This is a genomic window from Onishia taeanensis, from assembly GCF_003268885.1.
GTDB classification, from domain to species: domain Bacteria; phylum Pseudomonadota; class Gammaproteobacteria; order Pseudomonadales; family Halomonadaceae; genus Onishia; species Onishia taeanensis_A.
Map to the genome: position 1 here is coordinate 54728 of NZ_QLSX01000003.1, position 57021 is coordinate 111748.

Sequence of the window (57021 nt, forward strand, 5' to 3'; positions counted from 1 at the left end):
GCCGTTCTTGTGCTTGTCGAGTTCCTCCAGCACGGTCATGGGAATGACCACATCGTGCTCTTCGAACTGATAAAGGGCGGCAGGATCATGAATCAGGACGTTGGTGTCTAACACGTAAAGCCTGGTGGCTTTCTTGTCGATTCGTACCATCGGCAGGAACACTCCTTGGTTAACGGCAGTTCCGACACTGGCAGTGGGCCCTTACGAGGGCATGACAGTTCAAACCTGATCTCGGCCGGTGTCGCTTCTCCTGTCCTTGCGGTCTCTTGATGCCTCCTGTCGCTGGGTGGACGTTACCCGATAGCTTTAGCATGAACGCAGTGCACGCGATTCGCCAATCCGATCCCTTTCACGCTGTGGCGACGTAAGCATTTGCCTGACGCTTCGCTCAGTTGTGCAGTGCATTATTCATTAACCTACCCCATCGCTGTCATGGCGACCAGCCTCTTGAGTGCCTTGTCGTTTCGCCTCGCCATCGGCGAAATAAGTCGCCAAGACTTGAGCCATATCATTCTCCGAGCGTGACGTTTTCAACTAGCTTTTAAGCATCGGCGTTCATTCGTGGCACGCCGCCACGCTTGCCCGGAGCCCGGCCAGTTGGAATTCAAGGATTACTACCAGACGCTCGGGGTGGCAAAGACCGCCACCGCCGAGGAGGTCAAGAAGGCCTACCGCAAGCTGGCCCGCAAGTATCATCCCGATGTCAGCAAGGAGCCGGATGCCGAAGCGCGCATGCAGGCGATCAATGAGGCCAAGGAAGTCCTCAGCGACCCTGAGAAGCGCGCTGCCTATGACCAGCTGGGCCAGGACTATCGGGCCGGTCAGGATTTCAGGCCGCCACCGGACTGGGATGCGGGCTTCGAGTTCACCGGCCGCGGTTTCGAGGGGGCCGAGGCGGACGAGTTCAGCGACTTCTTTGCCAACCTGTTTGGCCAGGCCGGGCGCCGCGAACAGCGCGGCCAGGGTTACCGGATGCGCGGCGAGGACCGCCACGCCAAGGTGATGATCGATCTCGCCGATGCCTACCAGGGCGCGACGCGCACCATCACCCTGCAGGTGCCCGAAATGGATGCTCAGGGCCGGGTGGTGACCCGTCAACACAGCCTCAGTGTGAAGATTCCCAAGGGCGTCAAGGAAGGCCAACACATTCGCCTGACCGGGCAGGGCAGCCCGGGCATCGGCGGCGGGCCGCCGGGCGATCTGTTTCTGGAAATCCACTTCCACCCCGATCCAGCCTTTCGCGTCGAGGGTCGCGATGTCTACGCCAGCGTGCCGGTGACGCCCTGGGAGGCGGCGCTGGGAGCCAGCATCGAAACACCCACGCCCGCGGGGCCGGTCAGGCTCAAGGTGCCTGCCGGCTCGCAAAGCGGGCGTCGGCTGCGCCTCAAGGGGCGCGGTATTCCCGGGCAGGAGCCGGGCGATCTCTATGTGGAGCTTACGGTGGTGCTGCCGCCAGCGGATACCGACAAGGCGCGCGAGCTCTACGCCACCATGGCACGGGAGCTCGATTTCAATCCGAGGAGGGCTGGTCATGGCAGACGATAAAGCCGTGCGTGGCGAGTTGATTGATGAGTCCACGCTGACCCTCGAGGAGCTGGCTCGTGCCTGTGCGGTGGAGGCCGACTGGGTCATCGAGCGGGTCGAGAGCGGCCTGTTGGCCGATGGCAGTCGCTATGTGACCAGTCAGCGCTTCACCAGCCAGCGTTTCACCAGCCGAGACCTGACTCGGGCCCGGCGCCTGCGCCAGGTCGAACGTGACTTCGAGGCCGAACCGGAGCTCGCCGCGCTGGTCGCCGACCTGCTCGAGGAGGTCGAGCGGCTGCGAACCCGGCTGCGCGCGAGGGGGAGAGCGTGAGCCAGGTGTCGCCGTCTGACGCGGCGGCGTCTCCCGGCGGTGAGGGTGATTCTGCCCCCTCTCCTGAGAGGAGCCGAGGGGTCGTGGTCGCCGTCCGCGGTAGCGTCGTCGAAGTGCGTTTCGCCGACCAGCTGCCGCCGATTCATACCATCGTGCGGGCCGGCAGCGAGCAGCAGATTGTCATCGAGGTGCTGGTGCAGCTCGATGCCCACCACCTGCGCGGCATCGCCCTGACGCCCACCCAGGGGCTGGCCCGCGGCATGCCGGTGATCGACAGCGGCGGCCCGCTCAAGGCGCCGGTCGGCCGCCAGACCCTGTCGCGAATGTTCGATGTATTCGGCCGTCCCATCGACCGCCTGCCTGCCCCGGAACCGGTCGAATGGCGCTCGGTACACCGGGCGCCGCCTGCGCTGGCGCGCCGCTCGACCCAGTCGGCGATCTTCACCACCGGCATCAAGCTGATCGATGTGCTGGTGCCGCTGGAGCGCGGCGGCAAGGCGGGCCTGTTCGGCGGCGCCGGGGTCGGCAAGACGGTGCTGCTCACCGAGATGATTCACAACATGGTGGGCACCCAGCAGGGCGTCAGCCTGTTCTGCGGTATCGGTGAGCGATGTCGCGAGGGCGAAGAGCTCTACCGGGAGATGAAGGAGGCCGGCGTGCTGCCCAACATGGTGATGGTGTTCGCGCAGATGAACGAACCGCCCGGGGCGCGTTTTCGGGTCGGCCATGCGGCTCTGACCATGGCCGAGTACTTCCGCGACGACGAGCATCGCGACGTGCTGCTCTTGATCGACAATATCTTTCGTTTCATCCAGGCCGGCGCCGAGGTGTCGGGGCTGATGGGCCAAATGCCCTCGCGGCTCGGCTACCAGCCGACCATGGGCACCGAGCTCTCGGGGCTCGAGGAGCGAATCGCCAATACCGACAGCGGCGCCATCACCTCGATCCAGGCGGTCTATGTACCGGCGGACGACTTCACCGACCCGGCGGCGGTACACACCTTTTCGCACCTCTCGGCTTCCATCGTGCTGTCGCGCAAGCGGGCCAGCGAAGGCCTGTATCCGGCCATCGACCCGCTGCAGTCGAGCTCCAAGATGGCGACCCCCGGCATCGTCGGCGAGCGCCACTACCGGCTGGCCCAGGAAATTCGACGGACTCTCGCCCAGTACGCAGAGCTCAAGGACATCATCGCCATGCTCGGCCTCGAACAGCTCTCCCCGGAGGATCGAAAGGTGGTGGCCCGGGCCCGCCGCCTGGAGCGCTTCCTCACCCAGCCGTTCTTCACCACCGAGCAGTTCACCGGCCTTGGCGGTCGCCTGGTCAGCCTCGACGATGCCTTGGAGGGCTGTGAACGGATTCTCGCCGACGAGTTCCAGAACGTGCCGGAAAGCGCCCTCTACATGATCGGGGCCATCGATGAAGTGAAGCTCAAGGCTGACGATGAAGCCAAGCGCAAGGCTGACGACGCGGGCCGAGGTAACGCTGGCAAAGCCAAGGCCAGCGAAAAAACTAAGGCCACCGAAGAAACCAGGTCCAGCGAAGAGGAAGCGCGTAACGCGCCCACGAGTAAGGAGAAAGCGAGCCAGCAGGAGGCCGGACATGTCGACTCAAGCGACGACGCCTGATGCGCTGATGACCCTCAAGGTGCTGCTGCCGTTTCAGGTGTTCGTCGAAACCGGAGGAGTGTCGCGGGTCGTGGCCGAGACCGTCGAAGGCTATGTCGGCCTGCTGCCCCGGCGGCTCGACTGTGTGGCCGCGCTCACGCCGGGCATTCTGATCTACGAGACCGCCGCCGACGGTGAGCGCTATGTCGCGGTGGACGAAGGGGTATTGGTCAAGGCCGGGTACCAGGTGCTGGTATCGGTTCGCAGGGCGCTGGTGGGCCACGATCTCGGTGAACTGCATGCGGCGGTCGAGCAGGCCTTCCTCAGTGTGGACGAGCAGGAAAAACGGGTGCGCTCGGTGATGGCCAAGCTGGAAAGCGGCTTTCTCAAGCGCTTCGCAGGCTTCGAACATGACTGACGCACCGAAGCGGGGGAGCGATAAGGACAAGCCGAGCCTCTCCGAGCAGGTCGGGGCCAAGGCGGCGCGTAAGCTCAAGGCGCGCCGTCACAGCGGCCAGGGCGTCTGGTTCGGGCTCGGCATGATGGGGCTGATCGGCTGGTCGGTGGTGGTGCCGACCCTGCTTGGCGCGATGATCGGAGTATGGCTCGACAAGCGTCATCCGGGGCCACCGTCCTGGACATTGACGCTTTTGCTGATCGGGTTGGTGATCGGCTGCTGGAATGCCTGGCACTGGGTGTCCAAGGAAGACCGGGCCATCCACGACGCGCAGCGCAACGGCGATGGGGACGAGCCCAAGACCAAGACAGAGGCCAAGACCCCATCGGGCAATAACGAGGAGCACCGGCGTGACTGAGCGATTCAACGGGGTTGGCCCGATAGTTTACGAGGCGTTGTTGACCTGGGCACCGGCGGGGCTGGCGGGCCTGGCGCTTGGCGCCTTCTTCTTCGGTGGGCTCTACTGGACCGTTCGCCGCGGGCTCGTCTCGACGCGGCCGGCACGGTGGTTTCTGGCGAGCCTCGCAGTGCGCCTGGCGGTGACGCTCTATGGTTTCTATCTGGTGGCCGGCGATCAGTGGCCGCGGCTGCTGGCCTGCCTGGTGGGTTTTCTGATCGCTCGTGTGGCGGTCACCTGGCTCACCCGCAGGCCTCGCTCAGCGGATGTCGTCCCAGTGGAGGCCGCCCCGGAGGAAGCCACCCCGGCACAGGAGGTGCGCCATGCGCCTGAGCCCTGATGAGATCATTTTCTGGCAGTTCGGCATGCTCAAGCTCAATGCCACCATCCTCTACACCTGGGGGCTGATGCTGGTGCTGGTGGTCGGCGCCTGGCTGATTACCCGCCGGCTGTCGAGTGGCCATCAGCGTTCGCGCTGGCAGAACCTGCTGGAAATCATCGTCACCGGCATCATCGCCCAGATCCGCGACGTGGGCCTCGATCAGCCGCGTCATTATATTGGCTTCATCGGCACCCTCTTCCTGTTCGTGGCCGCGGCGAGCCTCGCCACGATCCTCCCCGGCTATGAGCCGCCGACCGGCTCGCTGTCGACCACCGTGGCCCTGGCGCTGACGGTTTTCGTGGCGGTGCCATTCTTCGGTATTGCCGAGCAGGGCCTCGGCGGCTATCTGCGCTCCTACACGCAGCCGACGGTGGTGATGCTGCCCTTCAACATCATCAGCGAGCTGTCGCGGACCCTGGCACTGGCGGTGCGCCTGTTCGGCAACATGATGAGCGGCACCCTGATCATCGCCATTCTGCTCTCCATCACGCCCTTCCTGTTCCCGGTCATCATGAACCTGCTGGGCCTACTCACCGGCATGGTGCAGGCGTATATCTTCAGCATCCTGGCCACCGTCTACATCGCGGCGGCCACCCGCACGCGAAAGCCCGAGCTCAAGGCCGCCGCGCCGGCTGGCGGCGAGATCCCGCCGTGATAGTCGCGGCTATGCCTAAACGGGCCTCGCTGTTTTTCGCGTCTCATCGCTTTTCTGCAATGCGCCTCGCTACGGATCAATACGCCTCTTGGAGACTTCTATGGACAGCATGACGCTTATCGCGGTGATCTCGATCTTCACCGCCGGCATCACCACCGGCTTTGGCACCATGGGGCCGGCGTTCAGCGAGGGAAGGGCGGTCGCGACGGCCCTGACGTCACTGGCCCAGCAGCCGGATGCCTCCGCCACCATTACCCGCACCCTGTTCGTTGGCCTGGCCATGATCGAGTCCACCGCCATCTACTGCTTCGTGGTCTCGATGATCCTGATCTTCGCCAACCCCTTCTGGAATCACGTCATCACGCTGGGCTCGGGGTCCTGAGCCATGATCATCGACTGGTTCACCGTGCTGGCCCAGCTGCTCAATTTTGCCATTCTGGTGTGGCTGATGAAGCGATTCCTCTATCAGCCGATCCTGAATGCCATTGACGCCCGGGAGAGCCGGATCGCTGCGACCCTGGCCGATGCCGATGCCCGGCAGGCCAAGGCCGATGAGGAGCGCGAGCGCTTCAAGGCAAGCAATGCCGAGCTCGAGGCTCAGCGCACGGCGCTGATGGCTACGGCAAGCGAAGAGGCGGCGACCGAACGTACGCGGCTGCTCGAGGAGGCCCGGCAGGCGGCCGATGACATGCGCGATCAGCGTCAGAATGCGCTGCGCACCGAGGCCGAGCGGCTTAACCAGACGCTGCGACGCCAGACCCAGGACGAGGTGTTTGCGATGACGCGCCAGGCGCTGAGTGACATGGCCGATGAGGGCCTGGAAGCGCGCCTGGTCGCGGTGCTCCTCAAACGCCTCGACGAGATGGACGAGGACACCGAGCAGCGCTTCGCTGCGGCGCTCGAGAGTGCGCCGTCCAAGGACGCCTCGTCAGTCAGGGTGCGTAGCGCCTTTCCCCTGCCCGACGCCCAGCGGGCGGCGATTCGCGAGGCTCTCACTCGGCGCTTTCCCGCTGAGTTTACCCCTGAGGACCTGGCAACCAGCAGTCGTCTCGAGTTCAAGGTGGCGCCGGAGGTGATCAGCGGCATCGAGCTCACCGTCAACGGCCAGCAGCTTGCCTGGAGCCTCGAGGGCTATCTCGACGCCCAGGAGCAGGCCGTCGCCGCGCTCCTCAAGGACAGGATCACGCCGGACGCCGCGTCATGAAGGATGAGAGCCCCGGTATCGGCACCCAAAGCGAGTCTGACGCCGGGAAGGCGTCTGGTCCTGGTGACGTCGCGCCCGAGCAGCCGGCGAGTCTCGAGGCCGTCTTCATCGAGGCTTTCGCCGACCTGCGCCATACGCGAGAGAATACGCCTTTTTCGCTGTCGACCCGCGAGGTGGGCATCGTCACCAGCGTATCCACCGGCATCGCCCGGGTCGCGGGCCTGCCCAACGTCGGCTTCGAGGAACTATTGCGCTTTCCCGGCGAGATCTACGGCATTGCCTTCAACATCGACGAAGACGACATTGGGGTGGTGCTGCTGGGCAACTACTGGCAACTGGAGGCCGGTGATGACGTCGAGCGCACCGGCCGGGTGGTGGATGTGGCGGTGGGCGAGGGCTTGCTTGGGCGCATCATCGACCCGCTGGGGCGCGCGCTGGACGGTCAAGGTGCGCTTGCCACCGATGAGCGCCTGCCCATCGAGCGGCCGGCGACGGCGATCATGGATCGCGCCCGGGTCAGCGTGCCGCTGCAGACCGGCCTCAAGGTCATCGATGCGCTGATCCCGATCGGCCGCGGCCAGCGCGAGCTGATTCTGGGTGACCGGCAGACCGGCAAGACCGCCATCGCGCTGGACGCCATCCTCAACCAGCGAGGTCAGGACGTGGTCTGCGTCTACTGCGCGATCGGCCAGCGGGCTTCGGCGGTGGCCAAGGCGGTGGCCGTGCTGCGCGAAAAGGGAGCGCTTGCCTATACCGTGGTGGTGGTCACCGAGGGCAATCAGCCGCCAGGGCTTTCTTATATTGCGCCCTATGCGGCGACCAGCATCGCCGAGCATTTCATGGAGGCCGGCCGCGATGTGCTGATCGTCTATGACGATCTTACCCAGCATGCCCGCGCCTATCGCGAACTGTCGCTGTTGCTGCGCCGCCCGCCGGGTCGCGAGGCTTTCCCCGGCGATATCTTCTACATCCACTCGCGGCTTCTGGAGCGCGCCACCCATCTACGCGAGGAACTGGGCGGCGGCTCGCTCACCGCCCTGCCGATCATCGAAACCGAGGCCCAGAACATTGCCGCCTACATTCCCACCAACCTGATCTCGATCACAGATGGCCAGATCTACCTGTCACCGACGCTGTTCGAGCTCGGCGTGCTGCCGGCGGTGGACATCGGTCAGTCGGTGTCGCGGGTCGGTGGCAAGGCCCAGCGGGCCGCCTATCGGGTGGCGGCCGGTGATCTAAAACTGGCCTACGCCCAGTTCGAGGAGCTCGAGACCTTCGTGCGCTTCGGCGCCCGCCTCGACGAGGCTACGCGACAGGTGCTGGAACATGGCCGACGCATTCGCGCCTGTCTCAAGCAGCCGGCCTTTGCGCCGGTTGCGGTGCCAGCGCAGATCACCCTGCTGCTGGCGCTCGGCGAAGGGCTGTTCGACTCGCTGCCCCTCGAGAAGATGCCGGCCGCCGAGCAGGCCCTGCACGATGCGGCCGCGACGCTGCCCGAGGCGGTATGCGAGCGCTTCACAAGTGCCGACACCCTGAGCGATGAAGACCGTCAGGCGATACTCGACGTGGCCCGCCAGGCGCTGTCTCCGTTTCAGCCGGTCGCCGACGATGCGGCGGCCGTCGCCAAGGAGGGGGCGTCATGATCGAGACCATGGCCAGCCTGCGCCGCAAGATCGACAGTGCCGGCGATCTGCAGTCGGTGGTGCAGACCATGAAGGCGCTGGCGGCCTCGAGTATCGGCCAGTATGAGCATGCGGTGACGGCCCTTGCCGACTACACCCGCACCGTGGAGCTGGGACTTTCGGCCTGCTTTCGCGAGGCGGCCCTGGCAACCGCGGCGATAGAGAGAGACAGCCCCGAGACTGCGGCTGGTTCTAGCTCAGGCGTTGGCACGCCAACGGGGCCGGTCAGTGCCGTGGTGTTCGGCTCCGATCAGGGCCTGGTGGGCCAGTTCAACGACCTGGTGGCCGACGAGGCGTGTCGTGTGCTCGGCGCATTGCCGGGTACGCCGGAGGTGTGGGCGGTGGGCGAGCGGGTGTACGCCCGGCTGGCCGATGCGGGGCTCGAGCCGGCCGGACAGTTCGGCGTGCCGGGCTCGGTGGAGGGTATCGCGCCCCTGGTCGGGCAGATCCAGCTTGAAAGTGACGCCCACCGCGATGCCGGCGTCTTTTACGTCTTCCACAACAGACCCAAGCGGGGCTCGCTCTATGAGCCGACCCACCAACGCCTGCTGCCCCTCGATGCAGCCTGGCAGCAGCGCCTGTCCAGCATTCCCTGGCCGACCCACAACCTGCCCGAGGTGCTCTGCCAGGGCAGCGTCACCCTGCGTGGGCTGATCCATGAATACCTGTTCATTTCGCTGTACCAGGCCTGTGCCGAGTCGCTTGCCAGCGAGAACGCCAGCCGGCTGGCGGCGATGGAGCGCGCCGATCGCAATATCGATGAACTGCTGGAGACGCTTCACGGCACCCTGCATCGCCTGCGTCAGAGCTCGATTGATGCCGAGCTTTTTGATGTCATCTCAGGCTTTGAGTCTCAGCGCTAGAGGATTGTGGCGCCTTGAGCGCAGAGGCCGCCAGGAGCGTCAACAGGGCGTAGTGTGAGGCCACGGGACGATGCCGAGCACCTACCCGTGGCGTTGGCAGGGGGCTGTGTCAGCCGAGCTTCCCCAGTACGGTATCGGCGCTGCTCTCGTCAACGCCCTTGGCGTCGACGCCCAGGTATTCCACCACGCCGTCGTTGGCAATCAGCGCAAAGCGCTTGCTGCGAGTACCCATGCCGCCAGCGCTTACATCCATGTCGAGGCCCAGGGCACGGGCGAACTCGGCGTTGCCATCGGCGAGCATCGTGATTTGCTGGGCGTTCTGGTCTTTCTGCCAGGCATCCATCACGAAGGCGTCGTTGACCGCCATGCAGGCGATGGTGTCCACGCCCTTAGCGAAGATGTCGTCGGCCTTGATCACGAAGCCGGGCATGTGGGTGTTGGAGCAGCCCGGGGTGAAGGCACCGGGAACGGCGAACAGCACCACCTTCTTGCCGGCAAAGAGCTCGCCCAGGGCGATGTCTTCCGGGCCATTGGCGCCGTTGGTCTTGATAGTGACGTCGGGGATCCTGTCGCCTACGGAAATACTCATGCGGCGCTTCCTCTCTTGGGAAATGGCACGGCCAGCAGGGGGCAGGCCGTGAACCCTCACTCTAGCAAGGGCGTCGCAGAGGGGAAAACCACAAGACATGCCCAACGTTCAGGGCGAGCGGTTTACCGGCAGCTTATCTCAGCTTGGGTAGAGCGAAGTGAGATGCTGGCCGCTCGCCTACTCTCGCCAATTCTTGCCAATTTATGTGGCGCCCGCATGACCAAGTATCGCCAGCCTAGTGGCGTTTCGCGACGTGGTGCATTGGCCGGTCGACAAGGCTTGTACAATGCTAGGATACTCCTTCGTTTCAAGGAGTTTCATCGGACCGAGAGGGCGGCATGGACAAGCGCAAGGGCGGCATTCGACGCCGTAATGTCGAGAACATCCTGCTGGCGGCAGAGCGGGTCTTCGCCGAGAAGGGCTATGCGGGAGCGTCGGTGGTCGAGATTGCCGAGCTGGCCGAGATCCCTAAGTCCAACGTGCACTATTACTTCTCCACCAAGGAGGAGCTTTACCGCGAGGTATTGCTGGGGCTGCTTGAGGTCTGGAAGCAGGATGCGCTGTGCTTCGAACTCTATGATGACCCGAGAGTGGTGCTCTCGACCTACATTCGCGCCAAGATGGCTCATTCCCGTAATCGTGCCGCGGGCTCCAAGGTATGGGCCGCCGAGGTGATGCAGGGCGCGCCGGTGCTCGGGGACTGCCTGCGTGAGCACCTCTACGAGTGGGCCAAGCTCAAGGAGGCCAAGATCCGCACCTGGATCGAGGCAGAACAGATTCTGCCGGTCGATCCATCTTACCTGCTGTACATGATCTGGGCCTCTACCCAGCATTACGCCGATTTCGACTATCAGATCTGCCTGCTCAACGATGATGCGCCGCTGGATGACCTGCAGTTCGAGCGCGCCGTGCAGTCGGTAACCAGCATCATCTTGCGCGGGATCGGCCTGTCGTCCTGAGAGTCCATTGACCAGAAAAACGCCACCCCGGGCAAACCCGGGGTGGCGATATAATGATAAGAGAGTGTAACAAGAGAGGTTGAGATAGAGTGGCGCGAGAGTGATCTGGAATTGACTCAAACACCACCTTATTGAAGTGCCATCCTCAACCGGCGGCGCGGAAGGGATTACGCGGGTCCTCATTCCAACTCAGGTAGGGCTTATCGTTCTGCTGCGGCACCATGGTGATGCAGTCTTGCACCGGGCAGGTGATCTGACACAGGTTGCAGCCCACGCACTCGTCTTCGATGACCTCGTAGCGTCGTGCGCCGCTCTTCTCGATCAGTTGGGCGATCGACTGGTGGGAGGTATCCTCGCAGGCGATATAGCAGCGCCCGCATTGGATACACATGTCCTGGTCGATGTGGGCGATGGTCTGGAAGTTCATGTCGAGATACTTCCAGTCGGTGGTTTTGGCCACCGCCTTACCCGAAAACGCCTCCAGGTTCGCGTACCCCTTTTCCTCCATCCAGCGAGCCAGGCCGTCCTTCATCTCCTCGACGATGCGAAAGCCGTGCAGCATGGCGGCGGTGCACACCTGAACCGCACCGGCACCCAGGGCCATGAACTCGGCGGCGTCGCGCCAGTTGGAAATGCCACCAATGCCGCAGATCGGCAGATCCCGGGTGGCCGGGTCGCGGGCGATCTCGGCGACCATGTTCATGGCGATCGGCTTGACCGCCGAGCCGCAGTAGCCGCCGTGGGTGCTCTGGTGGCCCACGGTGGGTTTGGCCACCATCTGGTCGAGATCAATCGAGGTGATCGAGTTGATGGTGTTGATCAGCGACACCGCATCGGCGCCGCCGCGCAGCGCGGCCTTGGCGGGCTCGCGGATGTCGGTGATGTTGGGGGTCAGCTTGACGATCACCGGCAGGCTCGAGTAGGTCTTGCACCAGCGGGTGACCCGCTCGATCAGCTCGGGGTTCTGACCCACCGCCGCGCCCATGCCGCGCTCGGGCATGCCGTGTGGGCAGCCCAGGTTGAGCTCGATGCCGTCGGCGCCGGTGGCCTCGACTCGGGGCAGGATCGCCCTCCAGCTCTCTTCGACGCAGGGCACCATGATCGAGACGATCATCGCCCGATCCGGCCAGCGTTTCTTGACCTCGGTGATCTCGCGCAGGTTGATCTCGAGGCTGCGGTCGGTGATCAGTTCGATGTTGTTGAAGCCCAGCACCTCACGGTTGTGGCCGAAGTGCGCGGAATAGCGCGACGAGACATTGACCGGTGCCGGGTCCTCGCCGAGGGTCTTCCAAACGACGCCGCCCCAGCCGGCCTCGAAGGCGCGCTCGACGTTGTAGGCCTTGTCGGTGGGCGGCGCTGAGGCCAGCCAGAAGGGGTTGGGCGACTTGATGCCGGCGAATTCGATGCTCAGGTCGACCTGGGGTTTCTTCGCTGACGCCTTCATTACGCCACCTCCTGACGGGCCATGAGGTCCTGGTGAATGGCCTGGGCGGCCAGCTTGCCGTGCTGCACGGCCTGTACGGTGAGGTCCTGTCCCGGCGCCACGCAGTCACCGCCGGCATAAACGCCGGGCAGGCTGGTGCGCAACTGGCCATCGACGTGAATCCTGTCGACCTCGGGCTCCAGCCGCGCGGCGCGGGTATCGCTCAGGCTGTCCGCGGCGAAGGTCTGGCCGATGGCCGTGAAGACCGCATCGGCGGCAAGCTCCAGGGTCTCGCCGGTGTTGACCAGGCGGCCATCCTGCTCCTGGGTGCGCGCGAAGCGCATGCCGGCCACCCGGCCCTGATCATCCAGCAGTATCTCGTCGGGCGTCGCCCAGGTGACGATGCGAACCCCGTTGGCCCGGGCGATGTCCTGCTCGTGTCCGGTGGCCGACATGGCCTCGACGCCGCGGCGGTAGACCAGGGTGACGTCATCGGCACCCAGGCGCGCCATTTGCACTGCCATATCGATGGCGGTATTGCCGGCGCCGATCACTACGCATCGCTTGGCCAGCGGCAGTTCACCGAGATCGCTGACCTGGCGCAGCTCCCGGATGTACTCGGTGGCTGGCATCAATCCGGGCGTCGCTACGCCCGACGCCTCTTCACCGGTCAGGCCGAGTCGCCGGCTGGCGCCGAGGCCCAGGCCCAGGAAAACGGCGTCATGCTCGGCCTGAAGCGCTTCGAGGCTCAGGTTGTCGCCCAGGCGCTGGCCATGGCGAATTTCGATGCCGCCGATCTCGAGCAGGAAATCGATCTCCCGCTGGGCGTAATCGTCGGTGAGTTTGTAGCGGGCGATGCCGTATTCGTTGAGCCCGCCGGGCTTGGGCTCGGCCTCGAAGATGGTCACCCGATGGCCGTGCGTCGCCAGGCGATGGGCGCAGGAAAGGCCTGCCGGACCAGCGCCCACTACGGCGATATGCTTGCCGGTGTCGGCGGCGCGGGTAAAGGGATGGCCGTCGAAGTCCATGTGGTCGATGGCGTGGCGCTGCAGTAGGCCGATCAGTACCGGTTGGCACTCCTCGTGATGATTGCGCACGCAGCTCTGCTCACAGAGGATCTCGGTGGGACAGACCCGGGCGCAGCTGCCGCCGAGGATATTCTGCTCGAGAATGGTTTGGGCGGCGCCGTTGATATTGTCCTCGCTGATCTCGCGGATGAAGCGCGGGATGTCGATGTCCGAGGGGCAGGCCTGGATGCAGGGCGCGTCATAACAGTACAGGCAGCGCTGGCTCTCGATGATGGCCTGGCGCGAGGTCAGCGGCGGATGCAGGTCGCTGAAGCCCGCCTCCAGGGCCGCGCCGGCGTCACGGCTGTCTGCGGCGTGAGGCAGGTGGCTGAGAGGGTGTGAATGGGTCACGGTGATCACCTTGGTTGTTGTTATGGGCCCCTCGCGCCGGTCAGGTGGGCGCGAGGGGCATTGGTGTGCTTTTGCGGGTAAAGCCTCAATCGCGTTCGACGGCGGTGGGCGCGTTCACCTCGGCGCGACGCTGGAGCACGTCGTAGACGCCGGGGTAGGCCGGACGCTCGAGGTAGCGGCCGGCGCCGCGTTCGGCGTGCAGCTCGCCGTCGCGCCATACCCACTTGCCCTGGCTGACGGTGTGGCGCGGGATGCCGGTGACCGTCTTGCCCTCGAAGATGTTGAAGTCGATGTTCTGGTGGTGAGTCTTGGCCGAGATGGTGCGCGTGCCCTTGGGATCCCAGACCACCAGGTCGGCATCGGCACCGACCCGCACCGCACCCTTGCGTGGGTAGAGGTTGAAGATCTTGGCGGCGTTGGTGGAGGTCAGGGCCACGAATTCCTGAAGCGAGAGCCGGCCTGAGTTGACGCCCTCGTCCCACAGCACGGCCATGCGGTCTTCGATGCCGGCGGTGCCGTTGGGAATCTTGGTGAAGTCCTCCTTGCCCATGGCTTTCTGCTCGGCGCAGAAGCAACAGTGGTCGGTGGCGGTGGTCTGCAGGTTGCCAGACTGCAGTCCCTTCCATAGAGCATCCTGGTGCACCTTGCTGCGGAAGGGCGGGCTCATCACGTAGGCAGCCGCAGTGCCCCAGTCCTTGTTGCGATAGACGCTGTCATCGATCACCAGATGGCCGGCCAGGCACTCGCCGTAGACCGCCTGGCCCTGCTGGCGGGCGTAGGTGATCTCGTCCAGTGAGTCCTTGCAGGAGACGTGCACCACGTAGATCGGGGCACCTAGGGTGCCGGCGATGCGGATCGCGCGGCTGGCGGCTTCCCCCTCGACCTGCGGCGGCCTGGACAGCGGATGGGCCTCGGGGCCGGTGAGGCCCTGAGCGAGCAGCTTCTGCTGCAGGTGATAGACCAGTTCGCCGTTCTCGGCATGCACGGTGGGCACGGCGCCGAGTTCGAGGCAGCGGGTGAAGCTTTCCACCAGGATGTCGTCGGTGGCCATGATGGCGTTCTTGTAGGCCATGAAGTGCTTGAAGCTGTTCACGCCGTGCTCGTGGACCAGGGTGCCCATGTCCTCGCGCACGCTGTCGTCCCACCAGGTGATGGCGACGTGGAAGGCGTAGTCGGCGGCGGCCTTGTCGGCCCAGCCGCGCCAGGTCTCGAAGGCCTCCATCAGCGACTGGCCGGGGCTCGGGATCACGAAGTCGATGATGGTGGTGGTGCCGCCGGCGAGTCCCGCCGCAGTGCCGGTGTAGAAGTCCTCGCTGGCCACGGTGCCCATGAAGGGCAGTTGCATATGGGTGTGCGGGTCGATGCCGCCGGGCATCACGTACTGGCCTTCGGCGTCGATGATCTCGGCACCGGCCGGAACCTCGAGGTCGAGGCCGACGGCGGCGATATGGCCGTCGACGCACAGGACGTCGGCGCGGAAGGTTTCGTCATGGGTGACGACGGTGCCGCCACGGATCAAAAGCGTCATGGTCGCTGCTCCCTAGGTGTTGTCCGAAGAGTCTTGCCTGCTGTTGGGGGCTCGCAGGCAGTGGCCTGCCGCCGCTTGGGCGGCAGGTCGGGCTTACTCGCCGTCGGTCAGACGGGTGTAGGTCTCGGGGCGGCGGTCGCGGAAGAACTGCCAGTTGTTGCGGATCTCGCGGACCATGGCCAGGTCGACCTCGTGGACGAGCAGTTCGTCATCCTTGGCGCTGGCCTGGGCCTCGATCTCGCCGCGGGGGTTGGCGATGTAGGAGCTGCCGTAGAACTCGCCGATGTTCCAGGGCGCTTCGGTGCCGACCCGGTTGATGGCGGCGATGAAGCAGCCGTTGGCGGCAGCGGAGGCGGGTTGCTCGAGCTCCCACAGATACTGGGAGAGGCCGGCGACGGTGGCGCTGGGATTGAAGATGATTTCGGCGCCGTTGAGGGCCAGGGCGCGCCAGCCTTCGGGGAAGTGACGGTCGTAGCAGATATAGACGCCGATCTTGCCGTAGGCGGTGTCGAACACCGGCCAGTTCGAGTGGCCCGGCTTGAAGTAGAACTTCTCCCAGAAACCGGCCACTTGGGGGATATGGGTCTTGTGGTACTTGCCCAGGTAGCTGCCATCGGCATCGAAGACCGCAGCGGTGTTGTAGTAGATGCCGGTCACCGTCTCCTCGTAGATCGGCACGATGATGACCATGCGATGCTTGGCGGCGAGCTTCTGCATCATCTGGCAGGTCGGCCCCTCGGGGACACGCTCGGCGGCGTCGTACCACTTCTTGTCCTGGCTGGGGCAGAAGTAGGGCTGGTTGAACACCTCTTGGAAACACAGCACCTGAACGCCCTGTTCGGCGGCCTGCTCGATCAGCGGCAGGTGCGCCTCGTTCATGGCGTCGCGAATCGCCGCAGGGTCGAGGTCGGTACCGGTCTTCAGGCCCATCTGGATGACGCCGATCTTCACCTTTTCCATCGCATGATCCTCATCTGGTCTTGTTGTTGTGGTTTTTAAAAACTGACTATCGAGTCAGGTTAAGAAAAAACTAGACCCTGATGAGTCGACCTTGCAAGCACTTTTTGCAATGAGGTTATCGGCATCAAGGCATGCCTAACTATCTGAAATAAAATGCTTTCTCCATTTTGGTGTTACGGCCGCACATTTGTGGTTCTTCTTGACGATAAAGGTTTTTATTTTTTTAAAAACAGCATCTTACTCGCCTTTTTGTTGGCTCTATAAGTCCGCCGTGTGATGTTTTATGCACCATCTTGGAAATTGACTATGGTGTCAGGATGCTGGATTTTCTTGATCTAGAAGAGGTGTCGGGGATCATCAGTAAAAATTGACGGTTCAGACAGGTTTTTGATGATTATGTAAATCAATAAGTTGGCGGCGAAAGGTCTTGCTAGATGGCCTTCCACCGACGATGCAGGCCATGTCCGTTCGCGATTCGGGCATGTTTCTTGCGATGCAGCATGACGGCCCGGTACGCCTGGGCGTTTGGCGAGCCACTGAGGAGACAACAACAATGACGGCAACCACTTCACGCACCATCCGCCGCGGCGAGCTCATTGAGCTCGAGGTCGGCAGCGATGTAGGGGAAAGCTCCCGCTTCAATGAGGACATCGCCCCCACGCGACTTGAGGAACGAACCTGGAGCCGCTGGAACGTAGCAGCGCTGTGGGTGGGCATGGCGATCTGCGTACCGACCTATACCTTGGGGGGCGTGCTGACGGCTTACTTCGGCCTGTCGGTAGGCGAGGCACTGTTGACCATCCTGCTGGCCAACCTAGTGGTGCTGGTGCCGCTGACCCTGAATGCCTTTCCCGGCACCAAGTTCGGCATTCCCTTTCCGGTGGTGCTGCGCTCGTCATTCGGCATCCGTGGCTCCAACGTGCCCTGCCTGATCCGGGCACTGGTGGGCTGCGGCTGGTTCGGCATCCAGACCATGTTCGGTGGTCTGGCGATTCACCTGCTGCTGTCGGCGATCTTCCCGGCCTGGAAGGCACTGGACGGGGTCGGCGAGGTGATCGGCTTCTTCCTGTTCGGCGCCATGAACCTCTATGTGGTGATCCGCGGGGCGGAATCCATCAAGTGGCTCGAGACGCTGGCTGCGCCGCTGCTGCTGGCGGTGGGCGTAGGGCTGATGGTGTGGGCGATGCCCCATGTGTCGGTGAGTGAGCTGATGAGCCAGCCGCCGTCGCGGCCTGAGGGCGCCTCGGTATACGGCTACTTTTTCGCGGGCCTGACCGCCATGGTCGGCTTCTGGGCGACGCTGTCGTTGAACATTCCCGACTTCAGCCGCTTCGCCAAGAGCCAGAAGGACCAGATCGTCGGTCAGGTGATTGGCCTGCCGCTGACCATGTTCTTCTTCGCCGCTCTGGGCGTGGTGATGACTGCGGCCTCCGCGTCGCTGGTCGGCGAGACGGTCTCCGATCCGGTCAGCCTGATCGGGCGCATCGACAGCCCGGTGTGGGTGGGGATCGCCATGGTGCTGATCATCATCGCCACCCTCTCTACCAACACCGCCGCCAACATCGTCTCGCCCACCAACGACTTCCAGAACATCGCCCCCAAGCTGATCAACCAGACCCGCGGTGTGCTGATGACCGGCCTGGTCGGGGTGCTGCTGATGGGCTATGACCTCTTGCAGAAGGCCGGGCTGATCGTCTCCGACGTGACCCTGGAGAGCCTCTACTCCAACTGGCTGCTGGGGTATTCGAGCCTCTTGGGGCCGATCGCCGGGATCATGGCGGTGGACTACTTCCTGGTGAAGCGCCAGTCGCTGGATGTGGTGAGCCTGTATCGGGATGATGGTGCCTACCCGGCCTACAATCCGGCCGGCTTCATCGCCTTCCTGATACCGGTGGGGCTGACGGTCATCTCGCTGGTGACCGGCACCATGACCTGGTTCTACGACTTCGGCTGGTTCACCGGCTCGGCGCTGGGGGCGATCGTCTACTATGTCGCCAGCCAGCTGCTGACGAAGCCGATGATGGTGCCCACGCCGACGCCTATGCCGGGGAGCGAGGAGACTAGCTCCTAGCGTTTTAAGGCGTCTCTCACCCCAGGCGCTGGCTCTAGGCCATCGCACCTATTGAGGGCTATCCGGGCATTTGCTCCGTGATAGCCCTCGCTTGGTGATAGCCCTCGTCGAGTGAGAGTTCTCATCGAGTGATAGTCCCCGGTGCTTGGAGAAGGCCGCCAGTGTGCTAGCCCTGACTCTCTAGCCCTGACGGCCTAGCCTTTACTCCCTAGCCTTTTCTGATGAGCCCTTACTGATGAGTGCCACGGCGTTGCTCGGCTAGCGCCCGCACGTCGTCGGGCCCGGTGCGGCAGCAGCCACCGATTGCCGTGGCGCCGGCAGCAAGCCAGCGCGGGGCGCCTGCCGCCAGATCGACGGGCGCCTCGTCGCTAGCGCAGCCGGCATGCCAGCGCTTGGTCACGCCGTCGTAGTGCTCCCCGGAGTTGGGGTAGACGATGATCGGCAGCGTGCACTCGGCGCGGATCTCGCCGATCAGGGATTCGATGTGCTCAAGGGCCGTGCAGTTGATGCCGATGGCGCAGATGCCGGGGCGGTCACGCAGCGCTCGCGCGCACTCGGCGATCGGCGTGCCGTCGCTGATGTGCTGAGCGTCACGTGCAGAGAAGGTGATCCAGGCCTGTGTGCCGGGCCGCTCCGCGACCAGATCGGCAAGCGCCAGTGCCTCGTCGAGGCTCGGCAGGGTCTCGATGGCCAACAGATCCGGTCGGGCGGCGAGCAGGGTGGCGAGCCGCGGGCGATGGAAGTCGGCGAGTGCCGCCCGATCAATGCCATAGTAGCCGCGATATTCGCTGCCATCGGCCAGGTAGGCGCCATAGGGCCCCACCGAGGCAGCAACCAGCGGATAGGGGATGTCGTCGCTTGCGTGCGTGGCCCAGTGGGCGTCGCGAGCTTCCTGGGCCAGCGCCACCGAGCGCTGGATCAGCGCCTCGGCGCTCGCCGCATCGAGCCCCAGACGCTGAAAGCCTTCCACGGTGGCCTGGTAACTGGCGGTGATGGCGATATCGGCGCCTGCTGAAAAGTAGGCGGCATGCACGTCGCGGATGGCCGCCGGATCATCGCGCAGCAGGCGTGCCGACCACAGATCACCGCTAAGGTCATGGCCGCGGGTCTGCAGTTCGGTGGCAAGTGCGCCGTCGACGATCAGGTAGCGCGCGCGGGCGAGGCTGGCGGCGATAGGGTCTTGGGTCGGCATCGGGCAGCCTCCTCGTCTGGTGTTGGGCATCGACAGGAGGCGTATGATAAAGAAAGTGGCAGGACAACATCATGATTAAGTGATGTTTTTTATATAACCCTTGGTGCTGGTGTAGACCTTGGCCATTATTCGTTGCGCATCAGACGTCATGCGGCCGCTGCCAGGCCGCCCGGCTCGCCTGTTGCTGTGCGATCACCGATAGCCCTCGGCCTGTAGCCGGAACAGCTTGGCATAGCGGCCGTTCTCGGCCAGCAGATGCTCGTGGTCGCCGCGCTCGATGATCCGTCCCCGGTCGATGACCAGTATCTGGTCGGCGGCGCGTACGGTCGAAAAGCGGTGCGAAATCAGAATGGTCATCTTGTCCTGGCGGTGTTCGCGGAAGCGGGCATAGACCCGGGCCTCGGCGGCGGCGTCCATGGCCGCCGTGGGTTCGTCGAGCACCAGGATATCGGCGTCTTCTCGCATGTAGGCCCGCGACAGGGCCACCTTCTGCCACTGTCCGCCGGAGAGTTCCTGGCCGCCCTTGAACCAGCGCCCCAGCTGGGTTTCGTAGCCCGCCGGCATCTGGGCGATGAAGTCGTCGGCCAGCCCATGCTCGGCGGCATAGCGCCAGCGGGCTTCGTCGGAGAAGGCGTCGACGTTACCGACGCCGAGGTTTTCGCCTACCTGCAGCTGATAGCGCACGAAGTCCTGGAAGATCACGCCGATGCGTCGGCGCAGGGCCTGAACATCCCAGTCCTCTAGCGGGCTGCCGTCGAGCAGAATGCGGCCTTCGCTGGGCGGATAGAGACGCGTCAGCAGCTTGATCAGGGTGGTCTTGCCGGAACCGTTTTCACCGACCAGCGCCAGGCTCTGGCCCGGGAGCAGGTGCAGGCTGATACCGGCTAGCACCGGCGTCTCGGCGCCGGGGTAGGTGAAGCCCACCTGCTCGAAGCGGATACCGTCGCCGGGATGCTCGCCCTGGGTCAGGGTGCCGGCGTCTTTCTCCACCGGCTGCTCCAGGTATTCATAGAGATTCGAGAGGTAGAGGTTGTCCTCGTACATACCGCTGATGGCGGTGAGGCTCGCCGAGAGCGCCGACTGCCCCTGCTTGAAGACCATCAGATACATGGTCATCTGGCCAAGGGTCAGCCGTCCGATCACGGTATCGATCACCACCCAGGCATAGGCGCCGTAGAAGGTCAGGGTGCCCAGCAGGCCGAGCAAGAAGCCCCAGGTATCGCGGCGAATCGTCAGACGGCGATCCTCGGCGTAGAGACCCTTGAAGATGTCCCGATAGCGCTTGAGGAACAGGGGTTCGAGGCCAAATAGCTTGACCTCCTTGATGCTGTCTTCGCGAGCCAGCACGGTCTCCAGATACATCTGCATGCGCGTCTGCGGTGAGCGCCAGCGAAACAGCCGGAAGGCATCGCCGGAGAACTTCGCCTCGGAGATGAATACTGGCAGGGCGCCGACTACCAAAATGGCGATCGCCCAGGGGGAGAACTGCACCAGCAGCACCGCGAAACTGGCAAGCGAGATGCCGTTCTGCAAGAGCCCGAAGGTCTTGTTGACCAGCGCCAGTGGCCGGGTCGAGGCCTCGCGGCGGGCCCTGGTCAGCTTGTCGTAGAATTCAGAGTCCTCGAACTGGGCAAGCGACAGGGTGCCGGCCTTCTCGAGGATCATCACGTTGACCTTCTGGCCAAGCAGCGCCCGCAGCAGTGACTGCTGGGCCGAGAGTCCGCGCTGGGCCAGGTCGATCAGGGCGATAATCAGCCCCTCGAGCGCCACGTATTTGAGCACCGGCAGGGCGCTGTCGAGCAGTGCTGGCTCGGCCGCTGCCTTGTAGCCGTCCATGGCGGCCACCACCGCATCGACGATCAGCTGGCCGACATAGGCCGCTACCGCCGGCAGTACGCCGGCGACCAGGGTGCAGAGTGCAAGCCCCAGTGTCAGGCCCTTGGAGGTATCCCAGACCAGCGCCAGGGCACGGCGGCTGTAGCGAAATACGCCGATGAAGCTCGAGAAGCGGGCTGGCGTGGGGGAGGGCGGTGGTGACAAGATAAGCATCCTTGGTGGCAATGGGCCAGTGTATCAGGCGGCGCCGGTTGAGCACCTGCTGCTCACGCCATCGATGCCGCTTGCATCCTCTGGTGTAACGAGGCTGACCAGGACATCCTACCGACCTTAACGAGTTGCGGAGACACGTTTGGACCATCGCCAGCTCGCCTTTCTCGCCGCACTTGCCCGCGAGCGCCACTTCGGGCGCGCCGCCGCCGCCTGCCATGTGACGCAGCCGACCCTATCGGCGCGCCTGCGCCAGCTCGAGGAGGAACTCGATACCCGCTTGATCCGGCGCAGCCGTCGCTTCGAGGGCTTTACGCCGGAAGGCGAACGGGTGCTGGCGCATGCCCGGCGTATCCTCGATGAATATGCCGCCCTGCGCGGCGAGCTTTCCCTCGAGGCACCGCTGGCGGGGCGACTGACCCTGGGCGTTATCCCCACCGCGTTGGGTGAGGTGATCGGTCGCCTGGGGGCACTTCGCCGCGCGCACCCGGGGCTCTCCATCCGCCTGCGCGAGCAGGCGACGCCGGATCTGGCGCAGGGGCTCGCCAATGGCGCCCTGGATCTGGTGGTAGGTTACCTAGACACTCCGCCGATGGCGGGTTTTGCCTTCCGGCCGCTGATCGAGGAGGCGCCGGCCCTGGTGGCATCGCCTGCGCACTTCAGCCTGCCTGAGCACGCGGACTGGTCGCATTTGTTGGCGTATCCGCTATGTCTGCTGACGCCTGAGATGCACAACCGCCAGCTGCTCGAGTCCCGGCTGGCCGAGCAGGGGCTTACCATCGAGCCGGTCTTCGAGGCCAATTCCATCAACGCCCTGGGTGAGCTGCTGGCCGCGGGCCACGGCGTCGGGGTGATGCCAGAGGCCGCGGCGAGGCGATTGGCCCCCGGGCTCGTGACGCATCGCCTGCCGGGCCACGGGGATCGGGTCGGGCTCTTGTGGAGTCAGCAGCGGCCGACCAGCCGGCTACTGGATGCAGTGCTGGCGGCCTGGCCGGCAACCTGAGCCGGCATTGATCATGGATGGGCCGTTGCTGCGATCAAAGGCCTTCCCGCTGGCGGAGAGGCAGCCCCCGTGGCCGGCGGTCCTGTTTAGCTAAACGTTCCTGTCAATCAGGCGGCGACAGAGATAGACAGCCTCTATGATGGCATCAGGCGTCTCGATTGGCGCCGGCCCATGACCTTGGGTTAGCGTCGATGCCATAGACGCTATTCGGATCATGCCATATGACCTCCCCCGCGCTCTCACTTACGCCGCGTCATATTCCTTCCGCTTCCGCGGGCTATGACGATCGTCGTGAGGCGCCTCTGCGTGACTGGCAGGGCCCTCAGGAGCGCCCCATCACGCTACTGCTCAATGACATCGCCATGGTCGCCCTGCTCGCCACGCCCGAGTCGCTTGAGCCGCTGGCGCTTGGCCATGCCTTCACTGCCGGTTGGATCGATAGCCTCGATCAGGTGCAAGACGTGCAGCTAGCCCGATTGCGCCATGGCCTGTCGGTGACGCTCCGGGTGGCTCCCGGCGTTGCCGCGCGCGCCGAAGAGGCGCGGCGCCCGGCGGCCTCAGTATCGAGTTGTGGGGCCTGCGGCATGGCCGATGAGGCCCAGCTGATGGCCGGGCTCAAGCGGCTCGAGGCTCGGCCGCCGTTGCCAAGCGAGGCGCTTCGTCAGGGGCTCGGCGAGCTCGAGGCCCGCGCCCGGCGCGGCCAGCACGGGGCGCTTGGGCTGGGCGGCGGTGGCCGGGTGATCATGGATGGCTGGGATATCGGTCGCCACAACGCGCTGGACCGGGTGATCGGTGAAGGGCTGCGCCGCGGCCGTATGCCAGATGCCGTGCTGCTCTCCAGTCGCTGCAGCCTGGAACTGGTGCAGAAGACGGTACGTGCCGGCATTTCGACCCTGGCCACCCTGTCGCACCCCTCGGCCATGGCCGTCGAGGTGGCGAGGGCATGCGGTCTCAACCTTATCTGCTGTCACCGCGGCCGGCGCCTGGAGCTGGTCAGCGGTCATGAGCCCGCCGAGTCGCCCCGGTCATGACGCCACCTGGAAACAGGCCCATGCACACGTCAGGTTCGACCCCGATACTATCGCTTCAGCCCCGACTGCCGAGACTCCCATGACCGCCGAGACACAAGACACCCTGGATATTCCCCAAGCCGATCCAGCGCTGACACGCGACCCGCAGGTGAAAGCCTACAACGGCCCCGCCGGGGGCTGGGGCGCCCTGAAGAGTGTGGGTGAGCATTTGCAGCACAGCCGCGCGCCGCTGACCGGCGTGCGTGCGCTGCTGTCGACCAATCAGCCGGCGGGCTTCGATTGCCCGGGCTGTGCCTGGGGTGACCCGCTGGAGGGCTCGTCCTTCGAATTCTGCGAGAACGGCGTCAAGGCGGTGGCCTGGGAGACCACGGCCAAGCGAGTTAGTCGCGACTTCTTCGCCCGCCATACCCTGAGCGAGCTCGAAAGCTGGGATGACTTTCGCCTCGAGGACCAGGGCCGTCTCACCGAGCCGATGCGCTATGACGCGGACAGCGACCGCTATGTGCCGACCAGCTGGGACGAGGCCTTCGCGCTGATCGCCGATCACCTGGCGGCCCTCGACGATCCCAACCAGGCGCTGTTTTATACCTCGGGCCGGGCCAGCAACGAGGCCGCCTATCTTTATCAGCTGTTCGTGCGTCTCTATGGCACCAACAACTTCCCCGATTGCTCGAACATGTGCCACGAGGCCAGCGGCGTGGGCATGATGGCCAGTCTCGGTACCGGCAAGGGCACGGTGCTGCTCGAGGATTTCGAAGAGACCGATACCCTCTTCGTGCTCGGTCAGAACCCCGGCACCAACCATCCGCGGATGCTCGGCGATCTGCGCCGGGCGGTGAAGCGCGGCGCGCGGGTGGTCACCTTCAATCCCTTGCGCGAGCGGGGGCTCGAGCGCTTCGCCGACCCGCAGGACAAGCTCGAGATGCTGCGCGGTGGCAGCCAGACGATCAGCTCGGACTATCTACAGCCGCGCATGGGCGGCGACATGGCGGCACTGCGGGGTATCGCCAAGGCGCTGTTTGCCCTGGAAGCAGAGGGGCGCTTCACCCCGGCGAGCGCGTTTATTGATCAGTACACCCACGGGCTTGCCGAGTGGCGCGCCCTGGTCGAGGCCACTGCCTGGCAGGATCTCGAAGATCAGTCCGGGCTGGCGCGCGCCGAGCTTGAGCATGTCGCCGAGATTTATGCCAGCGCCAAGCGGCTGATCATCACCTGGGCAATGGGCATCACCCAGCACGAGCACTCGGTGGACATGGTGCGCGAGATCATCAATCTGCTGCTGCTGGGCGGGCATGTTGGCCGGCCGGGCGCCGGGGCCTGCCCGGTGCGCGGCCACTCCAACGTGCAGGGCGATCGCACCATGGGTATCGACGAGTCGGCGCCCGGCTTTCTGATCGATGCCCTGGAAGCGCGCTACGGTGTCGCCATGCCGCGCGAGCCCGGGTTCAATACCGTGGGTGCCATCCATGCCCTGGAGGCGGGCCAGGCGGAGGTGTTCCTGGGCCTGGGTGGCAACTTCGCTCGCGCCACGCCGGATACGCCGCGGACCGAGGCGGCGCTCCGTCGCACCCGCCTCAGCGTACAGATCAGCACCAAACTCAACCGCAGCCATCTGGTGGTGGGCGGCGATGCGCTGATTCTGCCCTGCCTTGGCCGCAGCGAGCGTGACCGACAGGGGCCGGCCGGGGACATCCAGAAGATCAGCGTCGAGGACTCGATGTCGATGGTGCACGCAAGCGCCGGGCGCACCGAGCCGGCCTCGCCCTGGCTGCGCTCCGAGCCCGCTATCATCGCCGGCATCGCCGAGACGACCCTCAAGCGGGTGCTGCCGCGCCGGGGCATCGATCCCGCCGTGGTCGACTGGGCGGCCCTGGCCAGTGACTACGACCGTATTCGTGATGATATCGCGGCGGTAATTCCGGGCTTTGATGACTTCAATGCGCGCCTCGATCAGCCGCGAGGCTTCCATCTGGCCAACCCCGTCCGCGAGTGTCGGTTTCCGACCGCCAGCGGGCGCGCCGAATTCAGCGCCGCACCGCTGCCCGAGATGCTCTTGCATCAGCGCATGCACGCTAAGCGCGATGCCGGCTGGCTGACCCTGCAGACCCTGCGCAGCCACGATCAATACAACACCACCGTTTATGGCTACAACGACCGCTATCGTGGCATTAAAGGCCAGCGCCGGGTGCTGTTCGCCAACCCGGCGGATATGGAGCGGCTAGGGTTTTCCGCCGGGGATTGGGTCGATCTGATCGGTCTCGATCACGACGGTAAACCGCGTCGCGCTGCGGCCTTCAAGCTGGTGGAATACGACATTCCCGAAGGCTGCTGCGCGGCCTACTACCCGGAAACCAATCCCCTGGTGCCGCTGGAAAGCGTCGGCAAGGGGACCGATACCCCGACCTCCAAGGCGGTGGCGATCCGGCTCGAGCGCAGCGCGCGCATCGTCTGAGGTCGATACGGCCCGGGGTGAGGCCTGACCCGCTCGGGCCGAATCAGACCAGCGGCGAGTCTCGTCGGGGTTCCTCGTCGAGCAGTGCAGCCAGCCGCGTCAGGCCCTCGTCGAGCCGGGCGCGCTCGGCGGGCGGTGTCACGCAGATGCGCACCGCCTGAGGCGCCGGCTGGCTGCCCACGCAGAAGGGGTCGGCGCCGATCACGGTCACCCCGCGCTCGGCGGCCCGGGCCACGAAGTCCACCGCCCGCCAGGGCTCCGGTAGCGTCAGCCAGGCATGAAAGCCGCAAGGGTGGGCGCTGATCTCATGGCCGCTGAGGCGCTCGGCAAGCAGTCGCTGGCGCGCGGCCACTTCCTGCCATTGCCAGTCGATCAGCGTCTTCGCCTCGGGACTGGTCAGCCATGCGGCCGCGGCGCTGGCCATCAGCTCGGGCACGGCCCAGTACTGGGCGCGCAGCGCTGCGGTGAGGCGGGCCATCAGGTTGGCGGGTGAGCGCAAGGCGCCCAGCCGCAGGCCGCCGGCGAGCAGCTTGGAGACGCTGAAGATATACAGCGAGCGCTCCGGCGCCAGCCGGTAGAAAGGCGTACCGCGGGTTTCGGCGCTCACGAACTGGACCCCGTCTTCCAGCAGCAGCAGGTCGTGTCGACGGGCGACCTCGACGATCGCCTCCCGTCGCGCCTGCCCCATTTGGGCGCCGGTAGGGTTGTTGTGCTCGGGCATCAGGTACAGCAGGCGAATCTTCTGTTGCAGGCACAGCCGCTCCAGCGCCTGGGGCAGGATGCCTTCGGCATCCATTGGCACCGCCACGTGCTTGAGGCCGAGCTGGCGGGTGGCGGCGATCATGCCCGGGTAGGTCAGGGCCGCCGAGGCCACGGCCTCGCCGGGCTGCACCAGCGCTTGCAGGGCCAGGTAGTCCGCATGTTGGCCGCCGCTGGTCAGGATCAGCTCGTCGGCGGTCATGGGCACCCCCTGTTCTGTCAGCCATCCGGCCAGTCCCTCACGGCTGGCCTGGCTGCCCTGTTCGGGGTGGTAAGCGAGTGCGGCGTCGATGGCCCCAGGGCGGTGGGCGAGGCGTTCCAGCACGCCGGAGAGCTGCTGCACCCGCATGGGGTGGGGAATCGGCACGCTCAGCGACAGGTCGACGCTGCCATCGGCGGCGTGAGACAGGTGGTGAAAACGCGGCGCATCCGCCGCCAGGGTGCGCACTCGTGTGCCGCTGCCGACCTTGGCTTCGACCAGACCACGGCGCTCGGCCTCTCGGTAGGCGCGGGTGATGGTGCCGACGGTCACTCTGAGGGCGTCGGCCAGCAGGCGCTGCGGTGGCAAGCGCTCGCCGGGGGCAAGGGTGCCGGCGGCGATGTCGGCGGCCAGCCGGTCGACCAGCGCCTGATAGCGCGGGGTAGCGGCGGCGTCGAGATCGGGTAGCCAGTGGCAGCGGGCACGGGCCTTGGTCTGAATATCCATGCGGCGATGTTCCAGCAGAAAGACGAAATGGCGAACCGGGTGGGCCGCCGCGACCGATGGCCGTGGACAGGGCCACGTCCGGGATAGGGAATTGCCTTGGACCGGGCAATGTCGGGGTGACAAAGCATTCCTTGATCGGTGCGGACGGCGGCGCATACTGAGATTGTGCGCACAATCGCCGTCTTTATCAGGCGTTATTGAGAAATTGTACCCCCACAATTTATCCAGTGCGCCGCCCTCAGACTCCAACCCCTCGACACCGAACCCTCGACTGAAAGGTGCCTGTCATGTCTGCCCCGCTGCCCGAATTGCTTGCCTTGATCGGTCCCATGATGCTGTTTTCCATCAGCATGTCGGCCACGCCGGGCCCCAACAACATGATGCTGACCGCGTCCGGCGCCAATTACGGATTCCTGCGCACCCTGCCGCACATGCTAGGCATCTCGATCGGAGTGATGGTGCTGATGGGGGCTGTGGCGCTGGGGTTGGGAGCGCTGTTCGAGCGGTGGCCGCCGCTGCAGCAGGGCCTCAAGGTCGCCGGCAGTGTCTATCTACTGTGGCTGGCCTACAAGATCGCCACTGCGCCGCCGCCGGATCAGCGCGGGCCCGGCGAGGATGCGCGGCCGCTGACCTTCTGGCAGGCCGCCGCCTTCCAGTTTGCCAACCCCAAGGCCTGGGTGATGGCGATCTCGGGAATAGCGTCTTTCACGCTGTCCGGCGATGCCTTTCTGGCCTCGGCGGTGGCGGTGATTCTGGTGATGGGCATGACCAACTTGCCGTCGATCGCGCTGTGGGCGGGTTTTGGCGTGGCGGTCGGCAGGCTGATGAAGACCCGCCGCCACTGGCGGGTCTTCAATGCGGTGATGGGGCTGCTGACCGCCGCCTGCGTGCTGATGATCCTGAGCTAAGGCTGGGCTTGCCCAGGGGACTGGAGTAGTGGCTAAAGTAGGCGGCTGAAGTTGGCAGCTGCTCAGGTGGCGGGTCCAGCTAAGAAGAGCGGGGCCGGCCCGCTAGCTCTCGAGTGGCGGGGTGGGGCGCACCAAGATCTCGTTGACGTCGACGTGGGGCGGCTGATTGATGGCGTAGAGCACCGCGTTGGCGATGTCTTTGTCTTCCAGGGCGTGAGTGGGCGGCTCATCGAAGAAGGGCGTGTCGACCATTCCCGGCTCGATCAGGGTCACGCGAATGCCGCTGCCGCGCAGCTCCTCGCGGAGGTTATAGCCGATGCCGGTAACAGCCCACTTGGTGGCGCCGTACATCGAACCTGGGATGGTGGCTCGTCCAGCCGCCGAGCCGGTCAGCAGCACATGGCCCCGGGTCTTCTGAAGCGCTGGCAGGCAGGCCTGCAGAGTGAGACCCACCCCGTAGATGTTGGTCAGGATCATGTCCTTCCAGGCTTCATGGTCGGCGCCCTTGAAACCGCCCGGCGAGCCGCCGCGTCCGGCATTGGCGAACACCGCATCGAGGCGCCCGAAACGCTCCAGGGCCTCCTCGACCATACTTTGCTGATCGTCCATCGACGTTACGTCGCAGCTGACGGTCAGCACATTCTCGGGACCCAGCTCCTGGGCCAGTGCTTTGAGCTTGTCGCGGGAGCGGGCTGCGAGCACCAGTCGAAAGCCTTCTCGGGCTGCGGCACGGGCAGTGGCTGCACCGATACCACTGGAAGCGCCGGTAATCAGCAGGACACGATCGTTCATGTGAACTCCCTCTACTCAAAACCTATATGCCTTCATCATGGCGAAGGCAGCTAATGTGTGCAATGGTTTTGCTGCTAACGAAAGTGTTGGCATCCTGATGCAAAGGTATTTAAGCGATAACGCTAGTGTCTAACGTCTGGGAATAAGCGTCGACGGCTGTGTCAGTGGGCCCGCTCCTACAAAGCAATAACCCCGCGATAGCGTCGCTATGGCGGGGTTATTGGCTGGGTGCTGACTCGTTGATGCGCTTCAGCAGCGCTCAGGGTCAGCTGTCGTCGCCGCTCTGGCTGGCGTTTGTCTGTGCGATGGCGGCGTTGTTGTTGTCGTTTTCCAGGCGGGCCAGCATGGGCTCGGCCTCACGCTTGAAAGCGACCAGGGCGGGGCCTGACAGGCTCTGGTTTTCCGGCAGGTCGACGCGCATGGCATCGACTCGGTTACCGTTGACGATCACCTCGTAGTGCAGGTGGGCGCCGGTGCTGCGACCGGTGTTACCGGAAAGTGCAATGCGCTCGCCCATCTTGACTTGATCACCTTCGCTGACCAGGCGCTTGGACAGATGCAAGTAGCGGGTCTTGTAGCCGTTATTGTGACGAACTACCAGGTAGTTGCCTGCCAGGCGGTGATAGGCGGACTTGACCACTCGACCATCTGCCGGCGCGCGCACCGTAGAGCCACTGGGCATGGCGAAGTCGGTGCCGTAGTGAGGGCTGATGCGCCCGGTGATCGGGTGTTTGCGGCGCAGGTTGAACGATGAACTCAACCGGTAATGTCCCTCGAAGGGGTAGCGGTCGAAAGCTGGATCGAGGCTATGGCCGTCCGGGGTATAGAAGCGGTTATTGTCGCTATTGCGCAGTACTGTCAGATCCATTCGCGCGCCCTGGTAACGCACGGCGAGAATGCGCGAGTCGAGACTCTTGCCGTCGATGATGTCGGACTCGACCAGCACCTGAAAGGTATCGCCACGCCGGGTATCGCGACGGAAGTCGAGTTTCTTGGATAGCAGGTTGGTCAGCTCGGCCACCTCGGCCGAGTTCAGGCCGGTCGCCTGGGCCGACTGGCCAAAGCTTCCACTGACGGTGCCGGAGAACAGCCGCTGAGTCGCTTCGCCGGCTTTCTCGATATCGGCGATCTCGAAAGCTTGCTGATCGCTTTCCGCCCGTTCGATCAGGTAGCCACTGCGAGCATTCTTCATGATACGCAGCGCCATCAGCTCGCCGTTTTTATCCACCTTGTAGTCGAAGTTCTGGCCCACGCGCCAGCGGGTCAACACGTTCTTGTCCGGCAGGGCATCGAGCAGCTGCATGACTTCGCTGTAGCCAAGACCCAGCGTGCGCTCTGCGAGCACCGCGAAGGTGTCGCCGGGCTGCACGGTATAGGTTTCCCACTGGGGCACGAAGGTCTGGTGAGCGACGATCTCGGCTTCAAGCGACGGATTATCATCGACCAGCCATAGCGGATCGGCGGAGAAGTCATCGTAGGAGGTGCCATCTTCGGCACCATCATCGACGTTGATCTCGGCCAGGTGGCTGGCGAGTTGCAGCACGCCGGCATCCAGTGCAGGAGGCTCGCCGGCGACCAGCCCAGCGGTATCCCCAACCGTGTCGCTGTCGCTTGGTTCGCTGGTCTGGAGAGGGTCTTCGAATGACGCCGCGTCCCGTGCGTCAGGATCATCCAGCGTGTCGGCATGAGCCTTGGCCAGGAAATTGATGTCGACAATTTCCTGCGCCTTCAGGCTGTTAAGGGGGATATAACCTTCATCGTCGCTGTGCAGCGATGGGCGCTCATGCTCGGGCGATTTCTGTGTCGCTGTCGCTTCGACAATCTGTGGCGCGTCAGAGCTGCCGATGGGCATCTCGACGACGGTAAATTCGGTGTTGTCGGTCTCGTCTTCCGAGGCCGACACGGTGGTGTAGAGTTGCTGCGCGCCCAGCACGGCCACCATCGTGGCGACGGGTAACAAAAGAAACTTGTGCGTGCGCGGTAGCGAATGAAGGATTCGCAACATAGTCAGTAAAGGCCAGTAAGGATCAAATGGATATAAAAAGGCATCAGAACCTTACCCCATGGCGTATTAGCTGCCTAGTCTGTACGCGTATACAGTAAGCAGTAATTCACACTCACTTGCCCAGGGTTTGGGAAGTGTCGTCACAAACTAGATGGAATGCCAGAAAATTAACGCTGTTTCGCCTAGAAATCCTGATTAATTTCCTGACACTTCTTTTAAGCGGGGTCATGCCCGGGGGTCAGCCAGTCAGAGTTCCGTCACGGTAATCGCGCAGTGCCTGCTGCAATTCCGCCTCCGAGTTCATCACGAATGGCCCGTAATGAGCGATCGGCTCGCGATGCGGAACGCCCGCTAACAGCAGGGCCTGAGCGCCGTTGGGGCTTGTTAGTGACAGGCGGTCGCCCTCGCTCAAGCGCACCAGTTCTCCGGCGGTGACGTTCTCGCCGGCAATTGCCAGTGCGCCATCGAAGACGTAAGCCAGCAGAGTGGGCGCATCGGCGGTAAGCGCCAGCGATGCTCCTTCATTAAGGCTCAGGTGCGCAACGGCGCCCTGGCCGGCGAGTGCCTCCAATGGGCCGTCAATGGCTTCGCCGTTGCTGGCCTGCCAGTGCCCGCCCAGAGCGGTGAGACTCGCGCCGTCCTGCGTCAGGTGTGGCATCTCTGCGGCCTTCACATCGCGGTAGGTGGCAGGGCTCAGCTTGTCGCGAGTCGCGAGGTTCAGCCACAGCTGGAACGCATGCAAGCCCTGATGGTCGGTAAGCGGCATTTCCGAGTGGATGATGCCGCGACCGGTGTGCATCCACTGGGCGTCGCCGGCCTCGATGGTGCTTGAGTGGCCCAGGTGGTCTTCATGGGTCAGGCCGCCGTGAATCACGTAGGTGAGGGTCTGGATGCCGCGATGCGGGTGCGGCGGAAAGCCGCCGATGTAATCGTCAGGGCGATCCGACCCCAGTTCGTCGAGCATCAGGAAAGGATCGAGGCCGCCGCCGAAGTCGTGCAGGCGCTTGATCTTGACGCCGTCGCCGTCCTGGCTTGGCTGAGCGGCGAGTCGGCGTTCGATGCGACGGTCGATGCTGCCGGTGTTTGTGTCGATGTCGTGTGTGTCAGGGGTAGCACTCATGATAAATCCTCCGCCATGGGGTCTGGTGTCGATGACATAGATTGTTGATCATGAACCCGGCGCAACGATAGCGCATAGTTTTGCTCAAATGGTTCGAGGAAATCGAAATGTCTCGAGTGACGCTTTCGCAGTGGCAGATGCTGGCGGCGGTCGTCGACCACGGTGGCTTTGCCCGTGCTTCTCTGGTCGTGCACAAGAGCCCCTCGACGCTCAACCACGCCGTGCACAAGCTCGAGGAGCAACTGGGCGTCAAGGTGCTGGAGCCGGTCGGGCGCAATGTGCGGCTCACCGAAGCCGGCGAGATGCTGCTGCGCCGGGCCCGCCAGCTGATTGAAAGTGCCGAGGCCCTTGAGGACGTGGCCGACAGTCTCGCCGAGGGGCTGGAGGCGGAGGTGGTGCTGGCCATCGATCAGATATTCCCGCCGGACGTGCTGGCCCAGGCGTTGGAGCGCTTCTCGGCGGCCTTTCCTCATGTGCGGATACAGCTGCATGAGACGGTGCTCAACGGCGGGGTCGAGATGCTCTACGACGGCCGGGCCGACCTGGTCGCCTCGGGGCTGGCGGCGCAGGGGTTTCTCGGCGAGCCCCTGGCAACCGTTACCTTTCTGGCCGTGGCCCATCCCGACCACGCCCTGCATCGGCTTGGGCGGCCGCTGGATCTGCGCGATCTGGAGCAGCACCGCCAACTGGTGGTGCGTGACTCAGCGCAGCGCGAGGCCATGGATGCCGGCTGGCTGAAGGCCGAGCAGCGCTGGACGGTCAGCCACTTGGCCACCTCGGTGGACATGCTTAAGCGTGGCCTGGGATTCGCCTGGGTGCCGAAGACTTTGATCGAACCTGCCCTGGAGAGCGGTGAGCTCCTGCCGCTTCCGCTGCTCGTCGGCGGTGTGCGTCAGGTGCCGTTTCAGTTGATCCATCGCGATCGTGACCGGGCTGGCCCGGCGACCCGCGCCATGGCCGCGGCGCTGATGCAGTCGGTGAGCGAATGGGAGCAGGCGCAGGCGGAATGATTCGAAGTCATCGAATGGAATGCCGGAAAAGACTCGCTTGAGCGTCGAAAGAATTGGCGTACGCTTCACAACCATACGTTACACCCTATCTTGAGGAGGGCTTATGGGCCTGTTGATCGACGGCAAGTGGCACGACCAGTGGTATGACACCAAGAAGCACGGCGGCGAGTTCGTCCGCGAATCCGCCCAACTGCGCGACTGGGTGACCGCCGATGGCGGCGAAGGCCCCCAAGGCCAGCCGGGTCGGCCCGCGGAGTCCGGCCGCTACCACCTCTATGTGTCGCTGGCCTGCCCCTGGGCGCATCGTGCCCTGATCATGCGCCACCTCAAGGGGCTCGATGACCTGATTGGCACCTCTAATGTCAGCCCGCTGATGCTCGATCAGGGCTGGAGCTATCACGAGGATGAGGGCTCAAGCGGCGATCCGATCAACGGCGTGAGATACCACCGGGAGCTGTACACCCTGACCGACCCGCACTATACGGGGCGCGTCACGGTGCCTGCACTGTGGGACAAGCGCGGCGAAACCATCGTCAGCAACGAGTCTGCCGACCTGCTGCGGATGTTCAATGATGCCTTCGACGACATCACCGGCAACCGTCTGGACTTCTACCCCGCTGACCTGCGCGAGACCATCGATGCGGTCAACGCCGATGTCTATGACAACATCAACAACGGCGTCTACAAGTCAGGCTTCGCCACCGATCAGGCGGTCTATGAGAAGCACGTCACCGCGCTCTTTGACGCCCTCGACCGGATGGAGGCGCGTCTCAACGAGCAGCGCTACCTGGCCGGCGAGTGGCTGACCGAGGCAGACATCCGTCTGTTCACCACTTTGATCCGCTTTGACGCCGTCTATCACGGCCACTTCAAGTGCAATATTCGGCGCATCGAGGATTACCCGAACCTCTCGAACTATGTCCGCGAGCTATATCAGTGGCCGGGCATCAAGGAGACGGTGAACATGGATCACATCAAGCGCCACTACTATTACAGCCACGACACCATCAACCCGACCCGCATCGTGCCCAAGGGCCCCGCGCTTGACCTCGAGCGGCCCCACGACCGTGAGCGCCTGCCCGGGCAGGCAATCCGTCGTAAGTCTACGTGAGCGCCGCAAGCCGGCATAAGAAAGAAGAAGCTTAGATCGTGCGTTGATAAAGAAGCCCCCTCTAGCAGGGGGCTTCTTTGATAGCGACATGCCTTAGATAGCGGCTCACCTTAGATAGTGGCATGCGTCAGCCGAAAGCGGCTCAGGCGTTCTTGGCCAGCCAGCGGTCCAGGGCGTTGGCGAATTCCCGGCGGTCGACATCCGAGTAGCCTTTGGGGCCGCCGGTGTGTTCGCCGCTGGAGCGCATCGTTTCCATAAAGTCCCGCATCTGCACGCGAGCGCGGATGTTGCTGTGATCCAGCGTCTCGCCGCGATTAGTCATCACCGCCGCGCCCTTGTCGATGGCCTCCTGAGCCAGCGGCAGGTCGGCGGTCACCAGCAGATCCCCCGGGACCAGGCGACGAACGATCTCGTCATCGGCAGCGTCGAAGCCGCTTGCCACCGCCAGCGGCTTGACCCAGGGCGAGGGCGGCAGCGGCACCTGATGGTTAGCGACGAACCAGGTCGGTGTCTGGGTGCGCTCGGCGGCGCGCACGATGATCTCACGTGCGACACGCGGGCAGGCGTCGGCATCGACCCACAGGCTAGGCATTCATGGCTCCCGAAAAAGACTGGCATGGCAAAGGGCTCGATGATAGCATGCGCTCTCCTCGCATGTGTTGACCCCCACCATCATGACGAATTGCACCCGCCTCATTAGGTTGGGATGGCAAGCTTTCGCAAGACGCCAGGCGCGATGATCCGCGACCAAGCGCTGTGACCGGGCTCGCCAAGTGTTCGCCCGGGGCAGGCCCAAGGCCTCGCCCAGTGCGTCTGGATTTGTAGATGGAGCACCCACTGCCTCTCGGTACGGTGCGTAAGGTCGCCACAGCGGTTCGCCGAGAGTTTCCGGCAAGCCCCCGCGCTTGTTCGAAGCTCGTTTGATCCGGGCCATGCCCGTGTTACGACGTGAACCGAATGCCAGGTGCGACCGGCGTCCCAGACTCCGCCCCGAGCCAGCCCAACCATGGGCCGGCTCGCATTCGACCCTACAGGCCCTTTGTGGATCCTGTGCTATTGCGTTTTCCGGGTCGGGGACGCCACCAAACTCTGTTGCCGGTACTGACCGGCCTACCAAGGTGTGATTGATGACCTCGACTTCTGTCGCCTCGCCGAGCTTCGGCGAACTGGCACTGCTGCCTGCCGTGCTGACTGCCCTCGAAACTCTGGGCTATGAAACTCCCTCTCCGATCCAGGCGCAGACCATTCCTGCCCTGCTCGAAGGCCGTGACATGATCGGCCAGGCTCAGACCGGTACCGGCAAGACCGCGGCTTTCGCGCTGCCGATCCTGTCTCGCATCGACCTCGCCCGCCGTGAGCCCCAGGTGCTGGTGATGGCTCCGACCCGCGAACTGGCTCAGCAGGTCGCCGTGTCCTTCACTAAGTACGGCCAGAATCTGCAGGGCCTGCAGGTCGCTACCCTGTGCGGTGGCCAGGAATACCGCGAACAGCTCGGCGCGCTGAAGCGTGGCGCACAAGTCGTGGTCGGCACCCCGGGCCGCATCATCGATCACCTGAATCGTGGCAGCCTGAAGCTTGACGGCCTGTCCGCGCTGGTGCTCGACGAAGCCGACGAAATGCTGCGCATGGGCTTCATCGATGACGTCAAGCGCGTCGTCGCCGATACCCCTAAAGACGCCCAGCGGGTGTTCTTCTCCGCGACCCTGCCGACCGAGATCGAGCGCATCGTCAATCGCTATCTGGTCGACCCGGTCAAGGTCGCTATCGAATCGGCCCAGGGCACTGCCGACAGCATCGACCAGCGTTTGGTGCGCGCCGAAGGTGGCGCCAAGCTCGAGGCGCTGTCGCGCATCCTCGAGGTCGAGCCGGTCGATGGCGCCATCGTCTTCGTGCGTACCCGTGCCGCTTGTACCACTCTGGTCGAGCAGCTGACCGCTCGTGGCGTCAACGCCGCTGGCCTGTCCGGTGATCTGGACCAGAGCCTGCGCGAGCGCACCATCACGCGCCTCAAGCGTGGCAAGGTCGACGTGCTGATCGCGACAGACGTGGCCGCCCGTGGCCTCGACGTGCCGCGCATCACCCACGTCATCAACTATGACCTGCCGCAGGACTCCGAAGCCTATACCCACCGCATCGGTCGTACCGGTCGTGCCGGGCGTAGTGGCGTGGCGATCACCTTCGCCGGCTTCCGCGAGACCCGCAAAGTACGCTGGATCGAGCAGGCCACCGGCCAGCACATGAGCGACATGGCGCTGCCCGACGAGGCGGCAATCCGCGCTCATCGCGACGAGATCTTCCATCAGCGTGTGGTTGGCACCCTGACCGCCGGCAGCGACGAGCAGCGTGCGCTGGTCGAGCGCATGGTCGCCGAAGGGCATGATCCGGTTGAGCTGGCCTGTGCCTTCGCCGCCATGGCTCGCGCCGACGAAGCGCCGATCGGTCGCCTGCAGGCACCGAAGGATCGCAACAACGATCGCGCCGCTCGTGATAGCAAGCCGAAGCGTCGTGACAGCGCCCCGCGCGAAGGCATGACGCGCTACCGCGTTGCCGTTGGCCACAAGGACGGCGTCAAGCCGGGCCAACTGGTCGGCGCGCTGGCCAACGAAGGTGGTATCGAAGGCGCCCGCATCGGCCGCATCGATATCCGCAATGCCTTCTCCGTGGTCGAGCTGCCGAGCAGCCTGCCCGCCAGCATCCTCAGCAAGATGGCTCGCGCCAAGGTTGGCGGCCGTGCGCTGGAGATTAGCGAAGACAGCGGCGCGCCGGAGCGCGCACCGCGCCGTCGCAACAACGACGACGCACCTGTTCGTCGCCGCTCGCAGGCCTAAGCTCAAAGTTGTGAGCTAGGCACGCCTTAAACGGGAGTCTGAATCTTCAGGCTCCCGAGCCTCAGGGCATAGGCGCGAATGCCGCATAAACGCAGGCCGGGGATTCCCCGGCCTGCGTTTTTTTATGGGTACGACATGTCTCCGCCAGTCGAAGGCCTCAGACCTCGCGCTTACCGTCGACCAGACGGCTGACGCCAGCCGGGTTGTCGTCACGCAGCGCTTCGGGCAGTAGCTCCTGGGGCAGGTTCTGATAGCACACCGGGCGCAGGAAGCGATGGATCGCGGCACTGCCCACCGAGGTGGTGCGTGAGTCAGACGTCGCCGGATAGGGACCGCCGTGCACCATGGCATGGCAGACTTCGACGCCGGTCGGCCAGCCGTTGGCCATCACGCGACCGGCACGACGCTCGAGCACCGGCAGCAGGCCGCGGGCAGCGTCCAGATCACCATCATCCATCTGCAAGGTGGCGGTCAGCTGGCCTTCCAGATGCTCGGCCACGCGCTTCACTTCGGCCTGATCGGCGCACTCGACCACCAGTGAGGTGGCACCGAAAACCTCGGCCTGCAGGGCTTCGTCCTTCAGGAAGTCGGCCGCCTTGGCGACGAACAGCCCGACCTGGCAGGCGTTGGGGCCGTCGCCGGCCGGGCCACGCGCCACTTCGCGGGCATGGCTGCTGGCCACCAGGCCATCCACGCCCTGGGTGTAGGCATCGAAGATGCCCGGCGTCAGCATGGTCTGGGCGGCAGCGCCCTTCACCGCCTCGCCGGCGGACGCCACAAAGGCATCCAGCGACTCGCCCTTCACGGCGATCACCAGGCCGGGGTTGGTGCAGAACTGGCCGGCACCCATGTTCAGCGAGCCGATAAAGGCCTCGCCCAGTTCCTTGCCACGATTGTTCAGCGCCTCCGGCAGCAGGAACACCGGGTTGATCGAGCTCATCTCGGCATAGACCGGGATCGGCTCCGGGCGCTCTTGCGCCGCCTTGGCCAGCGCCGTACCGCCGTTGCGCGAACCAGTAAAGCCGACCGCCTTGATGCGGGCATCGCGGACCAGGGCCTGACCGATGTCATTGCCAGAGCCGTAGATCAGCGAGAAGACCCCCTCGGGCAGCTCGCACTTGGCCACCGCCCGCTGCACGGCACGGCCGACCAGCTCAGAGGTGCCGGGGTGGGCCGAGTGAGCCTTGACCACCACCGGGCAGCCGGCAGCCAGTGCCGAGGCGGTGTCGCCGCCGGCTACCGAGAACGCCAGCGGGAAGTTCGAGGCGCCGAAGACGGCCACCGGGCCCAGAGCGATATGGCGCTGGCGCAGGTCGATCCGCGGCATCGGTTCGCGTTCGGGCAATGCCGGGTCGATGCGCACGTCGAGCCACTCGCCGGCCCGCACCACCGAGGCGAACAGACGCAGCTGGCCACAGGTACGGCCGCGCTCGCCCTGAAGACGGGCCTGGGGCAGGCCGGATTCGGCCACACCGCGCTCGATCAGCTCATCGCCGATGGCCTCGATCTCGTCGGCGATGGTCTCGAGGAAGCGCGCCCGCGCCTCCAGGCCGGTCTCGCGGTAGGTCTCGAAGGCTTCCCAAGCAAGCTCACAGGCCTGCACGACTTCGGCCTTGCTGCCGGCGGGATAGCCCGGCGACAGGGTCTCGCCGGTGGCGGGATTGATGGCGTGAATGGCCTTGCCATTGGCGGTCACGGCGCGCTGGCCGATCAGTTGCTTGCCTTCCGGTGTCATGGCTTTCTCCTGACGCATTAATGAAATGAACGATATCGGTTGCTACCCGCCCATTGGTGCAAACGCTAGTGATGGCGACGGATGGCAAGATGCGCGAACAGCGCGCGCAGGCCGAAGGTCCAGGGCGGCAAAAGATCACTGCGGCCGACGTGATTGACTAGCGCGCCAAGGCTTGGGGTGGCGATGGTCACGCGGTCATTCAGATGGTGGGTGAAGCCCTGGCCCGGGCCATCGCGGTCCTGAACGGGGGAGAACATGGTGCCGAGGAACAGCATGAAGCCGTCAGGATACTGATGGTGAGCACCCTGGGTCTGTGACACCAGATCCATGGGGTCGCGGCTGATTTCGCGCATATCGCTTGAGTCTTCCAGCACGAAGTTGTCGTCGCTGCCTTCGATGCGCAGCGAGACCTGAGCCTGGCGAACCGTATCCATCGTGAAGCGCTCGTCGAACAGACGAATGAAGGGACCGATGGAACAAGACGCGTTGTTGTCCTTGGCTTTACCCAGCAGCAGGGCGCTGCGTCCCTCGATGTCACGCAGGTTGACGTCATTGCCCAGGCTGGCGCCTTTCGGAGCACCGAAGGCATCGACGGCGAGCACGATTTCAGGTTCAGGGTTGTTCCAGCGCGACGCGGGATGAAGGCCGACGGTGTCGCCGAAGCCCATCGAGGAGAGTGGCTGGGCCTTCGAGAATACTTCGGCGTCTTCGCCGATACCCACTTCCATATATTGAGACCAGGCACCTCGCGCCTGGAGATCTGCCTTCAGGGCGAGGGCCTGAGGCGAACCCGGTTGGATTCGCGACAGGTCGCCACCGATCAATGACTGGATCTCGCGGCGCAGCTCACTTGCCCGTTGCGGGTCTCCACCAGCCTGCTCTTCGATGACTCGCTCGAGCAGGCTCACGGCGAAGGTCACGCCGCATGCCTTGACCGTCTGTAGATCACAAGGTGCAAGCAGGCGAGGGACGCTTTCAGCACCGTTGAGTGATGCGGCGAGCAGCGCATCGACCTGGCCCAGCGATTCGCCCTCTACGTCTTGGACGAAGGCGGCGGGATCTGCCAGGTCGAGCAGGTCGGCGATGGTTGCAATCTGCGCTGAGATATCCAGCACTTCGCCACGGCGTACGATCACAATGGCAGGGCCTGGATGCGGCGTATCGCTCCAGACTCGGCCGATCAGCAGGGCCTGGTCGAGGTCTTGGGGAAGACAGTGATGAGGATCGATTGGATTCATGGTCATTCCTGTAGCTGAAAGAGCCTGGCGACTTATGCCCGGCGGGGCAGAATTCGTCCGGCGGCCATCAGGTCGTCGGGATCGAAAAGGGTCTTGAGGCCGCTGATTAACTCGAGTTCGAGATCGCTGAGACCGGCCAGAAACGGTGTCTGTTTGACGCGGCCAATGCCGTGTTCAGCGCTAATGCTGCCCTGGTAGCGCTCGACAATAGCGAACAACTCACCTTCGAGCTCGTGAAGCAGGGCCTGCTTGGCGGCGAGGTCCAAGTCGGGAGGAGGGAGCAAATTGAAGTGCAGGTTGCCGTCACCGATATGGCCATAGGCGATGATTTCGGTGTTCGGCGAGCGAGCGATCATGGCTCGGCTGGCCTCGTCGTAGAATTCGCTGAGCGATGAGATCGGCAGTGAGATATCGGTACGAAGGTGTTCGCCGCGGTGCTGCTGGCCCTCGACCATGTATTCACGAATCTGCCAGAGGCGGTTGGCCTGGGTGTCGTTAGCGGCCAGAACGCCATCGAGCACCTGACCGTCCTGCATGCCATTCTCGAAGAGGTGTTCGATCATGGCATCGAGATCGACCGGGCCGCTGGCGGCGACTTCGAGCAGCACATAGACCGGGTAAGCGCTCTCCAGCGGATCGGATAAAGAAGGAGCCGCCTCAAAGGCGAGCTCCAGACAGGCACGAGGGATAAGCTCGAACGCGCAGAGCAGGTCGCAGCAACTGCGACGTGCTTGAGCATAGAGCGCCAGCGCAGCGGGAACGTCGGGGACGGCGACCAGCGCAGTGCGAGTGGTCTCGGGTTTGGGGAATAGCTTCAGCATCGCGCCGGTCACGATACCCAGTGTGCCCTCGGCGCCGATGAACAGCTGTTTGAGGTCGTAACCGCGGTTGTCCTTGTGCAGGGCATGCATGCCGTTCCAGATTCGCCCGTCAGGTAACACCACCTCAAGACCCAGCACTAGCTGACGCATCATGCCGAAACGCAGCACGTTGAGTCCGCCTGCATTGGTGGCGATATTGCCGCCGATCTGACAGCTTCCCTGCGCACCTAGGCTCAGCGGGAAGTCGCAGTTGCTCTCTGCGGCAGCGTCCTTGATGGTCTGGAGCACGCAGCCGCTGTCTACGCTCAGCGTGAAGTTGAGGGGATCGATGTCTCTGATCCGGTTTAATCGCTCGAGGCTAATCACCAGTTCCGGGCGTTCGGCATCGGGTAGTGCGCCACCGACCAGCCCGGTATGGCCGCCCTGGGCGACCATCGGTACTTGGTGGCGATGACAAAAACTGACGATTGCTGCAACTTCCTCCGGGCTACGCGGACGGGAGACGAGCAGTGGCTCGCCGAGACGCTCGCCGCTCCAATCGGTGGTGTAGCGAGAGGTGTCTGCTGTTTCGCTGATGACGCCGCTCTCGCCCAGTAACTCGGTCAAGAAGGCTCTTAGCGCTTTCTGGCCAATGTTCATGCAAGGTCTCCTGTCGCAATGCGATGTCATTGATGCCAGAGGATCAGGCCGGGAAAGAGCAGGAATGCCGCCAACAGCAGCAGAAGGGTCAGATAGAAGGGCAGCAGGCTCTTGACCAATTCCTCCATGCCGACCCGACCGACACCACAGCCGACGTAGAGCACGGTGCCAACGGGTGGGGTGATAAGCCCTAGACCGAGAATGAACGACATCAGCACGCCGAAATAAACGGGGTCGATGCCGAGCTTGACCACGACCGGCGTCATCAGTGGCGCCAGGATCACCATGGCCGGCGTGAGGTCCATGAAAAAGCCCACCACAAGGAGGAAAAACGACAGGAGCAGGAGCAGCAGCAGCCGGTTATCTGTGATCGCCGAGAGGCTAACGACCAGTTGCTGCGGGATCATGTTGGCGGTCAGCAACCAGGCCAGCACACTGGCGAAGGCCAGAAGTAGCATGACGACGCCCGTCAGTCGGCCGGTAGCGATGCACAGTGTGAAAAAAAGTCGCAGGGTGAGGCTGCGATAGACGAACATCGACACGGCTATGGCATAGATCAGCGCGATGGCGGCACTTTCGGTGGGCGTGAATACGCCGGAGAGAATTCCCCCCACGATGATCACCGGCAGCAGAAGTGCCAGCAGGGCGTCCTTGAGCGCCAGCCAAAGCTCGCGGATATCGAAGGGCTGTGCCTTGCCGGTCTTCTTGGCCTGGAAGAAGGTGGTGATCGCCAGCCCCAGGGTGATCAGGATGCCGGGCAGAATGCCGGCCATGAACAGGGCCGATATCGACGTATTGGTCACCACGCCGAATAGAATCATCGGAATCGATGGCGGAATGATGATGCCTACCACCGAGGCCGCAACCACGATGGCTGTGGCCATTGAGGCGCTGTAGCGATGCTGCTTCATTGGCTCGATCATCATGCTGCCTACGGCGGAGGCATCGGCAACCGCCGAGCCGCTGATGCCGCCGAAGAACATCGAGGTCAGAACCGCCACCTGGCCTAAACCGCCAGAGATGAAGCCGACCAAGGCGCTGGCCAGTCTCACCAGGCGCTTAGCGATGCCCCCTTGGCTCATCACTTCGCCTACCAGGATGAACAGCGGAATCGCTAGCAGCGGGAAGGAATTCAGGCCGTTGACCGCCTGAGCGACGATCGGTGACAGCGAGTAGTCGGCGTATACAAAGATGAACAGGCTGATCGCTGCCAGCCCGAACGAAATGGGTAGGCCTATGACGATGCAGATCGCCAAGCCGATGAGGATACTCCACAGAATCATTGCGGCTGCCCCCTGAGCAGATGATAGAGCGCCAGGCTATTGGCGATCAGCGTGAGCACTGCCATCACGGGCATGGCGCTGTAGAGCACGGTCCCGGGGATTTTTAGCATCGGCGTGGCGCTAGTGAAGCCGGAAACCTGATCCCAGAAACCCATCAGGATGCACACGCAGACGACATAGATGATGGCGATCGACAGCAGCGAGAACAGCTTCTTGAGCGGGGCCGGAGCCTTGTCCTTGAAGAAGCTGACGGCGACGTGCTCCCGGTCGATGCTGCCGAGGCCGGCGCCCAGCAGGACTAGCCAAATGAACAGCACGCGGGAGAGCTCTTCGGCCCATGCGTAGGAGTAATTGAGCACGAAGCGGCCGAAGACGTTGGCCACTACACAGAACACCACACCTACCACCAGCAGGCCGACGGCGACCTCCAGGCTGGTCTTGAGCAAGGTGAGCATGCGGCGGGACGTCGAGGGGGTAGATACGTTCATGAAGCCCTCCAGAAATGACACGTCGGGCGAGAGCAGGCTCCCGCCCGACGGCTGCGATGGTTACTGCGAGGCAGCGCGGACTTGGTCAATCAGCTCGCCGCCGATCTGGTCACGCCAGTTGTCGTAGACCGGTGCGACCTTCTCTTGGAAGGCTTTTACCTGTTCCGGAGACAGCTCGGTGATCTCCATGCCGGAGTCGGCGAGATCCTGCTTGATCTGGTCGTTCATGCTGCGACCAACGTGGCGCTCGTATTCGCCCATCTGCTTGGCCGCATCGCGCAGCAGCTGCTGGTAGTCAGCCGGCAGGCGAGACCAGAAGCGCTCCGAGACCAGCGTAATGAACGGGGTGTAGACGTGGTTGGTTTCAGTGGCGTAATCCTGAACCTCGTTGAAGCGCGAGGACTGGATGGTGATCCACGGATTTTCCTGGCCATCGACCACGCCCTGTTCCAAGGCGGTGAAGAGCTCCGCGAAGGACATCGGCGTCGGGTTGGCCCCAAGGGTGCGCCAGATATCCAGGTGGATGGGGTTCTGCATGGTGCGGATCTTGAGACCCTCGAGATCCTCCGGTGCTGTCACCTCATGGCGGCTGTTGGTCAGCTGACGGTAGCCGTTCTCGGCCCAGCCGATCGCCACAAGCCCATTGGTCGAGGCTTCATCCAGCATCTGTTGGCCGATTTCGCCATCCAATACCTGGTCGGCCACGTCCGGAGTGGGGAACAGGAAGGGGAGGTCGAAGAGAGCGAACTTCGGGAACATGCTGACCAGCGGCGAGGTCGATGGCGCGGTCATCTCCAGGGTGCCGGACTGCAATGCGCTCACCGCCTGCAGGTCATCACCCAGCTGAGCGCCGGGAAACAGTTCGACCTGGATGTGGCCATCGCTACGCTGTTCGACGATCTTTTCGAAGTACTCCAGGCCGCGGTACTGGGCACCGGACTGGGTGGTGCCAATACTGAACTTGAGCTTGAAATCACCATCGGCCTGGACGACGTCGCCTTGGACGGCGGGGATCGGCGGCATTTCAGGTGCGGCACTGGCCTGCAGGGTGGTCAAGCCCAGCAGTGTGGCACCGATCAGAGAGGTCACACGCGTCATTGTGGTTGTTGTCATGCTTGGCTCCTTGGTGTGGCTGGCGTGTCTGCAACACGCGGCGTGTAGGCCGAACGCGATGTGTTGCGTATCGGCCCGGGATGAACACGTCATCTCTGATTATGTTCATCACATGATTTTATATGTTGAACTTACATGAGAGAGGCGCTCGATGAGACTTGGCCATTGGTCGTAGTGTTGTGGCAGACGGCGAAGATCCGGTCATTCCTGCCAGGCCTCGCCATCGGGGAATTGGAAACGTGCCAGCGACTCGGCGTGCATGGTGATGCTGTAGCCAGGCGCCTCGGGCACCAGGTAGCGGCCCTTCTCGATGCGAACCGGGTCGACGAAGTGCTCGTGCAGGTGGTCCACGTACTCGAGTAGGCGACCCTCCAGCGAACCGGATACGGCGATGTAGTCGAACAGTGAGATGTGCTGGGTGTATTCGCACAGCCCGACACCGCCCCCGTGCGGACAGACCGGCACGTCGTACTTGGCGGCGAGCAGCAGCACCACGATCACTTCATTGAGGCCGCCCAGGCGTGCTGCGTCGAGTTGGCAGAAGTCGATCGCCTCGGCCTGGAGAAGCTGCTTGAACATCACCCGGTTGTGACAGTGCTCGCCGGTGGCGACGCCGATCGACGGGGCCAGGCGGGCGCGAATCTCGGCATGGCCGAGGATGTCGTCTGGGCTGGTAGGCTCTTCGATCCATAGCGGCGCGTACTCGGCCAGGCTGCGCATGTTGGCGATCGCCTCGTCGACATCCCACATCTGGTTGGCATCCATCATCAGGGTGCGCTGCCAGCCGATTTCTTCGCGCAGGATTTGTGCGCGCCGCCGGTCCTCGGTCAGGTCGCCACCGACCTTCTGCTTGAAATGCTCCCAGCCTTCTGCCAGCGCCTCGCGCGCCAAGTGACGCATCTTGTCTTCGGAATAGCCGAGCCAGCCCGCCGAGGTGGTGTAACCCGGGTAGCCGGCCTCCCGCATGTGCGCCTCGCGCTGAGCCTTGCCGGACTCGTTGCGCTTAAGGATCGCCAGCGCCTCGCCAGGAGTCAGGGCGTCGCTGACGAAACGGAAGTCCAGGCAGCGCACCAATTCCTCGGGTGTCATGTCGGCCAGCAGCTTCCAGATGGGCTTGCCCTCGCGCTTCGCCCAGAGATCCCAGACGGCGTTGACGATGGAGGCACAGGCGAGGTGGATGACGCCTTTCTCTGGCCCCAGCCAGCGCAGCTGACTATCTCCGCTGGTCAGGTCGCGCCAGAAGCGGCCCATGTCGGCGGTTATCGTCTCCAGTTCGCGATCCACAATACGTGAGGCCAGGGAGTTCACCGCGGCTACGCACACCTCGTTGCCACGACCGATGGTGAACGTCAGGCCGTGGCCTTCGTGCCCGTCGCCGGCATCCGTCGAGAGAATCACGTAAGTGGCCGAGTAGTCCGGCGCCGCATTCATGGCGTCCGAACCATCCAGATCACGTGAGGTCGGGAAGCGGGTGTCGCGCACTTCGAGGTGGGTAATGGTGGTCATCTTTGTGGCTCCTGTGAGGTCGTTCTCCCGGTCGTGGCCGGGCCAAGCGTCCTAGCAGCGTACGTCGACTTTTTGATTTCCATCCAATCGAAAATAAGTTCCATCGATTCGTTTTGGTTATCAGTGAGTCGATGCCGTGCTGCCCCGCGGGGCGCGTCCAGGGCTGGCATCACAAGCTCGGCGTAGCATGACAGGGGGGAGTGATCCATTATTTTTTGATTATTGTGTGCAATAGTCATTGTATGGAAGTATGAGCGATACAAGACCCCAACAATCGCTTTCTCGAGGTGCAGGTATGGAGCTGATCAATGATTCGCTGGCGGTGGTGAGGCTGAATGCCGTCGACAATGTCGGCGTCGCCACCCGGGCTATTCCTCAAGGGTTTCCTGTCGATGCCAGCCAGCACCTTGCCGCCCAGAACATCGACGCCGGTCACAAGGTGGCATTGGCGGCGATCGCAGACGGCGAGGAGGTCATCAAATACGGCCAGGTCATCGGTGTTGCCAGCCGCGATATCGGCATCGGCGAACACGTACACACGCACAATTTGGCGATGCGCGAGCGCGACTCTTCGTTGACGAATTTCGTTCCGGCCGAGCAGACGCCGGTGATGGCAAACGAGCGGACCTTCGACGGCTACCATCGCGACAATGGGCAGGTGGGGACACGCAACTACATCGGCATCCTGTCGACGGTGAATTGCTCGGCGACGGTGGCCAAGATGGCGGCGGAATCACTCAATGCCGGCGGAGAGATCGAGGCGCTGGGGTTCGATGGCGTTGTTCCGGTCACTCATGGATCGGGGTGTGCCATGAACACCGAATCCGACGGCTTCGCCTTCCTCGAGCGGGTGATTGCAGGGTATGCACGCCACCCAAACTTTGCCTTCGTGCTGATCATCGGCCTGGGCTGCGAGACGAACCAGGTCAAGCAGCTGGTCGAGAAGTCAGGTCTGGCAGACAGCTCGCGACTCTATTATTTCAATATCCAGGAGGCGGGGGGGACGCGGGCGAGCATCCGGCTGGCCAGCGAAAAGGTGCTGGAGATGGCTCGCGAGCAGCAGCGCCCGGTGCGGCGTCCGGCGGCGCTGGAGCATCTGACCGTGGCGCTGCAGTGCGGTGGCTCTGACGGCTATTCGGGGATTTCCGCCAACCCGGCCCTAGGCCATGCCGCGGATCTTATCGTGAGACATGGCGGTAACGTGATTCTCAGCGAGACGCCGGAGATCTACGGCGCGGAGCACCTGTTGCTTGATCGCGCCATCGATAAAGAGGTAGCGATCAAGTTGCTTGAGCGTCTTGCCTGGTGGAAGCATTACACCCGCATCAATGGGGCAGAGCTCAACAACAATCCATCGCCGGGCAACAAGGCGGGGGGACTGTCGACGATCCTCGAGAAGTCGCTGGGAGCGGTGGCCAAGGGTGGTTCGTCGAGCCTTAATGACGTACTCGAATATGCCCAGCCGCGCCGGCGGGCCGGATTCAACTTCATGGACAGCCCCGGTTACGACCCGGCATCGGTTACCGGCCAGATCGCCTCGGGGGCCAACATGGTCTGCTTCACCACCGGCCGGGGCTCGGTATCAGGCTTCAAGCCAGCGCCTTGCCTCAAGCTCGCGACCAACACTCGCATGTTCGAGGCCATGCACGAAGATATGGACATCAACTGCGGTACCATCGTCGATGGGGCGGCCAGCGTCGATAGCGTCGGTCGCGAGATTTTCGAACGCATCATAGCGGTGGCCTCCGGGCAGCTTAGTGCCAGCGAGACGCTTGGCTATGGCAACAACGAATTCGTCCCGTGGATGGTCGGTGCTGTCACCTAAGCGTTGAGGCTGGTACGAGAGATGTTTTAGCGAGAGGATATGGCGCGTTTTCCTGGTCGAGTGTGTGCATGAGCAATACATTGAAAGAGCAGTTGTATCAGGCCCTTGTGCAAGGGATTGACCGGGGACATCTCGAGCCTGGGCTGGTGCTGCTGGAGGGCAATATTGCCGCTATCTTCGACATGAGCCGCTCTCCGGTGCGCCAGACCCTGAGCCGGCTTCATGAAGAGGGCAAAATCCGTCGCTTCGACGGCCGCGGCTATCTGGTCGGTCGGGGAGGCGGGGAGGTCATCCGGCGCACCCTGGGTGCCGGTGACTTCCGTGCGGCGGGTGGACAGGCATCAATCCAGCGTACGCAAGCATGGCAGGAACTAGCCGAAAAGGTCGAACGCGACCTGGTGCTTTGCTCGATGAAAGGCCGCTTGGAGCTTAACGAACTCCAACTTGCCAAGACCTACGATGTCAGCCGCACGACGACGCAACGTATCCTGGCCTCGCTGCAGTCGCTAGGGGTCGTCGACAAGACCAAGTACAGCAGCTGGAGCGTGATCCCGCTTGACGATGAGCGCCTTCATCACCTGTACGACGCTCGTCGTCAGTTGGAACCTTTCATGATTTCCCGTGCTTGCAGCGCTATATCTGACCATGAACTCGACGGCTATCTCTTTCGGCTGAATGAAGCCGCGCGGCAGTATCCGAATCTCGAGGGCGCCAGGCTCGATGCGCTCGAGAATGATCTGCACCAAGAGGCGCTGATGCGCGGCGGTAATCCGGAGATCATCACCATGCTACGCCGCACGCGGCCTATCCTCTTGATCAGCAAACACCTGCTTGGCGGTGCGGTGGAGATGCCCGCAGAGGATCCGCTTTTCACGGAGCATCGCCGGGTCTTCGAGGCGCTGAGTGCGCGCTTGCCCAAGCAGGCCGGGCAAGCGCTCGACGAGCACTTGGCGAACGCCGAGACCAAGGTGAGACAACGTCTGGCCGACTTTCGCGAGGCCGGCGAGGTGGTGATGCCGCGTTATCTAAGCTGGGTGGAAACGCTCTAGGCCGTTTTGCCTACTATTCCACCGGCAGCCGATTGAGCCGTCGCAGTTCGCGGATCAGCGCGCTGTGGTCCAGTTCGCCGTCTCCATGCGCGACGAGATCGTGGAATAGCCGGTTGACCAACTGGCTGACCGGCAGCTCCAGCGACAGCTGTTCGGCCAGCTCCATGGCGGTTTGGGTATCCTTGAGCTGCCACTTTGCCGGACCGCCCGGGACATGATTACCCTCGAGCATGCGCTGGCCGTGGACGCGCAGAATCGTCGAGTCGGCGAAACCTCCCTGCAGTGCCTCGCGGACGCGGGCCGGGTCTGCGCCGCCGCGTTCGGCCAGTAGCAGGGCCTCGGAGACCGTGGCGATGCTATTGGCGACGATCATCTGGTTGGCGAGCTTGGCTAGCTGGCCGCTGCCAGCGGGGCCTACATGCACCGGGCGCCCCAGCTCAGCGAGAAGCGGTTCGGCCTGCTCGAAGGCGGCGGCCTCACCGCCGGCCATGATCGCCAGAGTGCCGTCGATGGCGCCGCGCTCGCCGCCTGATACCGGCGCATCCAGGTAGGAGACGCCGCACTGCCGTGCCGCCTCTGCCTGCGTGCGGGCGGTTTCGACCGGAATCGAGCTCATCACGATCAGCGTGCTGTCGGGGCGCATGGCTGCCAAGGCTCCGGCTTCGCCGAGCAATACCTCGTTGCACACCGGCCCGGAGCTCAGCATGACGATCACCGCGGCGGTGTCCTCGGCCGCTGCCACCGGGTTGTCGGCTAGCGTGACGTTGCCCGCCTCACACAGCGCTGCGGCCTTTTCGCGGCTGCGGTTCCAGGCCTTTACCCGCCATCCGGCCCGCGCCAGGCGCATGGCCATTGGCCCGCCCATGATGCCGGTGCCGATCATCCCGATCGTCTTGTCATCGTGCATGCTAGTCTCCTGCGAAAAGTTGTCCTTGCTGTTGTTGCGTTGCTTTCGCGGACATCCGACATGGCGTTCAGGATAGCGAGAGCTCGTCGGCCCTTGGCGAGCCGGCAATTGCCCGGTGCAGCGCGCTGACCACGTCTGCTGGCAGCGGAATGCCCTCGCGGCGATACTCTTCACGTTTACGCAGGCCGGCCTGTCCTGGCAGACGTACGCTCTTTCCGGCTTCGCCGGGCGAGGCGTCAAGGCAACGCCTCACCAAGTGATCGGTTTCATCCAGGAACGCTGCTTGGCCGCCGAAGCGGGCTGGATCGATGACCATCACCATCACCGCTGCACCCCAGCCCTGAGGGGCATCCTTGCGACCGTAACCACTGAGCGCTGCGGTCAGTGCCTCGACCATCAGCCCCAGGGCGAAACCCTTGTGGCCAAAGTCCAGCCCCCCGAGCGGCAGGATGCTGCCGCCTGGGTCACCGAAGAAGCTCTCAGGATCATCACTCGCCACACCTTGGCTGTCGAGAATCACCGGGTGCTCCAGGTGCTCGCCGGCCGCGCGCGCCTGATTGACCGTGCCGTTGGTCACCGTCGACATGCTGACGTCGATCAGCATCGGCTGTTCGCGACCGGGTATGCCGACAGCGATTGGGTTGGGCGTGATGACCGGAGCGGTACCGCCAAAGGGGGCGACCGAGGCCACTGATGGGTCCGAGCTCATGATGATAGGCATCAGTCCCTGCTCGACCAGTGGCAGCAGATAGGCGGCAAGACAGGCGATATGGTGAGAGTGTTTTAGACTGACCATGCCGATGCCAAACTCCTTGGCGGACTGGCGGCACTGCTCCAGTGCAGTCTGTACCAGATAGGGGCCAAGCAGGTAGTGGCCATCGTAGAGGGCGGCAACCGGGCTGTTCTGCTCGATGACCAGGCGCGTGGGATCGCCGCTGGCGTGGCCGGCACGCAGGTCATCAAGATAGCCGGCGGCTAGCTTGGTGCCATGGGTGTGGTGGCCGAGCAGGTCACCCTCCACTAGGATCGATGCGGTGGCCTCGGCAACGTCTTGGCTGGCCCCAGCCTCTTCGAAGAGGGTGCTCAGCAAGGTCGTGAGGTGGGAAGAGGAATAACGTTTCATGAGGACCTCGCGGAAGTGTCTTGAGATAGAGGGCGCCACTGGCGGTAGGCCCGGGCCAGCAGTGGGGTCAGCCAGATGAGGATCACCAGCGCGCCTAGCGAGGCGCTGATCGGACGCGAGAAGAAACTCAGCAGGTCGCCGCCGGACTTGAGCATCGAGCTCATGAAGCTGTTCTCCAGCGTGCTGCCGAGTACCAGGCCGAGAATCGCTGGTGCCATCGGGAAGTCGCAGCGAGCGAGAACGAAGGCCAGCATGCCGACCAGCAGCATGATCCAGATATCGGTGATGGCATTATTGATCGCGAATGCCCCGACCATGCAGAAGCAGAGGATGATCGGCATCAGCACCTTGCGCGGTGTCAAGATGAACACCTTCGAGCAGCGGATCGCCAGATAGCCGATCGGCAGCATGGCCAGGTTGGCGACAAAGAAGACAATGAATAGTGCATAGACCAGACCACCTCCCTCCATGAAGATGGTCGGTCCCGGGTTCATGCCCTTCATATAGAGCACGCCGATGACGATGGCGGTGATCGAGTCACCGGGAATGCCAAACACCAGCGCCGGGACCCAGGCGCCGCTGATCCCAGAGTTGTTGGCTGAGCTGGCATCGATGATGCCTTCGATGTTGCCTGTGCCGTAGGCTGCCCGATTGCGTGATCGGCTCTTGCCCAAGGCATAGGATATCCAGGCGGCGATATCGGCCCCTGCGCCTGGCAGAGCGCCGATCAGGGTTCCGACGGTGCTGCCACGCAGCAGATTCCGCCAGTAGCGGCGCAGGTGCCGTGGTGCCTCGCGAAATACGCTGTCCTTGGCTATGGCAGGGACCTGGCGTCCTTCTTGGCGTGAGCCGTAGAACCCCATGATTTCATTGAGGGCGAACATGCCGATCATCACCGGAATGAAGTTTATTCCGGCCAGCAGGTCGGGAACGCCGAAGGTGAAGCGCGGAGTGCCGCTCATCATATCCAGCCCCACTGTCGACAGCAGTAGGCCGATCATCAGCGATAGGAACGCCTTGGTCTTGGAGCCGATAGAAATGAAGATTGAGCTGCTCAGCCCTAGCAGGGCCAGCCAGAAGTACTCGTAGGAGCTGAAATTGAGCGCCAATTCGGCCAGCGTTGGTGACACGAAAACCAGCACCAAGGTGCCAAAGAGGCCTCCGAATATCGAGCAGATAAGGTTGGTCCCCAGTGTCTCGCGAGCGCGGCCTTGTCGAGCCAGTAGGTGGGACTCGCCTACATAAGCTGCAGAGGCAGGGGTGCCGGGAATGTTGAGATAGGTGCCGGGAATGTCGCCGGCGAAGATCGCCATTGCCGAGGTGGTGACGATGGCGGCAATCGCCGGCGTCGAGTCCATGTAGAAGGTGATAGGTACCAGCAGTGCCACGGCCATGGTCGCCGTGAGGCCCGGAACTGCCCCGACGAAGACGCCGAATATCGCTGAGGCGGCGATGACCAGCAATGTCTGCCAATTGAAGACCAAGTCTAATCCTTGCAGGAAGGCATCCATGGTTTACCCCCAGAGACCCAGTTGCCCCTCGGGGAGGGGAATGAGCAGATAGCGTGAAAAGATCAAGGTGATCGCAAATGCGGCGACCACCGAGACACCAATTGCGAGCAGCCAGGACACGCCGCGAAGCCGCATCAGTGCCGTCATTATCAACGTCATCGTCAGCGCAGCGCCGAGGGTGTCGCTGCACAGTACATAGAAGACCACCAGCAAGCAGGGCACCAGAGCGGTCATCAGGCCGCGCAGGTCGATTGGCTCACGTCGTGTGGCGCCGTTGCCAGCAAGGCTTAGCAGCGTCCTGAGACGACTCGCGGCCAGTACCAGGCCGCCCAGGAAGAACCCTCCTCCGATGAGGGAGGGAAAAAGGGACGGCCCGTATTGCAGACTAGGTAGGGTGGGATACTGCTGGGCGACGGCGTATACGCCGCCGCCCAGCACCATGAAGCCCAGCCCGAGGATGACATCTTTCATCACGGCACCTTGGCTCGAGTGGGTTACTTGGCCAGGCCAACCTGGTCGACGATTTGGCCGAACTTGGCATCCATGTCGGCCATGAAGTCACCGAAGTCATTGGCGTTGCGCCATTCGGTGCCGAAGCCCTGCTTGGCCATGAAGTTCTGGTAGGTATCGCTGTGGTAGGCGGCGTCGAGGGCTTCCTCGAGAATAGCGACGACCTCGGGATCCATGCCCTCTGGGCCGGCGATGCCGCGCCATTCACCGATCTGATAGTCGGTATCGAGCGTTTCGCCCAGAGTCGGGACATCGGGGAAGCTGTCGATGCGATGCGGGGCCATGATGGCTAGGCTCTGGGCCTTGCCCGCCTCAACCATCGAGCGTGCCTCGGGAACCGAGCTCGGCACGATGTCGATCCCGCCGGCGGCGAGCTCGGTCATTGCCGGTGCGGCCCCTTGGCTGGGAATCCAGGTCACCTGATCGGGCGCCATGCCTTGATCCATCAAGAAGCCGGCGAAGGCGAGATGCCAGACACCGCCCTGGCCGGTGCCGGAGGCTTTGTAGGTACCCTTGGGCTGCTCGGCGATCATTGTCACTAGCTCATCGACGGTGTCATAGGGTGCATCGCTAGCGACCTGTACGCCTGCGTAGTCGTAGTTGATCTGGGCGATCGGAGTGTAGTCCTCATAGGTCAGTTGGGTCAGGCCCTGCCAATGCATCATATTGATCTCGCCGGTGATCAGGCCCAGCGTGTAACCATCCGGCTTGGCCATGGCAATGGCGGTATGGCCGACGACACCGCTGCCGCCGGTGCGGTTGACGACGTTGACGGTCTTGCCCAGTTGCTCCTCGAGCGCCTTGGCAATGGTACGTGCAGTGGCATCGGTGCCACCGCCTGCGGCCCAAGGCACGATGATGGTGATCGGCTTCTCTGGGTAATCGGCTAGTACAGGGCCGGACATTGCCAGTACCAGCATGGCTGCGGTGCCGGTCAGCAGGTGTCGCTTGTTTGTCTTGTTCATGTGCGTCTCGTCCTTGCGTGATGATTAGCGGGTCTGCGTACTCAAGTTAGTGTTAATGAACATTGTGCGCAATAACCATATTAGTCGACTTTGGTCGATAAAATGATTTTTAAATTCATGTTTAAAAAGGGTTTTTGTTTTTTCTAGGCACAGCAGAACCTGACGCGCCGATGCGGTCGACGGTCAGGGTCTGCCTTGCGATGGTGGGTGGCAGGTCAGGGGAAGAGTGTCATGCGCTGGCTGCTTCGAGCATGTGCCGGAAATCCTCGCGGCTGGCTGTCCGAGGGTTGGTCGCCGTTGAATGGTCCTCGAGCGCCCACTGAGCCGTCTGTTCGAAGAGTTCCGGCGTCACACCTAGCTCTTGCAGGGTGGTCGGTAGGCCCAGGTCCTTGGTAAGGGTCTCGAAGAACGCGGCGAGATCGGCGTCGGCAGACAGCCCCAATACCTCCCGCAGGCGTCGATATTTGACTTCACAGGCTGGCGCGTTGAAGCGTATTACCGTCGGCAGCAGCAGAGCGTTGAGCGTGCCGTGGTGAAGCTTTAACTCCTGCAGGCCGCCTAGCGCATGGGAGAGTGAGTGCACAGCTCCCAGCCCCTTCTGAAAGGCCATGGCGCCTTCCAGTGCCGCCATCATCATCTCGCTTCGAGCCTCCATGTCGTTACCGTTGGCCACCGCAGTGCGCAGGTGAAGCGCGGCGCGGCCCAGACCGTCGAGGGCGATCGCCTCGGCCGGTGGATTATGGCGAGGACTCAGATAGGTCTCGACGCAGTGGGCAATGGCATCCATGCCGGTGGCTGCGGTGAGATAGGGCGGCAGCGAGCGGGTGAGTTCCGGGTCACAGATGGCCAGTGCTGGAATCAGATGAGGAGAGAGGAAGCCTAATTTGCGTTGGTCGCGCAGGGTGATCAGGGCGCCGCGGCCTACCTCACTTCCAGTCCCTGCCGTGGTCGGCACCGCCACTATTGCCAACACGTCAGACGTGATTCGCTCTGCACCATTCTCGATGACTGCATACTGACGCAGCGGTGGAGCATGGGTCGCCAGCAGCGCGAGCCCCTTGGCTAGGTCGAGGCTCGAGCCGCCGCCGATGGCGACGATACCGTCGCAGCCATGCCTCTGGCATACCGCCAGGGCATCTTCCACAGCGACTTCGGTGGGATTGGCCGGGGTGGCGTCGAAGATCGGCGGCGGACTTTTTAGCGCGCTGCCTTCTAGAATCGTGTCGATCAAGCCGCTCTCGCTGAGCCCACGATCGGTGACGATAAGCGGAGTGCTAATGCCGAGAGTTTCCAGTTCGGCGGCCAGATGCTTGATTGCTCCGCATCCGAATTGGACGCGGGTCAGATAGTTGATCAACGAGGTCATTAAAGTGTCTCCGCCCGGCTGGGCACTTTGTTTTGTCTGTCAGGACCGGCGGGATCTGCTGGCCGGGCTGGGACTAGGAGTTTCTCCAGCTTATGACCTGCTTCTAATCACAATCCAATCGTAGTTTGTGGCATTGTGATTCAATCTAGTTATCACGGTGCTGCGGTCACTCTAGGGGGCGGGCACTAATAGGAGTCATCATTACCATGGAAAGACTGTCATCCGTCAGTCTCTGTGGCTGGCTGCGCTTCAAGCATTTGATATTGCTGACAACGCTTGCTCAGAGTCGCAATATGCATGCGGCGGCGCGGGCGATGCACTTGAGCCAGCCGGCGGCGAGCAAGATGCTGCGCGACCTCGAGGCATACTTCGGTTTCGCCATCTTCGAGCGGCTGCCGCGGGCCATGCAGCCTACCGAACTGGGTGAGCAGGTGATTCGCCATGCCTGGCGACTGGTCAACGATGCTGATCGTCTTGTCAGTGACATCAACGACCTGCGCGAGGGGGGCTATGGACAGCTGTTGATCGGCGCGATCTCAGCGGCGGCCCCCGAGATTCTGCCGGCGGCGATTGCCCGGCTCAAACGCCAGCGGCCGCGGTTGTCGATTAGTTTGCAAGAGCAGACCAGTGACCGGCTGTTGGCGGAACTCGAGTATAAGCGGCTTGATCTGGTGATCGGCCGGCTGACGCATGTCAGTCAGCACAACCTATTCGATTTCGAGCCACTGCTCGATGAGCCTCTGCGGGTGGTGGTGCGACACGATCATCCATTGGTGCTAGGTGCTGAGGCGCCTGATCTGGCCACACTCAGCCGCTGGCCATGGATCCTGCATCCTTTGACTAGTCCGATGCGCGGCGTGTTCGAGGCGGCGCTGGCCGAGGAGGGGGTGGTCTCGCCAAACGATGTCGTCGAGACCACCTCGATCCAGGCGACCCTGCAACTGCTACAGACGTCCGACATGCTAGCGGTATTGCCACGTTCGGTACTGCGACGCCCGCTTGAAAGCGGCCAGTACGTGATACTCGACCGGGTGATTGGTAAACCTCTCGACTACTACGGCATCATCAGTCGACGCGGTGAGCCGTTGTCGCCAGCCGCACAGGAGCTCATCGACCATCTGCGCGATCTGGTCGGTAGCCTGGCCGAAGCCCCTGCTGTGCCTGACGATGTGAACGCCCGCAAATGACAACGGGACGGCGGATGCCGTCCCGTTTTGCTTTCACCTGAATCTTCTGGTGACCAGCTTCTCAGCCAGGCGAGGCCCTCAGGCCTCGCGCTTGCCGTCGACCAGGCGGCTGACGCCCGCCGGGTTGCCGTCACGTAGCGCTTCGGGCAGCAGCCCCTGGGGCAGGTTCTGGTAGCAGACCGGGCGCAGGAAGCGATGGATCGCCGCACTGCCCACCGAGGTGGTGCGCGAGTCCGAGGTGGCCGGATAAGGCCCACCGTGGACCATCGCATGGCAGACCTCGACGCCGGTCGGCCAGCCGTTGGCCATCACCCGGCCGGCACGACGCTCGAGCACCGGCAGCAGCGCGCGGGCCGCGTCCAAATCGCCGTCATCCATCTGCAGGGTGGCGGTGAGCTGGCCTTCCAGATGTTCGGCTACGCGCTTCACCTCGGCCTGGTCGGCACATTCCACCACCAGTGAGGTGGCCCCGAAGACCTCGGCCTGCAGGGCTTCGTCCTTCAGGAAGTCGGCCGCCTTGGCCACGAACAGCCCGACCTGACAGGCGTTGGGGCCGTCGCCGGCCGGGCCACGCGCCACTTCGCGGGCATGGCTGCTGGCCACCAGGCCATCCACGCCCTGGGTGTAGGCCTCATGGATACCCGGGGTCAGCATGGTCTGAGCGGCAGCGCCCTTCACCGCTTCGCCGGCGGATGCCACGAAGGCATCCAGTGACTCACCCTTCACGGCGATCACCAGGCCGGGG

Annotated in this window: 50 protein-coding genes (2 of these 50 only partly in view); 23 read left to right on the forward strand and 27 right to left on the reverse strand. The window is 63.6% G+C overall.

Translation table 11 applies throughout. From position 1 onward, the window contains the following. Positions 1 to 150, reverse strand: the beginning of a protein-coding gene (locus BCL93_RS05115; RefSeq protein ID WP_112054039.1) for a PhoH family protein. It extends 1263 nt beyond the left edge of the window; 150 of the gene's 1413 nt are visible here — the first part of the coding sequence; the start codon lies at positions 148 to 150; its stop codon lies off the left edge, out of view. A 411-nt stretch (positions 151 to 561) separates the two neighbouring features. Here BCL93_RS05115 and BCL93_RS05120 point away from each other — a divergent pair, with 411 nt between their 5' ends. The 11 genes from BCL93_RS05120 (at position 562) to BCL93_RS05170 (ending at position 9099) form a co-directional block, all read left to right on the forward strand. Beyond that, the gene (locus BCL93_RS05120) at positions 562 to 1545 is read left to right on the forward strand and encodes a DnaJ C-terminal domain-containing protein (RefSeq protein ID WP_258395993.1); all 984 of its coding nucleotides are present in this window, start codon (positions 562 to 564) and stop codon (positions 1543 to 1545) included. Further along, a complete protein-coding gene (locus tag BCL93_RS05125) occupies positions 1532 to 1855 on the forward strand; it encodes a chaperone modulator CbpM (protein WP_112054041.1) in 324 nt (107 codons plus the stop codon). Before BCL93_RS05120 ends, BCL93_RS05125 begins: the two co-directional genes overlap by 14 nt. Positions 1856 to 1938: 83 nt before the next feature. After that, the gene (gene atpD / locus BCL93_RS05130) at positions 1939 to 3480 is read left to right on the forward strand and encodes a F0F1 ATP synthase subunit beta (protein ID WP_181463032.1); all 1542 of its coding nucleotides are present in this window, start codon (positions 1939 to 1941) and stop codon (positions 3478 to 3480) included. Next, positions 3455 to 3877, forward strand: a complete 423-nt coding sequence (locus BCL93_RS05135; RefSeq protein ID WP_258395994.1) for a F0F1 ATP synthase subunit epsilon — start codon at positions 3455 to 3457, stop codon at positions 3875 to 3877. Before atpD ends, BCL93_RS05135 begins: the two co-directional genes overlap by 26 nt. Further along, positions 3870 to 4274, forward strand: coding sequence for an AtpZ/AtpI family protein (locus BCL93_RS05140; RefSeq protein ID WP_112054042.1), 405 nt, complete (start codon positions 3870 to 3872; stop codon positions 4272 to 4274). The genes BCL93_RS05135 and BCL93_RS05140 overlap by 8 nt, the downstream gene beginning before the upstream one ends. Then, positions 4267 to 4653 (forward strand): ATP synthase subunit I, encoded by a 387-nt coding sequence (locus BCL93_RS05145; RefSeq protein ID WP_220086240.1) that lies wholly within the window; start codon positions 4267 to 4269, stop codon positions 4651 to 4653. Before BCL93_RS05140 ends, BCL93_RS05145 begins: the two co-directional genes overlap by 8 nt. Next, positions 4637 to 5350, forward strand: a complete 714-nt coding sequence (locus BCL93_RS05150; RefSeq protein WP_112054043.1) for a F0F1 ATP synthase subunit A — start codon at positions 4637 to 4639, stop codon at positions 5348 to 5350. Before BCL93_RS05145 ends, BCL93_RS05150 begins: the two co-directional genes overlap by 17 nt. A 100-nt stretch (positions 5351 to 5450) precedes the next feature. Further along, positions 5451 to 5732, forward strand: a complete 282-nt coding sequence (locus BCL93_RS05155) for a F0F1 ATP synthase subunit C (RefSeq protein ID WP_112054044.1) — start codon at positions 5451 to 5453, stop codon at positions 5730 to 5732. A gap of 3 nt (positions 5733 to 5735) precedes the next feature. Continuing rightward, on the forward strand, positions 5736 to 6554 hold the full coding sequence (locus tag BCL93_RS05160) for a F0F1 ATP synthase subunit delta (protein ID WP_112054045.1): 819 nt from the start codon (positions 5736 to 5738) through the stop codon (positions 6552 to 6554). After that, positions 6551 to 8197, forward strand: a complete 1647-nt coding sequence (locus BCL93_RS05165) for an alternate F1F0 ATPase, F1 subunit alpha (RefSeq protein ID WP_112054046.1) — start codon at positions 6551 to 6553, stop codon at positions 8195 to 8197. The genes BCL93_RS05160 and BCL93_RS05165 overlap by 4 nt, the downstream gene beginning before the upstream one ends. Beyond that, positions 8194 to 9099 (forward strand): F0F1 ATP synthase subunit gamma, encoded by a 906-nt coding sequence (locus BCL93_RS05170; protein WP_112054047.1) that lies wholly within the window; start codon positions 8194 to 8196, stop codon positions 9097 to 9099. The genes BCL93_RS05165 and BCL93_RS05170 overlap by 4 nt, the downstream gene beginning before the upstream one ends. Before the next feature lie 109 nt (positions 9100 to 9208). On the opposite strand, the gene BCL93_RS05175 is transcribed toward BCL93_RS05170, so the two are convergent. Further along, complete coding sequence (locus tag BCL93_RS05175; protein WP_112054048.1) at positions 9209 to 9688, reverse strand: peroxiredoxin; 480 nt, start codon at positions 9686 to 9688, stop codon at positions 9209 to 9211. A 338-nt stretch (positions 9689 to 10026) separates the two neighbouring features. Between BCL93_RS05175 and BCL93_RS05180 the strand changes: the two genes are divergently transcribed. Next, positions 10027 to 10647, forward strand: coding sequence for a TetR/AcrR family transcriptional regulator (locus BCL93_RS05180; RefSeq protein WP_112054049.1), 621 nt, complete (start codon positions 10027 to 10029; stop codon positions 10645 to 10647). 145 nt (positions 10648 to 10792) lie between these two features. Here the strand turns inward: BCL93_RS05180 and preA are convergent, their stop codons facing one another. From preA to BCL93_RS05200, 4 genes are all read right to left on the reverse strand, one after another. Next, positions 10793 to 12091 (reverse strand): NAD-dependent dihydropyrimidine dehydrogenase subunit PreA, encoded by a 1299-nt coding sequence (gene preA / locus BCL93_RS05185; RefSeq protein WP_112054050.1) that lies wholly within the window; start codon positions 12089 to 12091, stop codon positions 10793 to 10795. After that, positions 12091 to 13488: an NAD(P)-dependent oxidoreductase gene (locus tag BCL93_RS05190; protein WP_181463033.1), complete on the reverse strand. Its 1398-nt coding sequence runs from the start codon at positions 13486 to 13488 to the stop codon at positions 12091 to 12093. Before BCL93_RS05190 ends, preA begins: the two co-directional genes overlap by 1 nt. An 85-nt stretch (positions 13489 to 13573) precedes the next feature. Next, positions 13574 to 15016, reverse strand: coding sequence for a dihydropyrimidinase (gene hydA, locus BCL93_RS05195; RefSeq protein ID WP_112054051.1), 1443 nt, complete (start codon positions 15014 to 15016; stop codon positions 13574 to 13576). Between the two features lie 93 nt (positions 15017 to 15109). Beyond that, positions 15110 to 15976: a nitrilase-related carbon-nitrogen hydrolase gene (locus BCL93_RS05200; protein ID WP_112054052.1), complete on the reverse strand. Its 867-nt coding sequence runs from the start codon at positions 15974 to 15976 to the stop codon at positions 15110 to 15112. 553 nt (positions 15977 to 16529) lie between these two features. On the opposite strand from BCL93_RS05200, the gene BCL93_RS05205 reads away from it, so the two are divergent. After that, a complete protein-coding gene (locus tag BCL93_RS05205) occupies positions 16530 to 18047 on the forward strand; it encodes an NCS1 family nucleobase:cation symporter-1 (protein WP_112054053.1) in 1518 nt (505 codons plus the stop codon). Between the two features lie 229 nt (positions 18048 to 18276). Here BCL93_RS05205 and mmuM read toward each other — a convergent pair whose 3' ends face one another. Continuing rightward, positions 18277 to 19239, reverse strand: a complete 963-nt coding sequence (gene mmuM, locus BCL93_RS05210; RefSeq protein WP_112054054.1) for a homocysteine S-methyltransferase — start codon at positions 19237 to 19239, stop codon at positions 18277 to 18279. A gap of 192 nt (positions 19240 to 19431) precedes the next feature. After that, on the reverse strand, positions 19432 to 21288 hold the full coding sequence (locus BCL93_RS05215; RefSeq protein ID WP_112054055.1) for an ABC transporter ATP-binding protein: 1857 nt from the start codon (positions 21286 to 21288) through the stop codon (positions 19432 to 19434). A gap of 139 nt (positions 21289 to 21427) precedes the next feature. Here BCL93_RS05215 and BCL93_RS05220 point away from each other — a divergent pair, with 139 nt between their 5' ends. The 3 genes from BCL93_RS05220 (at position 21428) to BCL93_RS05230 (ending at position 25771) form a co-directional block, all read left to right on the forward strand. Then, the gene (locus tag BCL93_RS05220) at positions 21428 to 22288 is read left to right on the forward strand and encodes a LysR family transcriptional regulator (protein WP_112054056.1); all 861 of its coding nucleotides are present in this window, start codon (positions 21428 to 21430) and stop codon (positions 22286 to 22288) included. Positions 22289 to 22509: 221 nt separating this feature from the next. Continuing rightward, positions 22510 to 23319: a formate dehydrogenase accessory sulfurtransferase FdhD gene (locus tag BCL93_RS05225; protein WP_112054057.1), complete on the forward strand. Its 810-nt coding sequence runs from the start codon at positions 22510 to 22512 to the stop codon at positions 23317 to 23319. A gap of 79 nt (positions 23320 to 23398) precedes the next feature. Next, positions 23399 to 25771, forward strand: a complete 2373-nt coding sequence (locus BCL93_RS05230; RefSeq protein WP_112054342.1) for an FdhF/YdeP family oxidoreductase — start codon at positions 23399 to 23401, stop codon at positions 25769 to 25771. 43 nt (positions 25772 to 25814) lie between these two features. Here BCL93_RS05230 and BCL93_RS05235 read toward each other — a convergent pair whose 3' ends face one another. Further along, positions 25815 to 27236: a PLP-dependent aminotransferase family protein gene (locus tag BCL93_RS05235; protein WP_112054058.1), complete on the reverse strand. Its 1422-nt coding sequence runs from the start codon at positions 27234 to 27236 to the stop codon at positions 25815 to 25817. A 287-nt stretch (positions 27237 to 27523) separates the two neighbouring features. Here BCL93_RS05235 and BCL93_RS05240 point away from each other — a divergent pair, with 287 nt between their 5' ends. Then, positions 27524 to 28144: a LysE family translocator gene (locus BCL93_RS05240; protein WP_112054059.1), complete on the forward strand. Its 621-nt coding sequence runs from the start codon at positions 27524 to 27526 to the stop codon at positions 28142 to 28144. 102 nt (positions 28145 to 28246) lie between these two features. On the opposite strand, the gene BCL93_RS05245 is transcribed toward BCL93_RS05240, so the two are convergent. From BCL93_RS05245 to BCL93_RS05255, 3 genes are all read right to left on the reverse strand, one after another. Continuing rightward, complete coding sequence (locus BCL93_RS05245; protein WP_112054060.1) at positions 28247 to 28936, reverse strand: SDR family oxidoreductase; 690 nt, start codon at positions 28934 to 28936, stop codon at positions 28247 to 28249. 265 nt (positions 28937 to 29201) lie between these two features. After that, positions 29202 to 30941, reverse strand: coding sequence for a peptidoglycan DD-metalloendopeptidase family protein (locus tag BCL93_RS05250; protein WP_112054061.1), 1740 nt, complete (start codon positions 30939 to 30941; stop codon positions 29202 to 29204). Between the two features lie 238 nt (positions 30942 to 31179). Beyond that, a complete protein-coding gene (locus BCL93_RS05255) occupies positions 31180 to 32061 on the reverse strand; it encodes a pirin family protein (RefSeq protein ID WP_112054062.1) in 882 nt (293 codons plus the stop codon). A gap of 107 nt (positions 32062 to 32168) precedes the next feature. Here BCL93_RS05255 and BCL93_RS05260 point away from each other — a divergent pair, with 107 nt between their 5' ends. Next, positions 32169 to 33071 (forward strand): LysR family transcriptional regulator, encoded by a 903-nt coding sequence (locus BCL93_RS05260; RefSeq protein WP_112054063.1) that lies wholly within the window; start codon positions 32169 to 32171, stop codon positions 33069 to 33071. Between the two features lie 103 nt (positions 33072 to 33174). Next, a complete protein-coding gene (locus tag BCL93_RS05265; RefSeq protein ID WP_112054064.1) occupies positions 33175 to 34182 on the forward strand; it encodes a glutathione S-transferase family protein in 1008 nt (335 codons plus the stop codon). Positions 34183 to 34324: 142 nt separating this feature from the next. On the opposite strand, the gene BCL93_RS05270 is transcribed toward BCL93_RS05265, so the two are convergent. After that, positions 34325 to 34774, reverse strand: a complete 450-nt coding sequence (locus tag BCL93_RS05270) for a YaiI/YqxD family protein (protein ID WP_112054065.1) — start codon at positions 34772 to 34774, stop codon at positions 34325 to 34327. A gap of 535 nt (positions 34775 to 35309) precedes the next feature. On the opposite strand from BCL93_RS05270, the gene BCL93_RS05275 reads away from it, so the two are divergent. Next, positions 35310 to 37010 (forward strand): DEAD/DEAH box helicase, encoded by a 1701-nt coding sequence (locus BCL93_RS05275; RefSeq protein ID WP_112054066.1) that lies wholly within the window; start codon positions 35310 to 35312, stop codon positions 37008 to 37010. A 157-nt stretch (positions 37011 to 37167) separates the two neighbouring features. Here the strand turns inward: BCL93_RS05275 and BCL93_RS05280 are convergent, their stop codons facing one another. The 7 genes from BCL93_RS05280 to BCL93_RS05310 all read right to left on the reverse strand — a co-directional run bounded on the left by BCL93_RS05280 (position 37168) and on the right by BCL93_RS05310 (position 45833). Beyond that, complete coding sequence (locus tag BCL93_RS05280) at positions 37168 to 38745, reverse strand: aldehyde dehydrogenase (NADP(+)) (RefSeq protein ID WP_112054067.1); 1578 nt, start codon at positions 38743 to 38745, stop codon at positions 37168 to 37170. Between the two features lie 65 nt (positions 38746 to 38810). Then, positions 38811 to 39983, reverse strand: a complete 1173-nt coding sequence (locus tag BCL93_RS05285) for a fumarylacetoacetate hydrolase family protein (protein WP_112054068.1) — start codon at positions 39981 to 39983, stop codon at positions 38811 to 38813. A 32-nt stretch (positions 39984 to 40015) separates the two neighbouring features. Further along, entirely contained in the window at positions 40016 to 41443 is a 1428-nt protein-coding gene (locus BCL93_RS05290) for an FAD-binding oxidoreductase (RefSeq protein ID WP_112054069.1), read from the reverse strand. A gap of 26 nt (positions 41444 to 41469) precedes the next feature. Then, a complete protein-coding gene (locus tag BCL93_RS05295) occupies positions 41470 to 42726 on the reverse strand; it encodes a TRAP transporter large permease (RefSeq protein WP_112054070.1) in 1257 nt (418 codons plus the stop codon). Beyond that, positions 42723 to 43214, reverse strand: a complete 492-nt coding sequence (locus tag BCL93_RS05300) for a TRAP transporter small permease (protein ID WP_258395998.1) — start codon at positions 43212 to 43214, stop codon at positions 42723 to 42725. Before BCL93_RS05300 ends, BCL93_RS05295 begins: the two co-directional genes overlap by 4 nt. A 60-nt stretch (positions 43215 to 43274) precedes the next feature. Next, positions 43275 to 44327 carry a TRAP transporter substrate-binding protein gene (locus BCL93_RS05305; RefSeq protein WP_112054071.1) on the reverse strand — a complete coding sequence of 351 codons (1053 nt, stop codon included), beginning with the start codon at positions 44325 to 44327 and terminating at the stop codon, positions 43275 to 43277. 201 nt (positions 44328 to 44528) lie between these two features. Further along, positions 44529 to 45833: an L-fuconate dehydratase gene (locus BCL93_RS05310; RefSeq protein ID WP_112054072.1), complete on the reverse strand. Its 1305-nt coding sequence runs from the start codon at positions 45831 to 45833 to the stop codon at positions 44529 to 44531. Positions 45834 to 46128: 295 nt separating this feature from the next. Here BCL93_RS05310 and BCL93_RS05315 point away from each other — a divergent pair, with 295 nt between their 5' ends. Further along, positions 46129 to 47658 carry a UxaA family hydrolase gene (locus BCL93_RS05315; protein WP_112054073.1) on the forward strand — a complete coding sequence of 510 codons (1530 nt, stop codon included), beginning with the start codon at positions 46129 to 46131 and terminating at the stop codon, positions 47656 to 47658. A 68-nt stretch (positions 47659 to 47726) separates the two neighbouring features. Continuing rightward, positions 47727 to 48707 carry a GntR family transcriptional regulator gene (locus BCL93_RS05320; protein ID WP_112054074.1) on the forward strand — a complete coding sequence of 327 codons (981 nt, stop codon included), beginning with the start codon at positions 47727 to 47729 and terminating at the stop codon, positions 48705 to 48707. Positions 48708 to 48720: 13 nt separating this feature from the next. Here the strand turns inward: BCL93_RS05320 and BCL93_RS05325 are convergent, their stop codons facing one another. The 6 genes from BCL93_RS05325 to BCL93_RS05350 form a co-directional block, all read right to left on the reverse strand. Continuing rightward, positions 48721 to 49614 carry an NAD(P)-dependent oxidoreductase gene (locus tag BCL93_RS05325; RefSeq protein WP_112054075.1) on the reverse strand — a complete coding sequence of 298 codons (894 nt, stop codon included), beginning with the start codon at positions 49612 to 49614 and terminating at the stop codon, positions 48721 to 48723. Positions 49615 to 49681: 67 nt separating this feature from the next. Next, complete coding sequence (locus BCL93_RS05330) at positions 49682 to 50737, reverse strand: Ldh family oxidoreductase (RefSeq protein WP_112054076.1); 1056 nt, start codon at positions 50735 to 50737, stop codon at positions 49682 to 49684. Further along, a complete protein-coding gene (locus tag BCL93_RS05335; RefSeq protein ID WP_112054077.1) occupies positions 50734 to 52248 on the reverse strand; it encodes a tripartite tricarboxylate transporter permease in 1515 nt (504 codons plus the stop codon). Before BCL93_RS05335 ends, BCL93_RS05330 begins: the two co-directional genes overlap by 4 nt. Positions 52249 to 52251: 3 nt before the next feature. Next, complete coding sequence (locus BCL93_RS05340; protein ID WP_112054078.1) at positions 52252 to 52719, reverse strand: tripartite tricarboxylate transporter TctB family protein; 468 nt, start codon at positions 52717 to 52719, stop codon at positions 52252 to 52254. A 23-nt stretch (positions 52720 to 52742) separates the two neighbouring features. After that, positions 52743 to 53723 carry a tripartite tricarboxylate transporter substrate binding protein gene (locus BCL93_RS05345; RefSeq protein ID WP_112054079.1) on the reverse strand — a complete coding sequence of 327 codons (981 nt, stop codon included), beginning with the start codon at positions 53721 to 53723 and terminating at the stop codon, positions 52743 to 52745. A 229-nt stretch (positions 53724 to 53952) separates the two neighbouring features. After that, positions 53953 to 55089: an iron-containing alcohol dehydrogenase gene (locus BCL93_RS05350; protein ID WP_112054080.1), complete on the reverse strand. Its 1137-nt coding sequence runs from the start codon at positions 55087 to 55089 to the stop codon at positions 53953 to 53955. 206 nt (positions 55090 to 55295) lie between these two features. Between BCL93_RS05350 and BCL93_RS05355 the strand changes: the two genes are divergently transcribed. Continuing rightward, positions 55296 to 56276, forward strand: a complete 981-nt coding sequence (locus BCL93_RS05355) for a LysR family transcriptional regulator (protein ID WP_112054081.1) — start codon at positions 55296 to 55298, stop codon at positions 56274 to 56276. A gap of 78 nt (positions 56277 to 56354) precedes the next feature. Here the strand turns inward: BCL93_RS05355 and BCL93_RS05360 are convergent, their stop codons facing one another. Next, positions 56355 to 57021, reverse strand: the final stretch of a protein-coding gene (locus tag BCL93_RS05360; protein ID WP_112054082.1) for an aldehyde dehydrogenase (NADP(+)). It continues 911 nt past the right edge of the window; only the last 667 of its 1578 coding nucleotides appear in the window; its start codon lies beyond the right edge, outside the window; it ends in the stop codon at positions 56355 to 56357.

Excerpts from the sequence above, each read along its gene's own strand:
- BCL93_RS05125 (WP_112054041.1), top strand. The coding sequence starts at position 1,532 with ATGGCAGACGATAAAGCCGTGCGTGGCGAGTTGATTGATGAGTCCACG.
- BCL93_RS05135 (WP_258395994.1), top strand. The coding sequence starts at position 3,455 with ATGTCGACTCAAGCGACGACGCCTGATGCGCTGATGACCCTCAAGGTG.
- BCL93_RS05140 (WP_112054042.1), top strand. The coding sequence starts at position 3,870 with ATGACTGACGCACCGAAGCGGGGGAGCGATAAGGACAAGCCGAGCCTC.
- BCL93_RS05150 (WP_112054043.1), top strand. The coding sequence starts at position 4,637 with ATGCGCCTGAGCCCTGATGAGATCATTTTCTGGCAGTTCGGCATGCTC.
- BCL93_RS05155 (WP_112054044.1), top strand. The coding sequence starts at position 5,451 with ATGGACAGCATGACGCTTATCGCGGTGATCTCGATCTTCACCGCCGGC.
- BCL93_RS05160 (WP_112054045.1), top strand. The coding sequence starts at position 5,736 with ATGATCATCGACTGGTTCACCGTGCTGGCCCAGCTGCTCAATTTTGCC.
- BCL93_RS05165 (WP_112054046.1), top strand. The coding sequence starts at position 6,551 with ATGAAGGATGAGAGCCCCGGTATCGGCACCCAAAGCGAGTCTGACGCC.
- BCL93_RS05170 (WP_112054047.1), top strand. The coding sequence starts at position 8,194 with ATGATCGAGACCATGGCCAGCCTGCGCCGCAAGATCGACAGTGCCGGC.
- BCL93_RS05175 (WP_112054048.1), bottom strand. The coding sequence starts at position 9,688 with ATGAGTATTTCCGTAGGCGACAGGATCCCCGACGTCACTATCAAGACC.
- BCL93_RS05180 (WP_112054049.1), top strand. The coding sequence starts at position 10,027 with ATGGACAAGCGCAAGGGCGGCATTCGACGCCGTAATGTCGAGAACATC.
- preA (WP_112054050.1), bottom strand. The coding sequence starts at position 12,091 with ATGAAGGCGTCAGCGAAGAAACCCCAGGTCGACCTGAGCATCGAATTC.
- hydA (WP_112054051.1), bottom strand. The coding sequence starts at position 15,016 with ATGACGCTTTTGATCCGTGGCGGCACCGTCGTCACCCATGACGAAACC.
- BCL93_RS05200 (WP_112054052.1), bottom strand. The coding sequence starts at position 15,976 with ATGGAAAAGGTGAAGATCGGCGTCATCCAGATGGGCCTGAAGACCGGT.
- BCL93_RS05205 (WP_112054053.1), top strand. The coding sequence starts at position 16,530 with ATGACGGCAACCACTTCACGCACCATCCGCCGCGGCGAGCTCATTGAG.
- mmuM (WP_112054054.1), bottom strand. The coding sequence starts at position 19,239 with ATGCCGACCCAAGACCCTATCGCCGCCAGCCTCGCCCGCGCGCGCTAC.
- BCL93_RS05215 (WP_112054055.1), bottom strand. The coding sequence starts at position 21,288 with ATGCTTATCTTGTCACCACCGCCCTCCCCCACGCCAGCCCGCTTCTCG.
- BCL93_RS05225 (WP_112054057.1), top strand. The coding sequence starts at position 22,510 with ATGACCTCCCCCGCGCTCTCACTTACGCCGCGTCATATTCCTTCCGCT.
- BCL93_RS05230 (WP_112054342.1), top strand. The coding sequence starts at position 23,399 with ATGACCGCCGAGACACAAGACACCCTGGATATTCCCCAAGCCGATCCA.
- BCL93_RS05235 (WP_112054058.1), bottom strand. The coding sequence starts at position 27,236 with ATGGATATTCAGACCAAGGCCCGTGCCCGCTGCCACTGGCTACCCGAT.
- BCL93_RS05240 (WP_112054059.1), top strand. The coding sequence starts at position 27,524 with ATGTCTGCCCCGCTGCCCGAATTGCTTGCCTTGATCGGTCCCATGATG.
- BCL93_RS05245 (WP_112054060.1), bottom strand. The coding sequence starts at position 28,936 with ATGAACGATCGTGTCCTGCTGATTACCGGCGCTTCCAGTGGTATCGGT.
- BCL93_RS05250 (WP_112054061.1), bottom strand. The coding sequence starts at position 30,941 with ATGTTGCGAATCCTTCATTCGCTACCGCGCACGCACAAGTTTCTTTTG.
- BCL93_RS05255 (WP_112054062.1), bottom strand. The coding sequence starts at position 32,061 with ATGAGTGCTACCCCTGACACACACGACATCGACACAAACACCGGCAGC.
- BCL93_RS05260 (WP_112054063.1), top strand. The coding sequence starts at position 32,169 with ATGTCTCGAGTGACGCTTTCGCAGTGGCAGATGCTGGCGGCGGTCGTC.
- BCL93_RS05265 (WP_112054064.1), top strand. The coding sequence starts at position 33,175 with ATGGGCCTGTTGATCGACGGCAAGTGGCACGACCAGTGGTATGACACC.
- BCL93_RS05270 (WP_112054065.1), bottom strand. The coding sequence starts at position 34,774 with ATGCCTAGCCTGTGGGTCGATGCCGACGCCTGCCCGCGTGTCGCACGT.
- BCL93_RS05275 (WP_112054066.1), top strand. The coding sequence starts at position 35,310 with ATGACCTCGACTTCTGTCGCCTCGCCGAGCTTCGGCGAACTGGCACTG.
- BCL93_RS05280 (WP_112054067.1), bottom strand. The coding sequence starts at position 38,745 with ATGACACCGGAAGGCAAGCAACTGATCGGCCAGCGCGCCGTGACCGCC.
- BCL93_RS05285 (WP_112054068.1), bottom strand. The coding sequence starts at position 39,983 with ATGAATCCAATCGATCCTCATCACTGTCTTCCCCAAGACCTCGACCAG.
- BCL93_RS05290 (WP_112054069.1), bottom strand. The coding sequence starts at position 41,443 with ATGAACATTGGCCAGAAAGCGCTAAGAGCCTTCTTGACCGAGTTACTG.
- BCL93_RS05295 (WP_112054070.1), bottom strand. The coding sequence starts at position 42,726 with ATGATTCTGTGGAGTATCCTCATCGGCTTGGCGATCTGCATCGTCATA.
- BCL93_RS05300 (WP_258395998.1), bottom strand. The coding sequence starts at position 43,214 with ATGAACGTATCTACCCCCTCGACGTCCCGCCGCATGCTCACCTTGCTC.
- BCL93_RS05305 (WP_112054071.1), bottom strand. The coding sequence starts at position 44,327 with ATGACAACAACCACAATGACGCGTGTGACCTCTCTGATCGGTGCCACA.
- BCL93_RS05310 (WP_112054072.1), bottom strand. The coding sequence starts at position 45,833 with ATGACCACCATTACCCACCTCGAAGTGCGCGACACCCGCTTCCCGACC.
- BCL93_RS05315 (WP_112054073.1), top strand. The coding sequence starts at position 46,129 with ATGGAGCTGATCAATGATTCGCTGGCGGTGGTGAGGCTGAATGCCGTC.
- BCL93_RS05320 (WP_112054074.1), top strand. The coding sequence starts at position 47,727 with ATGAGCAATACATTGAAAGAGCAGTTGTATCAGGCCCTTGTGCAAGGG.
- BCL93_RS05325 (WP_112054075.1), bottom strand. The coding sequence starts at position 49,614 with ATGCACGATGACAAGACGATCGGGATGATCGGCACCGGCATCATGGGC.
- BCL93_RS05330 (WP_112054076.1), bottom strand. The coding sequence starts at position 50,737 with ATGAAACGTTATTCCTCTTCCCACCTCACGACCTTGCTGAGCACCCTC.
- BCL93_RS05335 (WP_112054077.1), bottom strand. The coding sequence starts at position 52,248 with ATGGATGCCTTCCTGCAAGGATTAGACTTGGTCTTCAATTGGCAGACA.
- BCL93_RS05340 (WP_112054078.1), bottom strand. The coding sequence starts at position 52,719 with ATGAAAGATGTCATCCTCGGGCTGGGCTTCATGGTGCTGGGCGGCGGC.
- BCL93_RS05345 (WP_112054079.1), bottom strand. The coding sequence starts at position 53,723 with ATGAACAAGACAAACAAGCGACACCTGCTGACCGGCACCGCAGCCATG.
- BCL93_RS05350 (WP_112054080.1), bottom strand. The coding sequence starts at position 55,089 with ATGACCTCGTTGATCAACTATCTGACCCGCGTCCAATTCGGATGCGGA.
- BCL93_RS05355 (WP_112054081.1), top strand. The coding sequence starts at position 55,296 with ATGGAAAGACTGTCATCCGTCAGTCTCTGTGGCTGGCTGCGCTTCAAG.